At 67.5% G+C, this 57671-nt stretch carries 46 protein-coding genes, 1 tRNA gene and 1 pseudogene (2 of these 48 cut by a window edge); 25 read left to right on the forward strand and 23 right to left on the reverse strand.

From position 1 onward, the window contains the following. From ACCD11_RS07325 to ACCD11_RS07335, 3 genes are all read left to right on the forward strand, one after another. Positions 1 to 95: the end of a type IV pilus twitching motility protein PilT gene (locus ACCD11_RS07325; RefSeq protein ID WP_007833310.1), read on the forward strand. The gene continues 949 nt to the left of window position 1, outside the view; the window shows 95 of its 1044 coding nt (coding positions 950–1044); the start codon falls outside the window, past its left edge; its stop codon occupies positions 93 to 95. A 136-nt stretch (positions 96 to 231) separates the two neighbouring features. Continuing rightward, positions 232 to 1368 (forward strand): PilT/PilU family type 4a pilus ATPase, encoded by a 1137-nt coding sequence (locus ACCD11_RS07330; RefSeq protein ID WP_007833325.1) that lies wholly within the window; start codon positions 232 to 234, stop codon positions 1366 to 1368. Between the two features lie 161 nt (positions 1369 to 1529). Then, the gene (locus tag ACCD11_RS07335) at positions 1530 to 2438 is read left to right on the forward strand and encodes an NAD(P)-dependent oxidoreductase (RefSeq protein WP_042673388.1); all 909 of its coding nucleotides are present in this window, start codon (positions 1530 to 1532) and stop codon (positions 2436 to 2438) included. A gap of 147 nt (positions 2439 to 2585) precedes the next feature. On the opposite strand, the gene ACCD11_RS07340 is transcribed toward ACCD11_RS07335, so the two are convergent. From ACCD11_RS07340 to ACCD11_RS07350, 3 genes are all read right to left on the reverse strand, one after another. Beyond that, entirely contained in the window at positions 2586 to 3392 is an 807-nt protein-coding gene (locus ACCD11_RS07340) for a BON domain-containing protein (RefSeq protein WP_413313258.1), read from the reverse strand. After that, positions 3389 to 4033, reverse strand: coding sequence for an SIS domain-containing protein (locus tag ACCD11_RS07345; RefSeq protein WP_007837337.1), 645 nt, complete (start codon positions 4031 to 4033; stop codon positions 3389 to 3391). The genes ACCD11_RS07340 and ACCD11_RS07345 overlap by 4 nt, the downstream gene beginning before the upstream one ends. A gap of 129 nt (positions 4034 to 4162) precedes the next feature. After that, entirely contained in the window at positions 4163 to 4540 is a 378-nt protein-coding gene (locus ACCD11_RS07350; protein ID WP_413313260.1) for a YraN family protein, read from the reverse strand. 46 nt (positions 4541 to 4586) lie between these two features. On the opposite strand from ACCD11_RS07350, the gene rsmI reads away from it, so the two are divergent. Continuing rightward, positions 4587 to 5537, forward strand: a complete 951-nt coding sequence (gene rsmI, locus ACCD11_RS07355) for a 16S rRNA (cytidine(1402)-2'-O)-methyltransferase (protein WP_413313262.1) — start codon at positions 4587 to 4589, stop codon at positions 5535 to 5537. Here the strand turns inward: rsmI and ACCD11_RS07360 are convergent. The 6 genes from ACCD11_RS07360 to ACCD11_RS07385 all read right to left on the reverse strand — a co-directional run bounded on the left by ACCD11_RS07360 (position 5534) and on the right by ACCD11_RS07385 (position 25747). Beyond that, positions 5534 to 6262, reverse strand: a complete 729-nt coding sequence (locus tag ACCD11_RS07360) for a glutathione S-transferase (protein ID WP_413313264.1) — start codon at positions 6260 to 6262, stop codon at positions 5534 to 5536. The genes rsmI and ACCD11_RS07360 overlap by 4 nt on opposite strands. An 83-nt stretch (positions 6263 to 6345) precedes the next feature. After that, positions 6346 to 13254 (reverse strand): beta strand repeat-containing protein, encoded by a 6909-nt coding sequence (locus tag ACCD11_RS07365; protein WP_413313265.1) that lies wholly within the window; start codon positions 13252 to 13254, stop codon positions 6346 to 6348. Then, complete coding sequence (locus ACCD11_RS07370) at positions 13235 to 20467, reverse strand: hypothetical protein (protein ID WP_413313356.1); 7233 nt, start codon at positions 20465 to 20467, stop codon at positions 13235 to 13237. The genes ACCD11_RS07365 and ACCD11_RS07370 overlap by 20 nt, the downstream gene beginning before the upstream one ends. 208 nt (positions 20468 to 20675) lie before the next feature. Next, positions 20676 to 23588, reverse strand: a complete 2913-nt coding sequence (locus tag ACCD11_RS07375; RefSeq protein ID WP_413313266.1) for a beta strand repeat-containing protein — start codon at positions 23586 to 23588, stop codon at positions 20676 to 20678. 129 nt (positions 23589 to 23717) lie between these two features. Beyond that, complete coding sequence (locus ACCD11_RS07380; protein ID WP_413313268.1) at positions 23718 to 24311, reverse strand: hypothetical protein; 594 nt, start codon at positions 24309 to 24311, stop codon at positions 23718 to 23720. 455 nt (positions 24312 to 24766) lie between these two features. Further along, positions 24767 to 25747: a LysR family transcriptional regulator gene (locus ACCD11_RS07385; RefSeq protein ID WP_413313269.1), complete on the reverse strand. Its 981-nt coding sequence runs from the start codon at positions 25745 to 25747 to the stop codon at positions 24767 to 24769. Positions 25748 to 25955: 208 nt separating this feature from the next. Between ACCD11_RS07385 and ACCD11_RS07390 the strand changes: the two genes are divergently transcribed. Then, on the forward strand, positions 25956 to 26690 hold the full coding sequence (locus ACCD11_RS07390; RefSeq protein ID WP_007837353.1) for a response regulator transcription factor: 735 nt from the start codon (positions 25956 to 25958) through the stop codon (positions 26688 to 26690). A gap of 75 nt (positions 26691 to 26765) precedes the next feature. Further along, positions 26766 to 29114, forward strand: a complete 2349-nt coding sequence (locus ACCD11_RS07395) for a CHASE2 domain-containing protein (RefSeq protein WP_413313272.1) — start codon at positions 26766 to 26768, stop codon at positions 29112 to 29114. Positions 29115 to 29129: 15 nt separating this feature from the next. Here the strand turns inward: ACCD11_RS07395 and ACCD11_RS07400 are convergent. The 6 genes and pseudogenes from ACCD11_RS07400 to ACCD11_RS07425 all read right to left on the reverse strand — a co-directional run. Next, positions 29130 to 29357: pseudogene (locus ACCD11_RS07400) on the reverse strand (tripartite tricarboxylate transporter substrate-binding protein); the annotation flags it as partial. A gap of 68 nt (positions 29358 to 29425) precedes the next feature. Next, positions 29426 to 30355, reverse strand: coding sequence for an amidohydrolase family protein (locus ACCD11_RS07405; RefSeq protein ID WP_413313274.1), 930 nt, complete (start codon positions 30353 to 30355; stop codon positions 29426 to 29428). Beyond that, complete coding sequence (locus ACCD11_RS07410) at positions 30352 to 31305, reverse strand: Bug family tripartite tricarboxylate transporter substrate binding protein (RefSeq protein WP_413313275.1); 954 nt, start codon at positions 31303 to 31305, stop codon at positions 30352 to 30354. The genes ACCD11_RS07405 and ACCD11_RS07410 overlap by 4 nt, the downstream gene beginning before the upstream one ends. 24 nt (positions 31306 to 31329) lie before the next feature. Next, complete coding sequence (locus ACCD11_RS07415) at positions 31330 to 32304, reverse strand: Bug family tripartite tricarboxylate transporter substrate binding protein (protein ID WP_413313277.1); 975 nt, start codon at positions 32302 to 32304, stop codon at positions 31330 to 31332. A gap of 28 nt (positions 32305 to 32332) precedes the next feature. After that, positions 32333 to 32971, reverse strand: coding sequence for a 4-carboxy-4-hydroxy-2-oxoadipate aldolase/oxaloacetate decarboxylase (locus tag ACCD11_RS07420; protein ID WP_413313278.1), 639 nt, complete (start codon positions 32969 to 32971; stop codon positions 32333 to 32335). 99 nt (positions 32972 to 33070) lie between these two features. After that, on the reverse strand, positions 33071 to 33937 hold the full coding sequence (locus ACCD11_RS07425; RefSeq protein WP_413313280.1) for an NAD(P)-binding domain-containing protein: 867 nt from the start codon (positions 33935 to 33937) through the stop codon (positions 33071 to 33073). A gap of 218 nt (positions 33938 to 34155) precedes the next feature. Between ACCD11_RS07425 and ACCD11_RS07430 the strand changes: the two genes are divergently transcribed. Continuing rightward, on the forward strand, positions 34156 to 34830 hold the full coding sequence (locus ACCD11_RS07430) for a GntR family transcriptional regulator (protein ID WP_413313282.1): 675 nt from the start codon (positions 34156 to 34158) through the stop codon (positions 34828 to 34830). 246 nt (positions 34831 to 35076) lie between these two features. Here ACCD11_RS07430 and ACCD11_RS07435 read toward each other — a convergent pair whose 3' ends face one another. Beyond that, a complete protein-coding gene (locus tag ACCD11_RS07435) occupies positions 35077 to 35391 on the reverse strand; it encodes a hypothetical protein (RefSeq protein WP_413313284.1) in 315 nt (104 codons plus the stop codon). 268 nt (positions 35392 to 35659) lie between these two features. Between ACCD11_RS07435 and ACCD11_RS07440 the strand changes: the two genes are divergently transcribed. Further along, on the forward strand, positions 35660 to 35815 hold the full coding sequence (locus ACCD11_RS07440; protein ID WP_413313285.1) for a hypothetical protein: 156 nt from the start codon (positions 35660 to 35662) through the stop codon (positions 35813 to 35815). A gap of 245 nt (positions 35816 to 36060) precedes the next feature. Further along, positions 36061 to 36435 (forward strand): hypothetical protein, encoded by a 375-nt coding sequence (locus tag ACCD11_RS07445; RefSeq protein ID WP_413313286.1) that lies wholly within the window; start codon positions 36061 to 36063, stop codon positions 36433 to 36435. Between the two features lie 241 nt (positions 36436 to 36676). Here ACCD11_RS07445 and ACCD11_RS07450 read toward each other — a convergent pair whose 3' ends face one another. Next, on the reverse strand, positions 36677 to 37135 hold the full coding sequence (locus ACCD11_RS07450; protein ID WP_413313287.1) for a hypothetical protein: 459 nt from the start codon (positions 37133 to 37135) through the stop codon (positions 36677 to 36679). A gap of 219 nt (positions 37136 to 37354) precedes the next feature. On the opposite strand from ACCD11_RS07450, the gene ACCD11_RS07455 reads away from it, so the two are divergent. Continuing rightward, positions 37355 to 37612: a hypothetical protein gene (locus ACCD11_RS07455; RefSeq protein WP_413313289.1), complete on the forward strand. Its 258-nt coding sequence runs from the start codon at positions 37355 to 37357 to the stop codon at positions 37610 to 37612. 10 nt (positions 37613 to 37622) lie between these two features. Here the strand turns inward: ACCD11_RS07455 and ACCD11_RS07460 are convergent. Continuing rightward, positions 37623 to 37697: transfer RNA gene (locus ACCD11_RS07460), tRNA-Arg, on the reverse strand. 43 nt (positions 37698 to 37740) lie between these two features. Beyond that, positions 37741 to 38409 carry a TetR family transcriptional regulator gene (locus ACCD11_RS07465; RefSeq protein WP_413313291.1) on the reverse strand — a complete coding sequence of 223 codons (669 nt, stop codon included), beginning with the start codon at positions 38407 to 38409 and terminating at the stop codon, positions 37741 to 37743. 180 nt (positions 38410 to 38589) lie between these two features. On the opposite strand from ACCD11_RS07465, the gene ACCD11_RS07470 reads away from it, so the two are divergent. The 4 genes from ACCD11_RS07470 (at position 38590) to ACCD11_RS07485 (ending at position 45179) form a co-directional block, all read left to right on the forward strand. Beyond that, positions 38590 to 39864, forward strand: a complete 1275-nt coding sequence (locus ACCD11_RS07470) for an efflux RND transporter periplasmic adaptor subunit (protein WP_413313293.1) — start codon at positions 38590 to 38592, stop codon at positions 39862 to 39864. 18 nt (positions 39865 to 39882) lie between these two features. After that, positions 39883 to 43047, forward strand: coding sequence for an efflux RND transporter permease subunit (locus ACCD11_RS07475; protein WP_007837379.1), 3165 nt, complete (start codon positions 39883 to 39885; stop codon positions 43045 to 43047). Next, the gene (locus ACCD11_RS07480; protein WP_413313295.1) at positions 43040 to 44461 is read left to right on the forward strand and encodes an efflux transporter outer membrane subunit; all 1422 of its coding nucleotides are present in this window, start codon (positions 43040 to 43042) and stop codon (positions 44459 to 44461) included. Before ACCD11_RS07475 ends, ACCD11_RS07480 begins: the two co-directional genes overlap by 8 nt. Positions 44462 to 44576: 115 nt before the next feature. Further along, positions 44577 to 45179, forward strand: a complete 603-nt coding sequence (locus ACCD11_RS07485) for a c-type cytochrome (RefSeq protein WP_007837382.1) — start codon at positions 44577 to 44579, stop codon at positions 45177 to 45179. 75 nt (positions 45180 to 45254) lie between these two features. Here ACCD11_RS07485 and ACCD11_RS07490 read toward each other — a convergent pair whose 3' ends face one another. From ACCD11_RS07490 to ACCD11_RS07500, 3 genes are read right to left on the reverse strand one after another with little or no spacing between them, the layout of a single operon-like run. Then, on the reverse strand, positions 45255 to 45818 hold the full coding sequence (locus ACCD11_RS07490; protein WP_007837384.1) for a DUF2946 family protein: 564 nt from the start codon (positions 45816 to 45818) through the stop codon (positions 45255 to 45257). Between the two features lie 19 nt (positions 45819 to 45837). After that, positions 45838 to 46866, reverse strand: coding sequence for a YheT family hydrolase (locus ACCD11_RS07495; protein WP_413313297.1), 1029 nt, complete (start codon positions 46864 to 46866; stop codon positions 45838 to 45840). After that, on the reverse strand, positions 46866 to 47318 hold the full coding sequence (locus tag ACCD11_RS07500) for a YybH family protein (RefSeq protein ID WP_007837388.1): 453 nt from the start codon (positions 47316 to 47318) through the stop codon (positions 46866 to 46868). Before ACCD11_RS07500 ends, ACCD11_RS07495 begins: the two co-directional genes overlap by 1 nt. 217 nt (positions 47319 to 47535) lie before the next feature. On the opposite strand from ACCD11_RS07500, the gene rutA reads away from it, so the two are divergent. From rutA to rutF, 6 genes are read left to right on the forward strand one after another with little or no spacing between them, the layout of a single operon-like run. Continuing rightward, positions 47536 to 48648 carry a pyrimidine utilization protein A gene (gene rutA, locus ACCD11_RS07505; protein WP_007837390.1) on the forward strand — a complete coding sequence of 371 codons (1113 nt, stop codon included), beginning with the start codon at positions 47536 to 47538 and terminating at the stop codon, positions 48646 to 48648. A 13-nt stretch (positions 48649 to 48661) separates the two neighbouring features. Next, the gene (gene rutB / locus ACCD11_RS07510) at positions 48662 to 49453 is read left to right on the forward strand and encodes a pyrimidine utilization protein B (protein WP_413313298.1); all 792 of its coding nucleotides are present in this window, start codon (positions 48662 to 48664) and stop codon (positions 49451 to 49453) included. Positions 49454 to 49475: 22 nt separating this feature from the next. Beyond that, the gene (gene rutC / locus ACCD11_RS07515; protein ID WP_007837393.1) at positions 49476 to 49868 is read left to right on the forward strand and encodes a pyrimidine utilization protein C; all 393 of its coding nucleotides are present in this window, start codon (positions 49476 to 49478) and stop codon (positions 49866 to 49868) included. 5 nt (positions 49869 to 49873) lie between these two features. Continuing rightward, complete coding sequence (gene rutD / locus ACCD11_RS07520) at positions 49874 to 50680, forward strand: pyrimidine utilization protein D (RefSeq protein WP_413313300.1); 807 nt, start codon at positions 49874 to 49876, stop codon at positions 50678 to 50680. Continuing rightward, positions 50677 to 51279, forward strand: a complete 603-nt coding sequence (locus tag ACCD11_RS07525) for a malonic semialdehyde reductase (protein ID WP_007837396.1) — start codon at positions 50677 to 50679, stop codon at positions 51277 to 51279. Before rutD ends, ACCD11_RS07525 begins: the two co-directional genes overlap by 4 nt. Positions 51280 to 51291: 12 nt before the next feature. Continuing rightward, the gene (rutF, locus tag ACCD11_RS07530) at positions 51292 to 51840 is read left to right on the forward strand and encodes an NADH-dependent FMN reductase RutF (protein ID WP_413313302.1); all 549 of its coding nucleotides are present in this window, start codon (positions 51292 to 51294) and stop codon (positions 51838 to 51840) included. 41 nt (positions 51841 to 51881) lie between these two features. On the opposite strand, the gene rutR is transcribed toward rutF, so the two are convergent. Further along, positions 51882 to 52586 carry an HTH-type transcriptional regulator RutR gene (rutR, locus tag ACCD11_RS07535; RefSeq protein WP_413313304.1) on the reverse strand — a complete coding sequence of 235 codons (705 nt, stop codon included), beginning with the start codon at positions 52584 to 52586 and terminating at the stop codon, positions 51882 to 51884. A 193-nt stretch (positions 52587 to 52779) separates the two neighbouring features. On the opposite strand from rutR, the gene ACCD11_RS07540 reads away from it, so the two are divergent. The 5 genes from ACCD11_RS07540 to ACCD11_RS07560 all read left to right on the forward strand — a co-directional run. Further along, on the forward strand, positions 52780 to 53781 hold the full coding sequence (locus ACCD11_RS07540) for an isopenicillin N synthase family dioxygenase (protein WP_007838509.1): 1002 nt from the start codon (positions 52780 to 52782) through the stop codon (positions 53779 to 53781). Positions 53782 to 53785: 4 nt separating this feature from the next. Next, entirely contained in the window at positions 53786 to 54172 is a 387-nt protein-coding gene (locus ACCD11_RS07545; RefSeq protein ID WP_007838503.1) for a VOC family protein, read from the forward strand. A gap of 68 nt (positions 54173 to 54240) precedes the next feature. After that, complete coding sequence (locus ACCD11_RS07550) at positions 54241 to 55350, forward strand: BMP family ABC transporter substrate-binding protein (protein ID WP_413313306.1); 1110 nt, start codon at positions 54241 to 54243, stop codon at positions 55348 to 55350. A 23-nt stretch (positions 55351 to 55373) separates the two neighbouring features. Further along, positions 55374 to 56900 carry an ABC transporter ATP-binding protein gene (locus tag ACCD11_RS07555; RefSeq protein ID WP_413313308.1) on the forward strand — a complete coding sequence of 509 codons (1527 nt, stop codon included), beginning with the start codon at positions 55374 to 55376 and terminating at the stop codon, positions 56898 to 56900. Further along, positions 56893 to 57671, forward strand: the 5' portion of a protein-coding gene (locus ACCD11_RS07560; protein ID WP_413313310.1) for an ABC transporter permease. It continues 346 nt past the right edge of the window; the window shows 779 of its 1125 coding nt (coding positions 1–779); its start codon is at positions 56893 to 56895; the stop codon falls past the right edge of the window. Before ACCD11_RS07555 ends, ACCD11_RS07560 begins: the two co-directional genes overlap by 8 nt.

Consider the following 57671-nt stretch of genomic DNA (forward strand, 5'->3'; position numbering starts at 1 on the left):
TCGACCAGAACCTGACGGAACTGGTGCGCCGCAATACCATCTCGGCTGCAGAAGCCCGCGGCAAGGCGAAGATCCCAGAGAACTTCCCAGGCTAGCCATGAAGCCCCCCGGCTTTTCACTTCGCTGCGCTGCGTGTAACTCCACCCCCCAAGGGGGAGGCGCGGCCGCCTTGGGGCGGCCCGGCGGTCGGCCGCCGGCAGCATCAAACTAAACAGATCAAGGAGCGCTCTCATGGAACGCGATCAAGCCAGCCAGTTCATCAACGACCTGCTCAAGCTCATGGTGAGCCGCAGCGGCAGCGACCTGTTCATCACCGCCGACTTTCCGCCGGCCATCAAGGTCGACGGCAAGGTCACCAAGGTGTCGCAGCAGGCGCTGGGTGCGCAGCACACGCTGGCGCTCACGCGCTCGATCATGAACGACCGCCAGACGGCGGAGTTCGAGCGCACCAAGGAGTGCAACTTCGCGATCTCGCCGACCGGCATCGGCCGCTTCCGCGTGAACGCCTTCGTGCAGCAGGGCAAGGTCGGCATGGTGATGCGGACCATCCCCGCCAAGCTGCCGACCATCGACGGGCTGGGCATGCCGCAGATCCTGAAGGATGTGTCGATGACCAAGCGCGGCCTGTGCATCCTGGTGGGCGCCACCGGCTCGGGCAAGTCGACCACGCTGGCCGCGATGATCGACTGGCGCAACGAAAATTCGTACGGCCACATCGTCACGGTGGAGGACCCGGTCGAGTTCGTGCACCCGCACAAGAACTGCGTGGTGACGCAGCGCGAGGTGGGTATCGACACCGACAGCTGGGAAGCCGCGCTGAAGAACACGCTGCGCCAGGCGCCCGACGTGATCCTGATGGGCGAAATCCGCGACCGCGAGACCATGGAACACGCGGTGGCCTTCGCCGAAACCGGCCACCTGTGCATGGCCACACTGCACGCCAACAGCGCCAACCAGGCGCTGGACCGGATCATCAACTTCTTCCCCGAAGAGCGCCGCGCGCAGCTGCTGATGGACCTGTCGCTGAACCTGCGCTCGCTGGTGTCGCAGCGCCTGGTGCCCACCGAGGACGGCACGGGCCGCGTGGCGGCGGTGGAAGTGCTGCTGAACACGCCGCTGATTTCCGACCTGATCTTCAAGGGCGAGGTGGGCGAGATCAAGGAGATCATGCGCAAGAGCCGCAATCTGGGCATGCAGACCTTCGACCAGGCGCTGTTCGACCTGTTCGAGAGCCACTCGATCAACTTCGAGGACGCGATCCGCAACGCCGACTCGGCGAACGACCTGCGGCTGCAGATCAAGCTCAACAGCCAGCGCGCGCGCAGCACCGACCTGTCGGCGGGCACGGAGCACTTCGCAATTGTGTAAGGGCTCGCCCCCAGGCTTCGCGCACTTCGTGTCGCTTCGCCTTCCCCCTACCGGGGGCGACACCTGCAGCCCGGCGAAGCCGGTTCTGCGGTGTCTCGCGATTGGAGCGCGCGGGTTTCATGCCTGAGGGGATCGGCTTTCTTTGGCTTTAAGCTGTGGCCATGAGCAGCATCAACCCCCGCACCTACGAATCCGTTCCCGCCCAGACGGTGGCCTTCCTCGGCCTCGGCGTCATGGGCGGGCCCATGGCCGGACACCTGGCCAAGGCCGGCCATACAGTCACGGTCTACAACCGCACGCCCGCCAAGGCGCAGGCCTGGGCCGCCGAATTCGGCGCACCCGGGCGCCACGCCCCGACGCCGCGCGAAGCCGCGGCCGGCGCCGACATCGTGTTCTGCTGCGTCGGCAACGACGACGACCTGCGCTCCGTGGTGCTGGGCGACGACGGCGCTTTCGCCGGCATGAAGAAGGGCGCAGTGTTGGTCGACCACACCACCGCCTCGGCCGACGTGGCGCGCGAGCTCTCCAAGGCCGCTCAGGCGCTGGGCCTGCACTTCATCGACGCGCCCGTCTCGGGCGGACAAGCCGGCGCGCAGAACGGCGCGCTCACCGTGATGTGCGGTGGCGATGCGGCTGTGTTCGAGCGCATCAGGCCGGTGGCCATGGCGTTCTCGCGCGCGGTCACGCTGCTGGGCGACAGCGGCGCCGGCCAGCTCGCCAAGATGGTGAACCAGATCGCCATCGCGGGCCTGGTGCAGGGCCTGTCGGAAGCCATCGCCTTCGGCCAGCGCGCGGGGCTCGACATGGAGGCGGTGCTCGGCGTCATCAGCAAGGGCGCAGCCCAGAGCTGGCAGATGGAAAACCGCGGCAAGACCATGATCGAAGGCAAGTTCGACTACGGCTTCGCCGTCGACTGGATGCGCAAGGACCTGGGCCTGGTGCTCGACGAAGCCAAGCGCAACGGCGCGCGCGTGCCGGTGACGGCGCTCGTCGACCAGTTCTACGCCGACGTGCAGCAGGCCGGCGGGCGGCGCTGGGACACGTCGAGCCTCATCATCCGATTGAAATAGGCTCGCCCCCAGGCTGCGCGCACTTCGTGTCGCTTCGCCTTCCCCCTACCGGGGGCAACACCTGCGGCCCGGCGAAGCCGGTTCCGCAGCGTTCCACGAAAAATGCCTGCAACGAGCAGCGGGCATTCTTGGTTCGGCGCTCGTTCTTCAGCGGATCGGCGACGTCGTCGCGCCGCTTGCGGGCAGCGGCTCCATCGGCGGCAGCGGCACGCGCGAGCTGGAGGAAGAAGGCGCTGGCGACGGCGAAGGCGCGGACGGCGTTGCCGAGGTCACCGGCGCCGGCCCCGTGCCGCCGCGCTGCGCCGCAGCCTGGTTTGCCGCCTGGCTGGCCGCCAGATCCGCCTCGCTCACGACCTCGACCACGCGCACGACCTTCACCACGCCCGAGACGCCGCGCGTGATGTCGGTGGCGCGGTCGGTTTCGCGCCGCGTCGCGATGCCCATCAGGTAGACCACGCCGCGCTCGGTCACCACCTTGAAGGAATTGGCGAAGATGTCCTTGGCGTCGAGCAGCGAGGCCTTCACCTTGCCGGTGATGTAGAGGTCGTTCGAGCGGTCCTGGAAGGTGCTCGAGGAGCCGACGGTCAGCTCGTTCACCACCGAGCGCACGTTCACGATGCGGCTCACCTCCTCCTCGACGCGGCGGCGGTCGGCTTCGCTGCCCACGGCGCCGGTCAGCAGCACCTGGCGGTTGTAGCTGGTGACGCTCACGTACATCTGGTCGTTGGCGATGTCGCGCACGCGGGCCGCGGCGCGCAACTCGATGCCCTGGTCGTCCAGCTGCGCGCCGGAGCTGCGGCGGTCGGTGGCCACCATGCCCACGCCCATCACGGCCGCACCGCCCACGACGAGCGGCACGCAGGCGGAAAGGCCGGCGGCCAGCGCGGCACCCAGGGTGAGGGCCAGGGCGAAACGCCGGGTCGATGATGTCATCGTCATGGTCGTCATGGTCATGAGGAAGCTTCCTGTTCTCCGAGTAACTGGGCATCCACGCCGTCGCACAGGCAATGCAGCGCGATCTGGTGGATTTCGTGGATGCGCGCCGCACGCTCGTGCGGCACGCTGATCTGGACATCGGTCTCGCGCAGCGCACGGCCGATGGCGCCGCCCGAACCGCTGCTGCCCGCAGCCGGCGCCGAGGGCGCCCCCGAGACGGCGTTGCCGAGCAGCGCGACCACGGTCATGTCGCGTTCGTGCGCGGCTGCCACCGCGGCAAGCACCGACGCCGACTGTCCGCTGGCGCTCAACGCCAGCAGCACGTCGCCGGCCTGGCCGAGCGCGCGCACCTGGCGGGCGAAGCGGTCGACGTCGGTCGCGCTCGCGCTGTCGGCCTCGGGGTCGGTGGTGTCCCCGGGCAGCGCGATGGCGCCGAGCTCGGGCCGCTCGCGTTCGAAGCGGCCCACGAACTGCGCGGCGAACTGGGCCGCCAGCAGCCCCGACACGCCAGCACCGCAGGCGAGCACCTTGCCGCCGCTGGTCACGCACGCCAGGATGGCCTGCATCGCTTGAGAGATGGGTTTGCTGAGGACCGGTCCGGTCTGGTACTTGAGGTCGGCACTGTCGATGAAGTGCTGCTGAATCCGTTGCTCGAGCATGAGGCGGGATGATAACTGGGGGTTGTGAAACAAGACGTTTTGGAATGCCCCACCCCGAATCTCCGCGCACTTCGCGTCACTTGCGGGTGCCCGGCATGGGATGGGTTGCTCCACGGGTGTTCGATTGGATCAACTCGCGTCGAAGGCGCCCGGGAGCCAGGTGATTGTCTCTTCGACCAGCACCACGTCGAAACGGCATGGCGGTACCGTGCGCAGCCGGCTCAGGTAATGCTGCGCGGCGAACACGATGCGTCGCTGCTTCAGTCCGGTGATGCTGCCGCCCGCGCCGCCGTGCGTGCCGGTGCTGCGCTGGCGGACCTCGATGAACACCAGGGTGCCCTGCGGCGAATGGCGCGGATCGCGCATGATCAGGTCGATCTCACCGCCGCCGCGCCCGGGCGTCCGATAATTGCGCGCGACCAGCACGAGGCCGGCGTCCTGCAGATGGTCGAGCGCGGCGTCTTCCGCCGCATCGCCGCGATGCTTCGTTGTGGTGTCTGTCTTCATGGCTCCCTGCCTGCAATCTTCTTGTTCGTTCTGACGGAGAAACCCCTTGGCTTCACTCGCCCCTGCTTCATTCGGCGCCGCCCTCGCGGCCGCGCGCGACGCCGCGGGTGCGCAGCATTATCCGCAGGGCACGCTCTACGTGGTCGCCACGCCCATCGGCAACCTGGCCGACATCACGCTGCGCGCGCTGCATGTGCTGCAGCTGGTGGACGCCATCGCCTGCGAGGACACGCGCCACACGCAAAGCCTGCTGCGCGCCTACGGCATCGACCGCCCCGGCGCACAACTGCTGGCGGTGCACCAGCACAACGAGGCCGAGGCCGCACAGGCCGTGGTCGCGCGGCTCGCGCAGGGCGAGCGCATCGCCTACGTCAGCGACGCCGGCACGCCCGGCGTGAGCGACCCCGGCGCGCGGCTCGCTGCGGCCGTGCGCGCGGCCGGGCGGCGCGTGCTGCCGCTGCCCGGTGCGAGCAGCGTGACCACCCTGGTGGGCGCGGCGGGCCTGGTGGCCGAAGGCGGCGACGCCAACGCCAGCAGCAGTGCCTTCGTCTTCGCGGGCTTCCTGCCGAGCAAGGCCGGCGAGCGCGACACGGCCGTGCAGGCGCTGTCGCAAGAGCCGCGCGCCGTGGTACTGCTCGAAGCACCGCACCGCATCGAGAACCTCGCGCGCGCACTGGCCACGCTGGGCGAGCGCCGCATCACCGTGGGCCGCGAGCTCACCAAGCAGTTCGAGGAAATCGCAACGGTGGCGGCCAGCACCCTGCCCGACTGGTTCGGCGCCGACCGCGACCGCATTCGCGGCGAGTTCGCGCTGGTGCTGCACCCGGTGGCGGTGAGCGGCGACGGCGGCGCGGAAGGCGAACGCGTGCTGCGCCTGTTGATGGCGGAACTGCCGGTGAAAACGGCGGTGAAGCTGGCTGCAGAGATCAGCGGCGCGCCGCGCAACACGCTGTATGAATTGGCGCTGCGCATACGCAACGAGGCCGGGGAAGGCTAGCCGTCCAATTCAGGGTAGCGCCTGAAGATGCCGTCCTCGTTGAACGCGACGCGGCGCGGGCTCTGCAGGTAGTCGTGCACGCGCTGCCGCCGCCTGACGTTGGCATGCAGCTTCTCGACCGCGGGCGTTGCAGCCAGCGCCCGCGCCGTGGCCTTCGGGAACGCGTAGTGCAGACCGTCCACCAGCTGGAACAGCGACAGGTCCGCGTAGGTCAGCACGTCGCCCACCAGGTGCAGGCTGCCCGCCGGGTTGCGCTGCAGCACGCGCTCGAACCAGTTCAGGAACTTGGGGATGCGCTCGTTGCGAAAGGCCTGTGCGCGCAGCACGGCCGCGTCGCGCTGGTCTTCGTAGTAGGCGCCGGTCGAGATCGGATGGTGCGTGTCGTGCGCCTCGGCGACCACGTCGGCAATGGTGAGCTGCAGCTGGTGCGTCCACAGGCCGTCTGATTCGCCCACGCCCGACAGCCCGAGCCGGGGCCCGAGGTAGAGCAGGATCGCGGCCGTCTGTCCGACCACGATGTCGCCGTCGACGAGGAAGGGCGGCGCGAACGCGGGCCGCGCGCTGTCGGGGTCGCCCAGCCGCCGGCCCAGCGCGGACTCGCCGCCGCCCTCGGCTTCAGGCAGGCGCGCCACGTCGACGTAGTCGGCACCGGCCGCCTCGAGCGCGAGCCGCACGAATTCGCCGCGGCCCTGGATGGTGGGCCAGTAATGCAGTTGATAGGGCATGCGGGCATGGTGTCATGAGGCCGGGGCGGTTGCAATCGCGCCCGCCGGCAGCGCCGGATTATTCGGCCCGCATCTCTTCGGCCTCAGTTCACCTTGACCGTGAAAAGAACAGCCCCCGAAGCACCCGGGTCCAGCGGTCCCGTGAATTGCCAGCTCAGCGCCCCCGTGCCTCCCGCGGTCTGCGCCGTTGCGCAGGCCTCCGTGGCCGCCGGAATCGGATTGGCGGGCGTGCGCTTCTGGCAGTTCGCGAGTGTCGCCGGCGTCGTGCCCGCCTGCGCCGTGACGAAGGCGGTGAACTGCGGCGTCGTGTCGTTGACCGTCATGCCGCTGATCGGGCTGGAGCCGTTGTTGGTGTAGGTGATGCGGTATTCCAGCACCTCTCCAGGCTTCGCCTGGTTGTTGATGCCGAAGCTGCCGCCCTGCGTCACGTTGCGCACTTCCTTCTTGAGCTCCAGCGCGCTGGTCGAGACGGTCGTGGTGTCGGTCACCGTGTAGGTGGCGCTCAGGGCCGGGCCGGCATTGGTGAACACGAAGCTGGCCTGCACGACGCTGGCGTTGCCGTTGCCGGTCGCCGCGTTGGCGGGAATGAACTCCTGCATCAGGATGCAGACGCTCTGCCCGGCCACGACGTTCACCGGCGCGGCCGGCGGGTAGAGCAGCGCGGCGCCCGCCTGCAGCGAACCGGTGCAGCCCACGTCGGCAAAGATCTTCCCGCTCCAGCCGCTGACGGCAGGCGTGTCGATCGAGCTCGGGATGTCGAAACTCACGGCACCCGCGGTCCGGGCCATGAAGGTGTGCGGATAGCTCACCGTGCTGCCGGGCTGGCCGGTCTTCGCGCCGTCGGCCGCGAGCGTGTTGCGGTCCACGTCGCCGAAGTTGAGCCCCGCGTGGCCGGTGCCGTTCCAGGTGAAGGCGATGCGATCCGGCGTGCCGCTGCGGGTGTAGGTGTAGCTGATGCCGGCGATGGCGACGGCCTGGCCGGAGCGCAGCGGGACGCTGCCCAGCGAGGCGCCCGTGGAGATGCGCGAAGCGGCGTTGGTCTCTTCCACGCACACCGGATCGTTCAAGCCGAGGCCGAGGGGCGCTCCCAGCGCGTACTGCCCGCTGCCGTTCGTGATCGTCGTTGCGAGCGTGGTGGCGCCGCAATCGGTCAAGCGCACGGTGATGCCAGGGATGCCGGCCTCGCCGCCGTTGAACAGGCCGTCGTTGGCGATTCCGGCGCCCACGCCGTTGTCCAGGAACACCCGGCCGGTCACGCTCCTGGGATAGCCATTGACGAAGGTGCAGGTGATGGCCGCCCCGGCCACCATGTTGGCAGCAGGAATGCTCAGCTGGTTGCCCGTGAGCGTGCCGAACTTGGCGGTCGGCGTGCCGCTGTTCGCGTCCACGCAGCTGGCGCTCATCGGATTGGCGGGCCAGCCGTCCGGCGAGCTTTCCCGGATGGTGACGCCGGTTCCTGCGGTGCCCGTGATGTTGGCAGCGCCGTTCGCGCTGCCTTCGCCCGTCACGGTGATGCTGTCGGTCGCCGTTGAAAGGCCGCTGAGCGCAAAGCCGAAGAGATTGGCGCCGACGCCGCCGACGGTGGTCTTGACGATCTGGACCCGGGGAAACGGCGGCGAATAGGTGTTGGTGAAGGTACACGCGATGTTGCTGCCCGGTGCCGTGGCGGCGGCGTTCAGCGTCACCTTGCGGTTCGGCAGATCGGGCGTGGCGGCTCCGCCGGCACCCAGGCCGGTACAGCTGATGCCCGTCAGCACGTAGTCGGCCGGCAGCGGATCTTCCGTGATGGTCGTCGCCACGCCGGGCGTGGTCAGGGTCTGGGCCGCGCCCGCGGCGGGCGTGCCGGCGGCCGTGGTGGTGATGCTCTGCGCCGCCAGGCCGTTGTCGCCCGTGAAGCCGAAGGTGCCGGTGGTGCCCACGGAAACCTTGCGGATGGTCACGCTCGCAGATGCGGCATTCGTGAACACGCATTGCAGCGACTTGCCCAGCTGCACGCTGGCCGCCGGGATCGTGTAGGTCCGGCCGCTCGCCCCGGTGCCCAGGCTGCCCACCGGCGTGCCCGCGTCGGTACAGGTTGCACCGGCCAGGTTCCAGCCGGGCACCGCGGCTTCGGTGATGCTGATGACCGCGCCGTTCGCGCTGGCGGTGAAGGCCTGCGTGCCCGCGGCTGCCGTGTTGCCGTCCACCTGCGCCGGCGTGCCGGCGGCCACGGTGCTGACGCTGCCGGCTGCCTGGGTGGTGTTGGTCAACGTGAAGTTGAAGGGGCCGCCGGTGCCACCGGTCGTGGTCTTCTGCAAGGTGACCGTGGCCGGCGAACAGAGCGCGCTGGTGGTCGCCTGGGCGAGAAAGCCCTGGTAGGGGGCGCCGCTCTTGATGTGGACGACCACCGTGTTCGACCCGGACTGCCAGTTGCTCGCCAGCGTCGCGCTGGCCGCGGCACCCGGGTCGAAGCCGCGGAAGGTGTACGGGGTCGCCCCGCCCTGCGGCACGCCTCCAACGCTCTGCAGCACGCCGTTGACGTAGATCTCCGCGACCGAATTGTCGGAATAGAAGTCCAGCTTCAAAGAAAAGCTCGCCGGGTTGACCGACGCCGCCATGTTGAAGGTGAAGCGGTGGTAGATGTCGACATTGCCGGCGTGCGTGGTCTGGTACTGCGAGATCCAGTTGGCATTGCCGAAGGGCGAGGCGATCCAGGCCGTCGGCGCCTTGTTGCCGACGTAGGAGCGCGCCCAGGTGGCGACGGTGCCGGGCCCGCCCGTCGCCGCGCCGATACCCGACTCCCACACCGGATCGCGGCCCGTCGTCAGCGGCGGTCCTACCGGGCCGTCGAAGCCCGTGTTGAAGATCGCCGCATTGGTCGAGCACATCACCGTCGGCGCGATGGGCGGCGAAGGCGGATTGGTGTCGGCGGTGTTGGTGAAGGTACAGACGATGTTGCTGCCGGGCGCGGTCGCAGCTGCGTCCAGGGTGAGCACGCGTCCGTTGCGCGAGGCCGTCCCGCCGGCGCCCATGCCGGTGCAGGAGGCATCGACCAGCGCATAGGTCCCCGGCGGCACGCCCTCGGTGATGGTCGTGGCGGTGTTGGCTGCCGCGAGCGAACGCGTCGCCGCGCTGGCCGGCGTACCGTCCACCGTGGTCGTGATGTTCTGGGTCGCCGCCAGGCCGTTGGTGCCCGTGAAGCTGAAGGTGCCGGTGCCGCCGAGCGAGGTCTTGCGGATGGTCACCGTCGGCATGGTTCCGAACCTGTAGGGCTGCGGGCTGGGCAGGTAGCTGTTGGCGCCGACGCTGAAGCTGCCGCTCAGGACCGCGCCGCCCACCGTCACCTGTGTCGTGCTGTAGACCGCGGCCACGGTGGAGGTGGCCGTCACCTGACAGGTCGCGGCCGCCGTGGTCGTGCAGCTGCCGGCGGCGCCCACCGCGCCGCCGTTGAAGGCGACGTTCGGCGTCGCGCCGAAGCTCACCAGCGTACCGGCCTGGACCGGGTTGCCGGCCGCGTCGCGGATGAAGACCTCGAGCACGTCCTGCGCCGCGCCGTTGGCAAGCTGGTTGTCGGTGACGATGCGCAGGCCCGATTGGCTGGCGGTGCCGGAGCCGACGACGATGCTCGTCTGGGCGCTGTCACAGCTCACGCCGTTGCCGGACACGCAGCCCGCGCCGGCTGCCGTGGCTGGCGCACCCACGCCGCTCGTGCTGGTACTGGCGTAGTTGGTGAGCACCGTGCCGGTTGCCGCGATCGGTGCGGTCGCGTTCAGCGTGAAGCCGCGCACACCGGTGGAGGCCGGAATGCCGCCGGCAGGCAGCGTCATCGTGCAGCTGAGCAGTGCACCGGCGGCGCTGGGCAGCGTGCCGCAGTTCACCGAGGTGACGCCGGTGCCGGCCACGGCCGACGTGGCCACCACGCCCGGCGGCAACTGCTCGCTCACGACGAGCGAGGTGCCCGAGTCCACCGCGCCGGTGTTGGCCAGGTTCAGGCCGTAGGCGATGTTGCCGCCGGCTGCCACGGTCGCGGGCGCGGTCTTGTCCACGGCAATCACCGGGGCCGCGGTGTTGGTGAAGGTACAGGTGATGGCCGCGCCGGACCGCATCGCGCTCGCGGGCAGGGTCGCGGTGTTGCCGGCGAACGTCGCCAGCTCGGTCGCGGGATTGCCGCTGGTCGCGGCCGCCGAGTCCAGGCAGGACGCCGAGACCGGATTGGCCGGCCAGCCCGCGGGCACGCTCGACTCCTGCACCGTCGCCGCGATTCCGGCCGTGCCCAGATGGACCGTGGCCGAGGCCTGCGGCGTGAACAGCGCCGTCACGTCGATGCTGTCCGCCGGATTGGTGACACCCGTGAGCGTGTAGCCGAAGGTCTGGGTGCCCGTCACGTTGGTCTTGGTCTTGCGCACCGTGATGCGGGGCTGCGCGAGCACCGGAGTCGTCACGCTGCTCGTGCAGTTGCCCGCGGCGTTGCAGGCCGGATCGCCGCCGCCGCTGGCGGTCGCGGTGTTGTCCACGCTCGGCACCGCGCCGGCCAGCGGCGTGACCGGAATGACGAAAGAGACGCTGCCAGTGGTGGCCGCGAGCCCCGCGGGCACCGTGCAGCTCACGGCCTGTCCGGTGGCGGTGCAGCCGGCGGGCATGGTGCCGAGCGTCAGCGTCGCAGGCACCGTATCGCTGATGGTGGCCACGGCGGTCGTGGCGACCGGGCCGTTATTGGCGAGTGTCAGCGTGTAGCTGGCCGGCGTGCCGACCGCGAAGCTCGGCGCGCTGGCGGTCTTGGTCAGATTGAGCTGCGGCTCGATCGAGTTGGTGAAGGTACAGGCAATGTTGCTGCCCGCCGCAGTGGCAGCGGCATTCAGCGCGACGGACCTCGTTGCGAGGTCCGGCGTGGCCGTACCGCCGGCGCCCATGCCGGTGCAGACGATGCTCTTGAGCTTCCAGCCGGCGGGCGGCGCGTCTTCCGTGATGGTGGTGGCAGCCCCCACGGTGGTGAGGCCCGATTGCGCACCGGCCACGGGCGTGCCGGCCGCTGTGGTCGCAATGCCCTGCGCGGTGAAGCCATTGGTGCCGCTGAAGCCGAAGCTGCCAGTGCCGCCTTCGGTGACCTTGCTGACGGTCACGGCCACGCGGGTGTAGGTGAAGGTGCAGAAGATGGTGGCGCCGTAGTCGGTGGCGGCCGCATCGAAGGTCACTCTTCGGGTCGAGAGATCGTAGGTCGCGGTGCCGCCCGGCGCCATGCCGGTACAGCTGATGCCGGTCAGCACGAAGCCGGCTGGCGCGGAGCTCTGCAGGATGAACGTCGAGGTTGCGGGCGTGGTCAGAAACTTGGCCGGTCCGGAGGCCCCGACCCCTGGCGAAGTCGTGACGATGGGGCTGGCGGCCGCGCCGTTGTTGCCGAGGTAGCTGAACGACCCCACGCCGCCGTTCGAGACCACGGTGGTCGTGATGCTGGGCGCCACCTTGGGCGGCGTGTTGTAGGCGAGCACGAGGGTCGCCGTTTCATTGACGTTCACGCCATCGTCGTTGTTCGGATTCGCGTCGTTGGGCACCGTGCAGAAGTGCGTGGCGCCAGGCGTCGCGGCCTGCACGCACACCTTGGCGCCGTTGGGAACCGAGTAGCTGCCGGTCGCCACGCTGGGCTGCGGGAACACGGGAATGTCGAAGCCGACCTCGCCGCCGTCCGTCAGGTTCGGGCCGCTGGAAGCAGCCAGCGGCGTGGGGTTGACCTGGCAGGTCACCACCACGGGCGAACCGGCCTTCGCGCAGTTGGCGGGCAAGGTGCCCGTGTCCCATCCGGCCGGAAGGGTCAGCACCGCGGTCGAGTTGTCTGAGCCCGTGGTCGGCGCGGGGCCGAAGTTCTTGGCGATGAGCCTGACGTTGCGCTGCTGGCCGTAGCTGGTCCAGCCATCGCTCGGCACGACCACCTGTACCTGCAGGTCCGGACGGCCGGTGATGATGTTCGAGCAGGTGTAGTCCTCGTTGGTGCCGAGCGCGTGCGCGGTCGCGCAGGTGCCGGTCTTCGAGTAGCTGTTGGTGTTGGTCCCGGTCGGCGGCAGGGCGTTGCCGCTGTAGTTGGTGCCCGCGGAGGTGTAGGTCTCGTAGGTCTGCTGGTAGCGCGCCGTGTTGTTGGAAACGCCCGGCGGATAGAAGACCACGCCGGCAACGCTCGGGCGCCAGGCGGCCGTGTTCGTGCTGCTGCCGAGCGTCTGGTCCCACGCGTAATTGACGAAACTGATGCGCTGCGAAACGCGCGCATCGGGAAACTTGCCGCTCACGCCGGAGAAGCCGTCGATCAGTTCACCGCCGCCGGTGTCGACCAGGCCGCTGCAGGTGCCCGTCGCGGAAAACGGGCAGACCGTCTTTTCGGCGTTCACGGGCCCGGGCACCGCGGAGCCCGGCCCCGTGCCGCCGTCGTCCGCGGTGAGGCCCAGCGTAAAGTTCGCGCCGCCGCTGGACGCCGCCTGGAACCAGTCGCCCGCGGTGACCATGACCGGACGGCAGACGAAGGTGATCTGCGTCGGATAGATGTTGCCCGAGGCGCCGTTGAACATGCGGTCGAAGCCGCCGAGCACGGCAATCACGGTGCCGGCCGGACAGACCTGGGGACCGCGCTGCGTCATGCCGTTGATCGGTCGGCCCCACCATCCCGCCGAGGCCGACGAGCCGAACGCGATGGTCGCCGCGCCAGCGCCTTCGCTCACGGTGAATGGCGTGCAGCCGAATTCGACCGCGCGCAACCCGCCGGTCAGGTTGGCGAAGGTGCCGCTGACCTCGGGGCCGTTGATGCGCTCCCACATGGTCAGTCCTGTGGGGAAGCCGTTGGCGCAAACCGTCTGCACGACCTGGCCGTCGTTGGTGCCCACCACGGTACCGTTGAGCCTTACCGCCCCCTGCGGCACGAGCACCTGCTGCGCATGCCCGAGAAGCGGAAAGACCAGCAGCCAGGCTGCGAGCAGCAGCCATCGCCGCGCGGCGGCCGCATGCGAGCGCAGCCTATTCTTGAGTCTTTGCATGTTCGCTTGCCTGATCCGTGTTTTTTCGAGAGGCCGATGCGGCGGGGGCGCTGGCCGACGCGAAGCCCAGCCCCGTCTCGTCGAACTTGAAGCGCAGCCGGATGTAGGCACCCTTGCTGGTGTATTCGTTGGCCGTCAGCTCGCGGTCGCGCAAGCCGACGAAGTTGTAGCCGGCCGAGACCCACAGGTCCTTGGCCACCTGGTAGCCGAGCTCGACGCCCGCGGTCTTCTGCAGCGCGCCGCCCTTGCCGTAGAGCACGCCGGCCTGCACGCCGAAGTCCCAGTCCTTGTTGATGTCGCGCGTGTAGCGCGCATACAGCAGATGGGCCCAGTAGCGGCTCGCCAGGAAACCGTCGTCGGCGCGCGAGATCTTGCCCGCGTAGCGCGCACTGAGAACGCTGCCGCGCTGCGGGTTGTAGTTCAGGTGGGCCGAGACGATGTCGGCGCTGGTGCTGCCCGGCAGGCTCCTGTTGCCGGAATCGCTGCCGAAGGCGCTGCCGCCGTTCAACGCGCCAGCCGCATTGCCGCCCCCCACGATGCGCTCGGAGCGGCGCTCGTAGCGCAGCAGCGCGTTCCAGCTGTCGGTGTCCACCGGGCGGTAGGCGAGGCCGATCTGGTGGCGCTGAAGGTGGCGCTCGTTGCCTGCGTTGGTGCCCTGCCCTTCGCTGTCGCTCACCACGCTGCGCGCCAGCAGGCTCCAGGAGGGGCTGATCTTGTAGCCGAAGCCGGCGCTGAAGAGCCGGGTGTCGGCATCGTCGCCCTTGCGTCCTTCGAGGATGCCGCTGAGCTTGTAGGTGTCGGTGAGGTACTCGACCCCGGCGGTGATGGCGGTGGACTGGCCGAGACCGCCCGCATAGCCGGTGCCGCTGTTCGCGCTGTTGGCGTAGCCGCCCAGCTGGCGGGTGTGCTCGAGGCCGCCCGTCACGCTGAAGCGGTCGGTGAGCTTCACGGTGTTGCGCACGCCGGTCGCCGCCTGCGCGGCCCGGCCGTCGATGCTGTCGGCGAGCCGGAACTCGTTGTAGACGCGGCCGCCCTCCATGTAGTTGCTCTCGATGCCCAGGATGCCGACGTTGTTGGATTGCGTCGCGCTCAGCCCGTCGGTGCCGTAGAGGCTGGAGACGAGTTCGTAGCGGCCGTAGACGCGGGTTTTGTCGGTGATGGCGTAGTTGCCGCCAACGGCCAGCGTGCGGCGAGCGGAATCGTGCAGGTCCTGCTCGCCTTCGACGAAGACCTGGGCCAGCGGCACGCCGGGCACCTGCGCCGACAGGCGTGCGCGCACGGTGGTCAGGCTCTCGCTGTCGGCATTGGCGGTGGCCGCCGCACCGAGTGCGGTCACGTTGTTGGCACCCACGCGGCTGCCGAGGCTTGCGTTGGAGGTGGAGACCTCGCCGTAGTCGAATCCGGAGCCGGAGGCGAGGCCGCTGCTGCGCTGGCCTTGGCGCAGGCCCACTTCGGCGACCAGGGTGTCGCCGAACTTTTTCTGCACGCTCGCGGTGGCGCCCTTGCGGTCGCCTTCGAGCAGGGCGTCCTTGCTGTAGATCATCTCGGCGCGCACCGCAGTGCTTGCGTCGATCTTGTATTCGGCGCGTACGGAGGCTTCGGTGCGGCCTGCGGAAAAGCTGGCGCCGGGGTTGTCGAAGCCCGCGCTGGTCTTGCCGGCCAGCGCCACGACCGCGAGCTTCTCGTCCTGGTGACGCACTTCGAGGCGGGTGCCCTCGCCCTTGCCCTTCGCATCGGAGTCGGTGCGAACCAGCTCGGCTGCGGCCGTGGTGTTGTCGCCGATGCGGGCCACCGCCGTCAGGGCGCGCAGCTTGCGATGGTTCTCGGGATTCTGGTCGGTGCTGGCGACCACGCCCAGCTGCAGGCGCTCCGCCACCTTGACCTGCACGTCGGTGCCGGCCACCGTGAACTTGGGGCCTCCGCTGTCGACTTCGTACGTGACGCGGATCGACTGCGGGTTCAGGTTGGCATCGGCCGACGCGATCGCATGGGTGAACAGGATGCGGCGCGTGAGCGGCTCGACCGTGTAGTCGACGAAGCGCGTGACCGGCGTGCGCTGCAGCACGACGTCGGGCTGGTTGCGGTCGCGCACCACGACCTCGACCTGCTCGCTGTTGTCGACGAACTCGCCGCTGGTGGCGCTCAGGTAGTAGGGGCCGGAAGTGCCGACGGCGCGGAATTCCTCCACCTGCTGGGTCTGCGCGGTGCGCGAGACATAGCTGGTCGCGCGCACGTTGCGGTCTTCGTACACGTGCTTGAGGCCGGTCAGCGAGCGGTTGTTCTGGCTCAGGTTGCGCACCTCGGTGCTGCTCGCGGTGGTGAAGTCGCCGTACAGCAGGAAGGAGCGGTTCTTGTCGATGCGCACGTAGAGCTTTTGCGTGCTCTGCGCGTCGAAGCCCTTGACCGACGAGTCGCCGTACACCGGGTAGAACTCGTCGGGCCGGATGTCGCGGAACAGCCGGTCGTCGCGCGTCTTGTCGGAATCGAAGGCGGCAGTGAGCAGGTAGTCGCCCTTGACGGCACCCTTGAAGAAGAAGGCGGCGCGGGCGCCGGCGCGGCGGTCCTTGCGCTCGTCGGCAAGGCCCGTCAACTCTGCCTCGAACGCGGCGCCGGCAGGCATGGCGCCGAGCGGCACGCTGCCGCGCCTGGTGAAGTCCAGCACGCCTTCGACAATGCCCACGCCGAGCATCGGCCGCATCTCGGGCAGCAACGCCAACCGCACTTCCTTCACAAAGCTGCCGGCGCTCACGCGCAGGCGCACGTCGCCCGGCTCGCCGGGCGGCAGCAGGCGGAACTCCGCCGCGCCGCCGTCCATGAAGACCTGCGTGCCGGGTTCGGCAGGGTTCAGGTCCTCGTCGAGCCAGCGGCCGCGGTCCGTCTCCAGGGTGAGTTGGGTGCGCGCGGTCACCGGCACGCCGGCCGCGTCGACCAGCCGCACCTTGACAGCCACGGGGGTGCGCAGGTCGGCATATGCAAGCTCGGGCAAGTCGACCTGGATGGCGCCGAGCTTGTCCGGCGCGACGATGCCGATCCGCTGCGTGGCGCGCACGTTGCCGAAATCGTCCACCGCCTCGAGCTGCAAGCGGTTGGCCCCGGGCTGCAGAACCACGCCGATGTATTCCCAGGCGCCGAGGTTCTTCGACGGCAGCTGCGTCTTCTTGCCCACGCGCCGTTCGTCGATGGCCTGGCCGTTGACCGAGAGGCGCAGCGCCACGCCGGACTCGCCCTTGACGCGCACGTTGATCGACTGGCCGGGAACGGTGTCGCCTTCCTTCAGGTCGAGGAAGCCGAGGGTGTTGCCGTCGAGCTCGGGCAGCAGCACTTCCAGCTCGATCGGGCTGGGCGCGGCCTGCGGCAGCAGCGGCGCGCTGCGCGGCGCCAGCATGGCGGCGGAGGTGTTGACGGGCCGGCTGGCGAAGGCGCCGATGCCGGCCGCCGTGCCACCCGCGGCCGAAGCGCCCTGCGCAGCGGCCGGCAGGCCGTTGAGTGCGGCGAACAGGCTTCCGGCCGGGGTCGCGGCCGCCGGCGCGGTGGCGCCCAGCGTGCCGCTCATGCTGCCCGAAGCGGCACCGACGAAGCTGCTGGCGTTGGCCTGCGCATCGGGCATCGCGATCAGCGGCGCCGACGACGCCATGGTCGAGCCGCTGCTGCCGCTCGCAAGCGCCTGGCCGCTGGCCGGCAGCGAGCGGAGATCGCCCACTGCAACGATCTGTCCTTCCGGATTCAGGCGCAGCCGCACCTGGGCCTCGGCCTCGGTGTCCGGGATCGCGGCAATGGCGGCGCGGCGCGCCACCACGTCGGCCACCACGGCCTGGTCGCCGCAATTGCCGATGATGAAGTTGGCCTTGTGGAACTCCCCCTTCTTCAGGTCGACGAATCGGCTCTCGGGGCGGCCGGCATTGCGGTTGTCCAGCAGCTCCAGGCGGGCGCCGGGCGGCAGCGTGGTCTGGTCCAGGCGCAGCACGTGGGTGAGCGGCTTGAGGCCGTAGAGGCTCCACTTGCCTTCCACGTCGGTGACGACGTTGGTGCCGTCCTCCATGAACAGGCGCACGCCGGGCACGCCGATCTCGTCGGCGCCTTCCTGCCTGCCGTCCGCCTTGCAGTCCATGTAGACCTTGCCGAACAGGAAGGCGTCGTCGGAAAACACGCCGCCCGTGACGCGTACCGTCCAGTTCGCGAGGTTGGACTGCAGCGGCCCCGAATAGGCGCGCGCACGATTGACGGCGTCGCCATTGGTGGGCGCACCCACGCCGATGCGCACGCGGTAGCGCACCACGGCCGCCTGGTCGATACCCAGGGTGAGCGTCGGGTAGTCGAAGACCAGTTGCGGGCCCGCGCCGCCCGCCGGGTTGCCGGCCGCGGCGGTGTTGAGGCGCGCACTGTTGGCCACGTAGGCGAAGCCCGGCGGCAGGCTGTCGCTGAAGCGCACGCCGGTGACCGGGAATCCGGTCTTGTTGGTCACGGTCAGTGCGTAGTCGATGAAGTCGCCGAACTCCACCTGGCGCTTGCTGCCGTCCTTGCGCAGCACCAGCCCGAGCACGTTGCCCGGGTCGAGCGGGATGTGGTTGTGCACGATGTCGCAGGCCGCGCCCGAGGCATTGAAGCCGGCGTTGACGGAGAAGTAGTGGGTCGTCGGATCGGCACCCTTGGGCGGCGTGGCGTTGGGCGCGATCTGGCCGCAGCCCGAGAAAGTGCCGGCCGTGACCGGGATCAGCTGCGACGGATAGACATAGCCGGTGCCCGCCGGCGGCACCACGCCGAGCGAGTAGGTGCACATGCCGGTGACCGGCGGCGACTGCAGGAAGAACTGGTAGCTGCCGTCGGCGCCCGTGGTCATCGAGACGCTGCCGTTCGTATTGAATGTATAGGCGCCCGACGAGCCGCCAAAGATCTCCCCCGCCGTGATCGGCGTCGCGGCCCCGCTGCTGCAGGACTGCCGCGTGAAGGTGACCACCGCGCCGGCAACGGGCTCGCGCGTCACCGCGTTGTAGACCGTGCCTGCCGGATCGGCCAGCAGCGACTGCACCGAGCTCGCGCTGGCCGCCACCAGCATGGCGGGCGTGACGTTGATGGTGTTCTGGTCGAAGGCCGCGGCCCAGGCCTTGTTGGTGACCGCCACGCGGCTGCCCACCGCACCGGCCTTCTCGGTGATGCGCACCGTGAAGCCGATCTCTTCGCTCTGGCCGGGCGCCAGGCCGCGGTTGCCGTCGCTCAGGCTGAGCACCGCCTCGGTCGGCAGCCGGAAGGGATCGCTGCTGGCGAGCGCGCCGCGGTTGCAGGTAGCGCGGCCGGTGAAGCTTCCCGCGACGTCGAGCAGTCCGCTGCGCGCCTTGGGCGCACCGACCAGCTCCCAGGACGCGACCGAGCCGTCCGGCTTGTCCATGTCGAAGGTGCAGTTCAGGTTGTCGATCACGCGCACGTGCGGTGCCGGGGCGATACCGGTGTTGGTGACCAGCAGCCGGTAGTCGAGTTCGTACACGCCCTGCCCGATGCGCCGCGGCAGCGAGACACTCTTCACGAGCGTGAGCGAGGGAAGCTCCATGGACACCGGCGTTGGCGAGCTGTTGTTGTTCGGGTTGCCGTCGCCGTCCGGGTCCGGGTCGGCGCCATCGACCGAATCGTCGAAAGCCACGGGCGCGCCGCCGGGCGTGAGCGCGCCCTGTGCGCGCACGCTGTTCAGCAGCGTGCCGGTGCGGCCGCTGAGGTTGATGCGCAGATCGAACTGCACCGTGAACCGCGCCCCGACCGGCAGCACGGCCCCGGGTGCCAGCAGGTTCTGCGCGGCCGGCGTGCCGGTGAAGGCAGCGTTGGCCGCAGCCACGGTGCCGCTCACGCCATTGCCCTGGTTGCCCGCGATGCCGATCGAGCCGGCCACCACCGTGTACTGGTTCGGCCCCGGCACCGCCGCGGTCGTGTAGCTGCCGAACTGAGTGGCACCGCTGCCTTCGAGCAGGTCGGCCGCCTGCACGCCGTAGAGCCACACGGCGCCGTAGTTGCGGATGTCCACGCTGAAGCGAACCGTGGCGGTTCCGTCGAGCAGGCCATCGGCGCCGCGGTTCGGGCGCGGCGCCGACGCGGCCTTGGCAACGCCGATGCGGCTCTGGCTCGTGGTGATGAGCACCGTGTTGGACGGCGACACCGCCAGCGCGACGCCGTCGTTGTAGTAGCTCTGCGCGGTGTTGCGGATGTCGCCGGTCTGGTCCGGCCTGACCCGCACGGCGAACTGCATCGCGATCGATGCATTGCGCGACACGGGAGTGGGCACGCCGATCGCCACCTCGATCGCGGCGGCATCGTCCGCGGTGCGGTAGCTGAAGGCCGGATCGCCCGGCAGGCGGAACAGGCGCACCGCGCCCGCGGCAGTGCTCTGCAGCGTGCCGGCGATGTACTGCGTGCCGGCTGGCACCAGGTCGCGCACCAGCACGAGGCTGGCCGGCGCGCCGTTCACCAGCACCGGCGTGCCGGCCGGCGCGGCGCTGTTGGCGGGCTGCGCATCGCGGGCGCCGATGTTGGTGCCGGAAACGGTGAAGTCGATGCGCGTCTGCCCCGGCACGACGATGCCGGGATAGCTCGCGGCCTTGGTGATGGAGATCACCGCGACGTCGCCGACGGTCACGACGTCGCGGTTGGTGGCGCTCAGGTTCTGCAGCGCGGTGGTGGCCGTCAATGCGGCGCAGGCGACACCGTTCGCGCTCGCCGGGATCGTTCCCTGCACCAGCAGCGCGGCCGTCTCGCCGGGCTGCAGCGCCAGCGCACCGCCGGCGCCGAGCGGAAGCACCGGATCGGCGGGGTCCACCACGCCGTTGTTGTTGGTGTCGCGCACCACCCGCAGGGCCGAGAGGTCCAGCGTGTCGGCCGCGCAGCCGCCGGCGTTGTTGGCAAAGCCCAGCATGTAGCTCGACGGCACGTTGCCGGTGTTGGTGAGCAGGTGGCTCAGCGTGACGACGGTGGCGGGCGGACGCGTGACGGTCTGGTCCTGCGTTAGCACCAGCGCCTCGACCGGCAGCACGTTCGCCACCACGCTGTTGGAGCTGGAAGTTTCGGTCTGGGCAAATCCGGCCGGCACGTAGGTGGCCGTTGCCACGTTGCGGATCACGGTGCCGCCGGGGGCGGGGGCGGCCAGCACCGCAGCCGGAGCAAGGAGGAATGCCAGCCCGATCGCGAGCGTGGCGCGGGCGCGGCGCCATCGATGCGAGCTGCCGCTCACGCTCATTGAATCAGACAAGAATTGCACTCCGCGAAACCTTCCGTCGGCCCCTCCGGGCCGTGAATGACTGGATCTTTTTCCGCTGCCGCTTCCGCGCCGATGCGCATGCACGGCGCACGAAAGCGGCAGGGGAAAAAGGCGAAGCGCGCCCGACAGGGCGGCGCTTCGCTCAAAGCCGGCGGACCCCGAGGCCCGCCGGCGACTCAATCGCGCATCACTGGTTGATCCGTACGGCGAAGGTCAGGGTGGCCGTGCCGCTCGGGGCCACGGTGTTGGCCGCGCTGCCGCAGCTCACCGCGGTGGCGGTCTGCGCGTAGGCCAGGGCCGTTCCGCTCACACCCGTGGAGACGCACCGCGTGGCCACCGGGGGCTGCGTGGGGCTCATCGTGGTGTACGCGGGCGCCGCATCGTTGATCGCGATGTTGGTGACCGGCGCGCTGCCTTCGTTGGTGGCAACGATCTGGTAGACGATGCACTGGCCGGGCTTCAGCGACAGGGGCGTCGCGGCGAAGGCGGCGTCCGCCGTGCCGTCGCAGGCGACGTCGGGGGCCTGCGTCTTGACGACGCGCAGCTGGCCCGTGATCACGGTGCTGACGTCGGTGGCCGACGGCGCGCCGCAGTTCGGGGCCGGGTCCGTGAACGTCGCCGTCACGGTCGCGGTGTCGGTCGCGCCCGCGCTGGCACCGCCCGGAGCGAACACGCGCACCAGCAGCTTCTGCGTTGCACCGGCCGCGAGCGGCCCTGCGATCGGGCCGGTGACCAGGGTGTCGCCCGCATTGATCTGGCCGTCGCCATTGACGTCGAGGTAGATCGCGGTGGTCCAGCCCAGCGTGGCATCGCCCGCCGGCACGGTGGCCGTGAGCTGGTACGCGCCGCAGCTCTGGTTGCCGGTGTTGGTCAGCGTGTGCGCATAGACGACCGTGCCGCCGGGAGCGACCTGGCCGACGTTGTTCGGCGTGAGCGTTGCGCCCAGCGTCTGTGCGGTGGTCACGGTCACGGCGTCGAGCTTGACGTCGGACACGAGCACGCCGGTCGATGCCACGGCAGTGGATTGCACGCGGAAGTAGATCGCCTGGGCGGTCACCGGCGTCTGCGTTGCAGGCGGCGTCACGCAGGCGTCGACCTGCTGCTGCGCGCCGGCAGCCACGGACACGCTGGTGATCGCTGCAGCGGTACAGGTACCGCCCGCGGCCACGAACTTCACGCTCCAGCCCGCCGGCAGCGTGCCCGGGAAGCTGGTCGACTGGCTGGCTGCCAGGCTGTAGGTCTGCGTTGCAGGGCCGGTTCCATCGTTGTTCTTGACGAACAGCGTGAAGATCGTGCCGGTGCCCGCTGGCGTGGTGTTGGTCGTGGTCGGCTGCGGGCTCGGGCCCGGGCCAAGGTCACCGCCGCCGACCGAACCGGAACCAGTACCGGCAGCGCTGTTGGTCAGGTCGACGAGTGAACCGACAACCACCGTGACGCGGTCGAGCGTCGCATCGAGCTTGGTCGCATCGCCCGCGGAGCGGCCGATGACGACCGCGTCGAACGGACCGGAACCTACCGTGGCGCTGGCCGGCACATTGGCCTGCACGACGACGTTGACGCTGCCGCCGACCGGAATCGGGCCGGTGTCGGGAACGCCGTCGCCCGTGGTATCGAGCAGCGGCGTCACGCCGTCGGCCGCGAACAGCAGGAAGGTCGTGCCTGCCGGGAAAGTCCCGTTCGCAATGCTCAGGTTGACGCTGTCCACGCCGCTGCCGGCGTTGAACACGGTCTGCGCGAACTTGACGCTGCCGCCGGCAACGACCGAAGGCCGCGTGGTGGTGTCCGCCGCGGTGCCGTTGGGCGTGCCAGCCACCGTGTCGACCGCCGTCGCGGCCGTCGAGGGGTTGGTACCCAGCACGATGCCGTAGCTGGCCGTGACCGTGTAGGCCGCCGGATTGGTGCTCGAACCCAGGGTGCCGATGGCCGCGGCCGTGGCGGCCGGGGAATCGGTCGGGTTGTACTGGCCCACGTTGGTGGTGGTCGAGGTGCCGACCACCGCCGTGTTGTTCACCAGCACCACGAAGCTGATCGTCTGCGTGACGTTCTGGCCCAGCGAAGCGACCACGGCGTTCAGCGTGTTGCCGGTCACCTGGAAGTCGATGCCGGCCGGATCGCCGGCGGCACCGTCACCCAGCGCGACGCCTGGTGCACTGCTCCAGACGGCGGAGCCCGCAACATACGTGAGGCCCGATGGCAGCGTGTCCGACAGGGCGAACTTGCCGGCCGCTCCGCCGGTGTTGTTGAAGCTGAGCGTGTAGACCGTGTACTTGCAGGTGGCGCTCGAAGCCAGGCCGGCCGCCCACGTCGTCGAGCAGGTAGCCGACGAGGAACGCGGACCGCCGGTGCTCGCGAGCGGCCAGGCCGCGCCGCCGGGACCGGCGACAGCCGGAGCACCGATCGACTTGGTGGCATTGAACGCAGCCACGGTGGTCAGGTTCACCTGGTCCTTGTCCGCCGCCGAGGTGTTCGGCGCCGTGTACAAGGCCGGCGTGCCGGGAACGGCAGTGATGGTGGCCGTGTCGAAAGGCGTCGTCGGCGTGGTGGCCGTGCCAGGAATGGTGTACGCCACCACGAACTGGAAAGTGCCGTTGTTGCCCGGCACGTTCTGCGCGGGCACGTTGCAGACCGCGGCGGAGGTGGCGGTACACAGCGGCGTGGTGCCGTCGGGTACGCCGTCGCCGTTGGTGTCGGGGTAGACCTCGACCTTCGAGAAAGCGTTGGTATCGGCGTCCACCGTGATGGTGAAGCTGTCCGTGCCGTTGCCGGTGTTGGTCAGGGTGTGTGGCGCGTAGACCACCGAGCCCGCGGCACCCAGCTTGGTGTTGACGACCGTGGTCGTGACCTGGTTGACCGTGTCCAGCGTGAAGGAGCCCACCTGCTGCACCGTGGTCTGCACCAGGTTGGAGGTTGCCAGCTGCGTTGTCCCGGCGGAATCCGAATAGGTGGCCGAAGCCTGGTTACCGATGACGGTGTTGGCGGGCGGCGGCGCGGCAAGGACGCTCGAGCTTCCGAACAGGAAGCCCAGCGACAAAACTGCGGCGCCCGCCCAGGTGGCGTTCGGCCTGAAGCCGACGCCCTTGGCTGGCGAGATGGGACTCACGTGGTTTCTCCTCGGTTGTTGTCAAAAAAAAGGGACAAAAAAATCCCGGCCCCGTCCGCGAACGGAACATCAGCCGGGTTGCGTGCGATCAGCGGAATGAACTCAAGAAAGAGACCGCTGTCCGGGTGATCAGCGCGCGGGAGCGGGCTGCACCGTGACGGCGGGTGCCTGCACTGCCGCGGCGGCGGCCTTGGGAGCAGGCGGCACGACGACCTCGACCTTGGCGCGCGCGCTCACGGCAGTCACGCCGTTGGCGGGCAGCTGGCCGAGCGTCCAGCGCAGCGCGCGGTAGTCGCTGTAGGGCACCGGTTCGATCTTGTTGCCGTCGGCCTTGCGCATCAACGGCTCGGCCCCGTAGACGCCATCCTTGGCGGCCGCCTTGACCAGCGCCGCGCCGGGCTTGGCACTGCGGGGCAGGTACTCGAGCCCCTCGGGAATCGGCAGGTCGGCAACCAGGCCGGAAACCGCCTTGCCGGTGTTGTTGGTGTACGTGGCGCGGTATTCGAGGATGTCGCCCGGCTTCACCGAGGAGGCTTCCAGCAGTTGCTCCTTGCCGTCGGCGGTCTTCACGACCTTGTGCTGCGTGAGCGCCACGGCAACGGTCTTGCTGCCGGCACCAGCCTCCGGCGAGGCGACGCGCTGCGCCGCCGCAGGCGCCATCAGGCAGGCCGCCATGAGCACGCCGGCCGCCATGCGGACCGCAAGTCCCGGGAAACCGCCCATGCGGGGGCGGAAAAAGGATTGAGTAGATTTTTCAGTGGGCACGAATGCTTGCTCCGGGTTCGAAAGTCACAGGCATGCCGGTCCATCGCCGGCGAGGGAAACAGCAGCTCGGGCTGCAAGGGACAGGAATTTCTTTGCGATTCAGGGGCAGGAAAGGCTCGCCTTCGGCCCAGTTGATACATTTATTTCCAACTGTTAATTATGTAAGCGATCTACCATTTTTCTACTAGAAAAGTTCCACTTTTGGATCGGGACCCATGGTTCCAGCCAGAACAACCAAGCACGGGCATCTAGAAAATCGGGCTAAATTCCCTCAATTCCCTCACTTTTGCCTCCAAACTTCGTCATCGAGAGAGGTCGGTCACGGCATCGCTGGTTGACGCAAACGCACAACAGCGCGTGCGGAATAGCAGTCAACGATTTTGCGGAAAAAATGTGAAAAAAGCGCATTTCCTTCAAGCACCCGACGACGGGCGACCGGCCGGCTGCTTCAGGGCGCCAAGCAGGTAATCTGCAAAGGCCCTGACCTTCCGGGAATTTCGCTTGCCCGGGAGATACATGAGATCGAATTCCATCGGCCTCAATTCGAGCGTCGGAAATGCAACCTGAAGCGATCCGTCTTCTATATTGGGTTTTGCCAGAATCAGGGGAATCAAGGCAATGCCCTTGCCCGCGCAGGCAAGCCTCAAAAGCAATTCCGGATCGTTGGAGCGGAACAGGCCGATGGGCTGCACGCTGTGCTCTCGGGAAACAATCGGAATGATCATTTCCTGGCCGGCGCGCTCGGTGTCGCAAGTCAGGAAAGTGTGCTGCGCCAGGTCTTCCAGATCCTTGATTTCGGGACGCCGTTCGAGGTAGGACGGCGCTGCGCACAGCACGAGCGGCTCGCTCGCGACGCGGCGCGCCACGAGGTCTTCGCACCCTTCGCGGCTCGCCCGGATGAGCACGTCGGCCTCCTCGCGGGAAAGATCCACCTTGTGGGATCCCAGGCGCACCGTGATTTCGAGCCGGGGATGCGCGGCCATGAAAGCGGGAAGATGCGGCGCCAGCAGAGCCCGGCCGAAATAGCTGGAGGCCGAGACGCGAAGCCGCCCCCTGAGGTCGTCGCTCGTGCTCGCGCGCTGCGCCATTGCATCGTCGACCGCGATAAGAATGTCACGCGCAGCCGATAAAAAAGAGCGCCCTTCGTCGGTCAATCCAAATCGATGCGCACTGCGGTGCATCAATAAATGCCCGAGCGTCGATTCAAGTCTTTTAAGTTGCCTGGATGCGGTGGCTTTGGGAATTCCCAGCGCCCCGGCTGCGTGCGTCAAGCCCCCGGCCTCAACCGCTTTCACGAAAAGGCGGACATCCGGCAATATCAAATCCTGCGCGCTTGACTTCGAATTCGAATTTTCGGCTCGAACGTCAACATCATTTAAAGACATCTTCATCATCTCTCAGTGATCCAATGGCTTCCCATGCCTGGATGGTCTCAAGAGCGATTTGGTTCGTCTTACAAATGTGAGATTTGGTGATAAACTATTAACAGTTGTTACCACTCACTTCTTTTGCCTGGTCACCGCCAGTCTTCGTGGGCGCCAAGGCTGCAGCCGCTCGCAGTCGAGGCTCCGCATTCGGTACCGGACACCGACAACCGAACCCATGCGTATCGCCGTACTCGAAGACGAGCCCGACCAGTTGGCTCAATTGGTCCGCGTGCTGCAAGAGCAGTTCACGCAGGGAGACGTCACCAGCACCTGCGTTGCGTTCGCCGACGGGCTTTCGCTGCAGAGAACGCTGCGCCGCGAAACCTTCGACCTGATCGTGCTGGACTGGAACGTGCCGGGGCTTGACGGCGCCGAGCTGCTGCAGTGGCTGCGCACCTGGCAGAAGAGCCCGGTGCCCGTCCTGATGCTGAGCTCGCGGTCTTCGGAGCGCGACGTGGCAAAAGCCCTGGGCCTCGGCGCCGACGACTACATGGTCAAGCCTGTGCGCCTGCTGGAACTGCGGGCGCGCCTGCAGCGCCTGCTGAAGAGAAGCCACTCGCTCGAGCCGTCCGACCGAAGACATTTCGGGCGCTGGGAGTTCGACCAGGTTTCGCACAGCGTTCTGATCCATCCGGAGCACGACGACGGCGCACCTCCGCGGCGCCAGGAACTTTCGAGCCGCGAGTTCAAGCTCGCGCTGATGCTGTTCCAGAACATCGGCCACGTGGTTTCGCGCGCGCACCTGCTCGAAAGCGCAGGCTACGACGGAGACCTGCCCTCGCGCACGCTGGACATGCACATCTACCGGCTGCGCAACAAGCTCGAGCTCGAAGCCGCGCAGGGGCTCACCTTGCGCACGGTCTACGGGCGAGGCTATTGCCTCGACGCCACGCTGGAAGCGGCCGCCTGAACCGTGGACCCGCGAAACTCGATGCAGCGATCGAGTGATCGCGAGCGCCTCCCCACCCGAACGCGCGCACGTGCAATGGTCGCGCGGCTGCTGATTGCGCTGCTGCTGCCCGCCGCCATGCTGTGGCTCGTCGATCGACCCGGCTGGCTGCAAATGCTCGACACGATGGTCTACGACTCCGTGCTGCCGCTCGCCGCGCCCCCGGCGTCGCCGGACATCCTGATCATTGCGATCGACGAGCGAAGCCTGCGCGAGTTGGGACGCTGGCCCTGGCGGCGCGAAACCTATGCACGGCTTCTGGAGCAACTCGCACCGGCGGCACCTCAAGCAGTGCTGCTGAACCTGTTCCTGACAGAACCCAGCCCCGATGCCGGAGACGACGAGCAATTGGCCCGGGCCATGGATCGCTTGCCCGTCTACCTGCCGATGCTGCGCGACAGCGGCACTGCGCCTTCGCCGGGCCGCTGGCCGGGCTTCCTGCCGCCCTTGCCGGTGTTCGCCGCCCATGCGCGCGGCGTCGGCCATGCGGAGCTGGCGCTCGATGGGGACGGTGTGTCGCGCACGCTGTATCTGCGCGAAGGTCCGGCTGGCCGTGGTCAATATTACGTGGGCGCGCTGATGGCCGGGTACGGGTCGGCGGCCGAGCTCGAAGCCGAGCCTGCAGCGATCGCGCCTGGCGCCTGGAAGCACGAGCAACCCGTGCGCATGTTCTTCGCCGGGGCCCGGGGCAGCTACCGCACGGTGTCCTATGCGAGCGTTCTGCGCGGCGAGGTGCCGGCCGCGCTGCTGCAGGGCAAGCTGCTGCTGGTCGGCGCCACGGCGCACGGCCTGGGCGGCCAGGTGCCGACGCCGAACGCGGGCGTCGCCGCACTGCCGGGCATCGAGGTGCATGCCAACCTGATCGACGGACTGCTGCACGGCCGCAACGTGCGCATGCCGGCACCGCTGGCATATGCCGCCTGGACCACCTTGCCGATCTGGCTGGTGCTGTTGCTCCTGGTGCATGCCAGGCGCCATGCGCTGGTGTTCATTTCCGGCCTCGCGCTCTCGTGGCTGCTGCTCTGCGTGCTGGCCATGCCGTTGCTGCACTGGTGGCTGCCGCCGGCGGCCCCCATCCTCGGCATGCTGGCGCTCTACCTGCTGTGGAGTTGGCGCCGGCTCGAATCGCAGTTCGTCTACTTCCGCCAGCGCGCGAGAACACTCGACAGCCTGCCAGCGAGCGCTTTCCAGGCGTTGGCGGCCCTGGCCCTCCCGATGCAGGCTCCGCCGGCAAATCCGCAGCAGGCGCTCGACCGCGCGATTGCGCGAATCGGCCGCATGCAGACGCTGATGGACGAGGCGCTCCAGATCATGCCGGCAGCCGTGCTGATCTGCGATGACACCGGCTGCATCGGTTCGAGCAATGCCGCGGCGCAGCGACTGCTCGACGAAACCTTGCGCGCCACCATGCACGCCCCGGCACGGCCGCCCCATGGCATGCACCTGCCGACCCTGCTCGGCAGCCTTGGCGGCGTTGCGAGCGAGGGCATCGAAGCCGTCGGCGCCCACTGGAGCGAGGATCTGCGGCGCGAGTACCGGACATCCGACGGCCGCATCTTTCAGCTCGAAGCCGAAGCCTTCGGCACCACCGAAGCCGGCGATCGCAACTGGATCGTCGTGCTGCCCGAAATGACCGCCGAGCGCGAGGCACAGAACCAGCGGGAAGAATGGCGCCGCCTGCTGTCGCACGATCTGCGCAGCCCCCAGATGACGATCCTCAGCCTGCTGTCGATGCACAGGCCCACGGAAAGCATCGACGTGCTGCTGCACGCGGTGCGCCGCGAAGCCGAGCGCACCGTGAGCCTGGCGGAAGGATTCATGGACTTCGTGGAAGCAGGCTCCGACGACTACAGCATGGAAGACACCCACCTCGGCACCGTGCTGCTCGACGCGCGCGACCAGGTCTGGCCGTATGCGCGCGCCAGCCAGGTGCAGATCGAGACCCGCATCAGCGACGCCGATGAACTCGCCATGCATGCCGACGGTGTGCTGCTCACTCGCGCGATCGTGAACCTGCTGAACAACGCCATTCGCCACAGCGCCGCGGGCGGGCGCATCACGCTCTGCCTCGCGGCCGAGCCCGGCGCCGGGGCAGAGGAAGATGCGCGGGCCTTCATCGCGGTCAGCGACGACGGCGAGGGCATGTCCCATGCGCAACTGAACGGCCTCCTGAACGGAACGCGGCCGCCGCGCAGCAACGACGAGGTGACGCATGGTTCGGCCGACGAACCCCATGCACCCATCAGGCGCCGGGGCATGGGACTGGGCTTTGCAGTGGTGCGCACGGTACTGCGGCGCCATGGCGGGCACATCGAGGCCGCGAGCGCGGCCGGCGCGGGCACGACCTTCTGGATCAGCCTTCCGCTTCGCGGCAGCTTGCCCTGAAATCGTGCGGCGGCCTCACTCCGGCTGGATCCCCGCCTCCTTGACGACCTTGCCCCACTTGGCGAGGTCTGACTTGATCAAGGCGGCGTATGCCTGTGGCGTTCCGCCCTGGATCTCGACGCCGACAGCCTCCAGCTTGGCCCAGACATCGGGCAGCTTCAGCGCCGCATTGATTTCGGCATTGAGCCTCGCGACGATCGCCTGAGGCGTGCCGGCAGGAGCCAGGAACCCGCCGTTCGTGTTCTATCGTGTCCACATCGCGGCCACGATTCCTGCCGACTCTCAGGCAATCAAGATGACTTCACCGCGGCTTACCTATCAGCGCCTGCAGGCGCCGGTCGATCAGGCCCACCGGAAGTGAAGTGATAAAGGCGTGCTGCGTTCTCGACAAGAACGACACGAATTTCGTCTTCGGACAGCCACCGTGCGAGCAGATTGATCAAGACGGCGTCATCGGGCTTGCTCGACTCCGTGACGTGCGGCCAATCGGTACCCCAAACCAGCCGGTCGAGGCGGTCACCCGCAAGGTGGCGGACGAAGTCGTCGAGATCCTCATAGGCTTTCGAGTCGGGCGAGGCGATGTAGGGCGCCGACATTTTCATCCACACATTGCCGCTGCCCATCATGCGCAGAAGGACGGCCTTCACGCGGTCCGATATCGCGGGCTCGGCGTTGATGCGTGCGAAATGGTCGATGACCACGGGCACCGGCAGCGCGGTCAGGCGATCGGCGAGGTTCAGCAGATCGACGGGGTGCGCGTGCAGTTGGATGTGCCAGCCGAAGGGGCGAATCAAGCGCGCAACGTCTTCCAGCATTTGCTCGCTTGTCGCGCCTGCCTGGACGAGGTTGAAACGCACGCCGACGACGCCGGCAGCGCGCAGGACCTCCAGTTCGGACTGGGTTGCCGACGGATCGATCACCGCCACCCCGCGTGCGCTGTGGCCAAGCGACTGCAACCCACTCAAGAGAACCCGGTTGTCCCGCCCATAGCTGGAAGGCTGGACCAGCACGCAGCGTTCGATGCGAAGCCGGCGCTGCAGCTGCCGGTAGTGCTCGACGGTGGCGTCTCCATGCGTGAGCACGGGGCCGGGAGCGAACGGCGCCTTCGCGTCGAAGAAGTGCATGTGGCAATCGCATGCGTCCGCCGGCACGCTGAATGCCGGCCCCTTTCGTCCGGTGGAATGCGGGGCTTCGCATTCCACCCCGGAGGAATGCAATGGCAGGCTGCCGCGCAGCATCATTTTCTTTGCGTGCCTGCTTCGCGCCAGAAGGCGTAGGACTTCGCGAGCTCGCTGGCCGACTGGTCGAGATCCGTGGGCGCGAGTTCCAACGACATGTCCTTGATCCTGGCCTGGACCTCCGGATCGTTCAGCACCGTTCGCAATGCAGCGTTGAACTTTTCCGCCAGCGGCCGAGGCAACCCCTTGGGTGCGAAGAACGCATTGAAGCTGTTGACGTTCACGCCGGTGAAGCCCAGTTCCTCGAATGTCGGCACCGAGGGGAGCAGCGCCGAGCGCTTGCCGCCCGAGATCGCGAGGATGCGAACCTTGCCGCCGCGCGACATGGTCACCCCCTCGGGCTCTCCCGTCACGCCGGAAGCCAGCTGGCCGCCTATGAGCTGCGGCATCATCTGCGCCGATCCCCCGAAGGCGATCGCTTCCATCTTCACATTGGCCTTGCGAGTGATGGCGGCACCGATGATGTCCGGCACGCCGCCGATCAGCGGAACGCCATAGTTGCCGTTCTGAGGTTCCCTGCGCACGAATTCAACGAACTCGGGCAGCGTCTTTGCCGGACTGCTCATGGGCACCGCGAAGGTCCACTGAAAATGCGCCACCTGGCCGACCGGGACGAAATCCTTCATGGCGTCGTAACCCGCCGTCGGCGTGATCAGCGGAACCACCACCACCGAATGGTCCAGGGCCAGCAAGAAGGTGGCGCCGTCGGGCGGCGCGGCCTTGACCGCTGCGGTGCCGATCTGGCCGCTGGCGCCCGGCTTGTTGTCGATGATGACTGTCTGCGACAGCTCCTTGCCGAGCCTGGGCCCCAGCAGCCGACCCAGCGCGTCGGTGGCTCCGCCGGGCGCAAAGGGAATGACGATTCGGATGGGGTTCTTGAAGTCCTGTGCGGCAGCACCGGCCATCAGGAAGGCCGCGACGGCGCCGGCAACGAAGGTGCGTTTTTTCAGCATGATGATGTCTCCCGTGTGCCGTGCTCAATCGAGCTTCGCGCCGGTGTCCTTGATGACCTTCGCCCAGCGGTCGCCTTCGAGCTTCATGTAGTCCGAATAGTCCTTGGCCGTGCCGCCCAGCACGATGGAACCCTGCGCGACGAGGCGATCCTGCAGTGCCTTGTCGGCAAGCGCCTTCTTGAGCGCTGCAGAAATTTTTCTGACGACATCGTCCGGCACGCCCTTTGGCAGCATCAGCCCCTGCCAGGCCCCCATGTCCATGGTCGATTTTCCGGTGGCCTCCCGGATCGTCGGGACCTCCGGCATGAGCGGAGACCGCTTGTCGCTCGTGATCGCTAGCGCGCGCAACGCGCCGCCTTTCACATGAGGCATGGCCTCGTTGATCGGCAGGAACATGAACTGCGTGGTTCCGGCAAGGAGGTCGGCAACCGCGGGGGCACTGCCCTTGTAGGCCACGTGCGTTGCCTGGATGCCCGCCTCCTTGGCGAACAATGCGCCTCCCAGATGCAGCAATGCGCCAGCACCCGAGGAGCCATAGTTCAACTCATTGGGCTTGCTCTTGGCCAACGCAACGAGCTCATTCACCGTCTTGGCTGGCACTGCCGGGTTCACGACCAGCAGGAGCGGAATGGTTGCCGTCAACGAGACCGGCGTGTAGTCCGCGTAAGGGTCGAAGCCCGGCTTCGCATACAGCGAGGGCGCAAGCACGACGGCAGAGGTTGCATAGAACATCGTGTAGCCGTCCGGTGCGGAGCGCTTGGCCTCGACCGCGCCCAGGTTGCCGCCGGCACCGCCCTTGTTGTCCACGACGATCGTGCCGCCGAGCTCCTTACCCAGCTGCTGCCCCACGATGCGGGCATTGATGTCCGCGGAGCCGCCGGCGGCGAACGCGACCACCATCCGGATCGGCTTGGACGGATAGGCATCGGCGGAATGCGCCGCGGCCGGTGCGAGGACGGCGGCGCCGAGCAACGCCAGGGAATGGATGAGCTTGCGCATGCTGATGTCTCCGTGATTTTTGTGGATGTCAGACCAGGCCGAAGCGCTTCAGCGTGTCCGTCAGGTTCAGCAGCTCGGCCGTGGTGGCGCCTTCGTCAATGGCCTTGCGCTGCTTTGCTTCCTTTTCCTCGCGGGCCAGGCTGCTGGAGATGGCCGTTTCGACTTCGCCCTGGGCGACGACCACCAGGCCGTCGCGGTCGCCGACAACGATGTCGCCGGGCTGGATCAGCGTGTCGCCGATCGCGATCGGCACACCGACCTTTCCGGGCTGGTTCTTGCCCGTGCCCTTGATCGAAAGGCCGCGGCAGAACACCGGAAAGCCAAGCTCGATGATGAGGTTCGCATCGCGCACGCAGCCATTGATGACAAGCCCTGCAATGCCAAGCTTCATCGCCTGGATCGTCAGCACGTCGCCCCAGGGGCCCGCCTCCATGAAGCCCTTCGCGTCCACCACCAGCACGTCTCCAGGCTTGGCCTTTTGCACTGCGTAGTGAAGGATCAGGTTGTCCGCAGGGCGTGCATCGACCGTGAATGCAGGGCCGGCCAGGCGCACCGTCGGGTCGATCGGCTTCATGCCGCTGTCCAGCGCGCCCTTGGCGCCTTGCGCCTCGTAGACGGTGGCTGCGCCGAGGTCGCGCAATTGCTTGATCTGCTCAGGAGTGGTCATGGGTGAATCCAGTAGAAAAAAAGACGAAGAAAGGCCAGGCGACTGCCAGGCCGCCAACGAAACGAAGAGAGAAGAGAAGAAACGGAAAGAAGGAAGCGACTAATGCCCGCCTGCGCTGGCCAGAAGCCAGTTCAAGGCTTGATCGACGGTCGGTTCCGCAATGCCGAGCGGTCGCCTGGACAGCGCGTCCACCGTATCGTTGAAGCGCTGCTCGACACCCCGCATGACCACCGAAGGAAGGCCCTGCGCCGCCAGCTCGGCCTGGACGTCATGCACTTCGTGCGCCCGGCGCCTGGCGTGAATGACATGCGTGCGCACCAGCATGTCGATGAACGAGCGCAGCGGCGTCTGGTCGATGTCGCTGAGCTGCTCATAGAGCTCGCTGCGCACGCCCTGCTTCTCGGCGCTCATCAGCAGCTCCACGCAAAGCGCTTCCATGCCTTTTGTGAAGACGCTGCGCAGGATCTTCAACGAGATGGCATCCCCGGCCTTGCCGCCCGCAATGACCTGGACACGCGCACCGGCGCTCTCGAGAACTTCTTTCAGCTGCTCGGCCCCGCTGCCGGAAGCCAGCAAGGGCGTGCGCACCAGGTTGAGCGAGATCGCACCCATGATGGCGGTGTCGACATAGCGGATACCGGCCTCTGCCGCACGGGCCGCCCCCTCGCGCTTGACCTCGGGGCTGGCCGTCGTGAAGTCGGCCAGCAATGCGTTCTTCGAGAGATGCGGCAGCACCTGCGCGAGCACCGGCAGGGAGGTGGTCCCCGTCACACAGGAAAGCACCAGGTCCGCCTTGGACAACCAACTACCGGCCCGCTCGTGGATCGGCAATTCCATCGACGCTGCCAGCGCCGTGGCGGCCGCCGACGGGTGCGCTTCGCACAGGCCAAGGGTATGGCCCGCTTCATACAAGGGAGCCGCGTAGCAGCGGCCGACTTCGCCCAACCCGATGATTGCAATGTTCATGCGCAGACCCTTTTCGATGCCCAGAGAATACAAAGTGAGTACAAATAATTCAATGGGATGCAGGGAAATTACCTAGGCTTCCTCTGTAGATGTCGACCCACTCAACCGCCAGAGTACAAATCAAGAACGATGGCTGTACTCGATTTGTTCGCGGAGCGCCAAGGCAAAGTAGCGGCAACCTACAATCCCGGGTCCATATGCAGCGAGTTCATGCCCCCATGCAGCACGGCAGAGACAAGGCCTACGAGATCCTGAGACAACGACTGGTGGGGGGGCACTACGCCCCGGGAGTGCAGCTCAAGGAGGAGCCGCTGGCCCGCGACCTGGGGCTGAGCCGAACCCCCGTTCGCACCGCGCTGCGCCGGCTCGTGGAAGACGGCCTGGCGACCGACGCTGCGGGCCAGGGTATCCGCGTGGCGGAATGGAGCGAGTGGGACGTGGAAGAGACCTTCCAGCTTCGAATGCTGCTGGAGCCCTACGCGTCATTCCTGGCGGCCACGCGCGGCGGAGAGGCGCTCGTCCAGCAACTGAAGGCGAGCAACCAGGCAATGGCCGAAGGCATCGCGGAAGGCGAGGAGGGAATCGCCAAGGTGCAGTCAGCCAATCGCGACTTTCACCACGCCTTGCTCGATGCGTCGGGCTCCCCCCGGCTGCGCGCGATGCTCGAAACGATGATCGACATGCCCATCATCAAGCGCTCGTTCTACATCTACACCCCGCAGGAACTGGAGCAGAGCCTTCATCACCATCGCGACCTGACACTGGCCGTGCAGGCAGCGGATGGCGAGCTGGCAAGGCAGGTGATGCAACTGCACCTGCGGATGTCCTATCACCGGTTCATGAGGCACCGCAGCGAGTACAAGCACGACACCGCCAGGAACGGGGCGGCCTGAACGACGCGGACAAGCTACCGCTCAGATGCCATGTAGAGCTTGAAGCGGCAGCGCGTCTTGCCGTAGTTCACACAGCCCCAGAACGGTGTACCGCCCTCCTTGGGCTTTCTCTCCGCCATCTTCACACCGCAATTCACGCAGGTCGGTTTCCAGTACTCGCCTTCGTAGGCGTCTGCATGCCGCTCGCAGATGAGGCTGGCGACGCCCCGTTTTGAGTCGGCACAGGAAATACGTCTTCAGCCACCATCACGCCGGGCGTGCTTCGAAGATCTCGCTGAGTACGCCCATATTCTTGAGCTCGCCGATGGTCTCAGCGTTGGCGTGACCTCTCCGCCTGGGATTCGTCGTATTCGGCGCGCCGACGCGACCCAAGCCGTCCGCCGGACCCCTGCTGGCGAACCATCGAAAGATGTGGGAACGGTAGTCGCTGGTTGTCCTCATGTGCAGAAAACCTGACGCCGCAACGCCCTGATCGTCGACCGGAATGCCGGCAGTTCGGAGAGCTGCTAGTTCTGCATCGTGGGTGATCTCGAATGGCAGCTTCAAGGTCACCGTCGCCATGTGATAAGTGGCTTTGCCCATCCATCTTCCCCTCGGCGTTTTTGATGCGCCAGTGAATCCCAAGGTTTCGCCGCGCGCAATACTGCTTTCGTAGGAGGCGCTTTGTCATGGGCGGTAGCAGGGAGGGGGCAGGGCAATTGTCTCCCCCGAGAAGGTGCGCACCGCTCATGTGCGCATGCGGCGCAATTTCTACAGTGACTTCACGGCGATACGCCTTGTCCCAAAGGTAACAAGCGGCGCCAGTTGACCACCTCACTGGAGAAAGCACATGGAGCTGCGCAACCTGGCGCCGGGAAAGTTCTTCATGAACCTGCTGCGTGAAAACGCGGGCATGGGGTTCACGGAGTTCGCTGTCATCAGTGCGATCGTGGTGTCTTTGTATTTTCCCCTGCTGCTTGCAGCCCTGCTCATCAACCGAACGTGAAGCTACCCACGCGCAAGGACGGACGCGATGATCAACGGCAAAAAGTTGGAAGGGACGCCGTACTCGTTCACCCCGAGCGCGGCCGTTGGCGCAGGATCTGGCCTTCTCGGAACTGAACGCCTGAGGCCGAGCGTGTTTCGCTATGCGCAGGACAATGCCATCCGGCATGCAAATCGGGAAATCGCCGACGGTGTCGAGTGCCGGACGGAACTACAAGGGCCGTAACGAATTCGCAGGAGACTGACATGCTCACCACCGATCAAAAAGAAGCCATCCTTCGCGTGGCGGGTGTCGCCACACCAGCCTTTCCCTCTCCCGGCGTTCTCTGGCGGCAGCAATGGCAACACGATGCCGCATCAGGCAGCAAGACGAGCCCTCAAGCCGGCATGGATCCGGGCACGGCCGCCAAACAATGGGCCCAGGCCATCAACACGCTCTTCGTCGCGTATTCGGCCGCCCGCACCGCCCGCAGCCTGCGCAAGGCCGAAGAAGCCCGGCGACTCAGCGCTCTGCGCCAGCTGCAGTGCCGCGCAAGAGCAGATACTGAAACCGGCAGCGCCGCGGCATCTAGCGCAAGAAAGGCCCGAAGACCGCGGCGCAGAAGCCACGCAATGGGGTGATCGACAGGCGTTCGCAGCGGCGAAAGCCTGGATCGCTAGGCCGGCGATGTCATGCCGGCCCTGGCGGGGCTCCTGGGCACCAGCTGCACGCCCCCGTGGCGGCCCGCGCGCCCAGCACCATCTCCGTAATCCATGACACCAGCAGGAGCCCGTAGGACTGCCGCCGCTCCTCCTGCGAATCGACAGCCGGATTCGGCCTCAACACCAGTCGTTCGTTTGGTGGGCCCCTATTGCCGCCTGTTCATTCCAAGTAGTCAATGAACTGAGGGATCACCTCGCGCAGGAAGCGGATTTCCTCTGTGGGAATGCTGCGCGGCTCCAAGTCGAAATGGATGAAGGTGCCATAGGGCGTGCCGCATCGTCGCGTCAGCAGCCGGCCGTAGTACGACTCGACCATGCCGGCATAAGGGCGGTTCGTCAGGCGCTGATCCTTGGAGGCATGGCTGGTCATGAACTCGCCGTGCTCGAGCGCGTACTGGCAGAAGCTCTTGCTCAGAGGTACCACCTTCAGCCAGGTGCGGTATTCAGAGTCGCGGTCGAAGGCATGCGCCGCGCGCATCACGTCGCCGTTCAATTTGTAGATCGCCGTGAACCGAAAGGACGTCCTATCGTTGAGCAAGGCCAGCGCAGGAACGATCCCGCGGCTGGCAAGAAGGCTGCGAACGGCCGCAGCGGGCGCTGGCAAGTCGACGTCGAGCATGGGGACCTTGGTTGAGGCGTGGGCGCGAATCTTACGTAATTCTTGCTGTGCTCCGGAACAGGGTTTGACCTTCATCTTGTCAACGCAAACCCTTAGAAGTGTGGCGGCGGTCGTGGCGCTCGATGTGAACCCGCAAGGCACCGATCCGAAGCTGATCGATGCGCTCAATCGCGCAAGCAGAGCCTGGAGCTGTTCCGACCGGGCGCCATCATCGAACGCATGCTGGGCGACCCGCGACGGATCATCGCCGTGCGCACAAATACGAACCTCGGCCAGACGGCGCGCTTCCTCGACTGGCGCGATGGACAGATGTGCAATGGCAAGGTGATTGCCATGAAGGACCCGCAGGTCACCTTGCACGAGGAAGGCGCGCGACGCGAGTCGTTGTCATGCCACGCCGTGATCCGACATGAGGCAAAGAAAAACCCGCTACGCTGGGGAAGACGTGCGGGTTTGAGGCTTTGTGAGACGCTGTGATCTCAGTGTTTGGTCCCGCCGCCAGGAATCGAACCTGGATCTCAGCCTTCGGAGGGCCGAATTCTATCCGTTGAAATACAGCGAGGAATTGGGGTCCGGCATGCACCGGAGCCACACATTATCGCCTATCAGGCGCCGACTGTTTCGGCTTCGTTCACGGCGGGGGTTCCCGGCAGCGGCCGGGCGAACCCGAGCCCCGCCAGGTAGACCCGGAACGTGCGCCTGCCGGTCAGCACGAGGTCGAAGGCCTCGGGGTCGAGCAGCCAGTTCTGGATGAGCCCGCTGATCAGCGCATGCAGCCCTTGCGCCGCCGCGTGGCCCGGCACCGGCAGCTTGACGTGGTTGCGGCGCGCGGCCAGGCGCAGGGCCTTTTCGAAATCGCTCACGCAGGCATTGCGGGCGTCGAGGTGGCGCTGCTGCACCGACGCCATGTCGTGGGTGTATTCGACCTTGTGGGTCGCCACGTCGAACACGCGGCGCACCTGGGGGTCGGTGGTCATGAGGGTCAGCGCGTGAACCATGCCGTCCTCGATCTCGGCCAGGGGGTCGTCGATGAAGGGAGAGATAGCCGCCTTCTGCAAGGCCTCCAGCGGCAGGATGACGCGTTCCATCATCGCGTTGAAGAGGTCGGCCTTGTCCTTGAAATGCCAATAGATGGCGCCGCGCGTCGCGCCGGCCTGCTGCGCGATCTGCTGCAGCGTGGTCTGCGAAACGCCTTGCGCCTGAAACAGCAGCTCCGCAGCATCGAGCAATCGATGCCGCGTGGCCAGTGCTTCTTCCTTCGTACGACGTGCCACTAAATCTCCAGATTTGTAAAGGCAACGCCCTCTCTGTATCGTGGGGCCATTGCTCGGCTGTCACTATACATCCATGAATGTATGTAAACTAGCCGGCTTTCCCGATGGCCCGCCTGGCTGTACAGGTTTGCGGTTCGCCCGCGAATGCGCCATCTCCTGTTTTCGCTTCAAAGGAATCGCATGCCTCTCCTGCATGTTTCGCGTCATTCGTCCTTTTCGCCGCGTCTCGCGACCGTGGCAGCCGTCGTCCTGCTGGTCCTCGCCGGCTGCGGCAAGAGCGATGCCCCCGCTGGCCCGGGCGCTGGCGGCGGCGGGCATCCCCCCGCACCCGAGGTGGGTGTGGTCGTGGCCGCGCCGACCGACGTCGGACTGGTTACCGAACTGCCCGGCCGCCTTGAGGCCTCCCGCATCGCCCAGGTCCGCGCCCGGGCCTCGGGCATCCTGCTGAAGCGCGAATTCCGCGAAGGCAGCGACGTGAAGGCCGGCCAGCTGCTGTTCCGCATCGACCCGGCGCCGCTGGTGGCCGCTTCGCAGAACGCCCAGGCCACGCTGGCGCGCGCCGAAGCCAACGCGGTGCAAGCCAAGGCCCTGGCGGACCGCTACAAGCCGCTGGTCGAGGCCAATGCGGTGAGCAAGCAGGAATACGCGACGGCCGTGGCCTCGCAGAAAACGGCCGAAGCCGACGTGGCCGCCGGGCGCGCCGCGGTGCAGACGGCCAAGATCAACCTCGGCTATGCCGACGTGACCTCGCCCATCGCCGGCCGCATCGGCCGCGCCCTCGTCACCGAAGGTGCGCTGGTGGGCCAGGGCGACGCCACCGAGCTCGCGGTGGTGCAGCAGATCAACCCGCTGTACGTGAACTTCACGCAGTCGGCCTCCGACGCGATGAAGCTGCGCCGCGCGGTGGCCGCCGGCCAGTACAAGCGCGCGAGCGGCGAGGAAGCCGCGAGCATCCGCGTGGTGCTGGAAGACGGCAGCGACTACCCGCTGGAAGGCAAGCTGCTGTTCTCCGACCTCACGGTCGACTCCACCACCGGCCAGGTCACGCTGCGCGCCGAAGTGCCCAATCCCAAGGGCGAACTGCTGCCCGGCCTGTATGTGCGGGTGAAGCTCGAACAGGCGCAGGCCACCAACGCGATCACGCTGCCGCAGCAGGCCGTCACGCGCACCCAGCAGGGTGACACGGTGTCGGTGGTCGACAAGGACGGCAAGATCAGCAAGCGCACCGTGAAGATCAGCGCCGCCAAGGACAACCAGTGGGTGGTGCTCGATGGCCTGAAGGCCGGCGAGCAGGTGATGGTCGACGGCTTCCAGAAGCTGCAGATGATGCCGCCCGGCACGCCGGTGAAGGCAGTGCCGTGGACCAAACCCAACCCGAATGCCGCAGCCGCGCCCGCCGCTGCGGGGGCCGCACCGGCGGCGGCTGCCGCGGCCGAGAAGACCGACAAGAAGTAATCAGGAAAGCGCCCGCAAATGGCCAAATTTTTCATCGACCGCCCGATCTTCGCGTGGGTGATCGCGCTGTTCATCCTGGTGATGGGCAGCGTGGCAATCACCCAGCTGCCGATCTCGCAGTACCCGCCGGTGGCGCCGCCCGCCATCGTCATCAACACCGCCTATCCCGGCGCCTCGGCGCAGACGCTGGAGGACAGCGTGCTGTCCGTCATCGAGCGCGAGATGAACGGCTCGCCGGGCCTGATCTACATGGAATCGGTGGCCCAGGCCGACGGCACCGGCTCCATCACGATCAGCTTCGAAGCCGGCACCAACCCCGACCTCGCGCAGGTGGATGTGCAGAACCGGCTCTCGCGCGCCACGCCGCGCCTGCCGGCCGCCGTGACGCAGCAGGGTGTGCGCGTGGACAAGTCGCGCAACAACTTCCTGCTGTTCGCGATGCTGTCTTCAGACAACCCGAACTTCGACCCCGTCGCGCTCGGCGACTACGCCTCGCGCAACATCGTGCCCGAGCTGCAGCGCGTGGTGGGCGTGGGCCAGGCCCAGCTGTTCGGCACCGAGAACGCGATGCGCGTGTGGATCGATCCGGCCAAGCTGCAAGGCTTCAACCTGTCGGCCACCGACGTGAACAACGCGATCAAGGCGCAGAACGCCCAGGTGTCCTCCGGCACGATCGGCGACCTGCCCAACATTCCCGGCCAGGCCATCGCGGCCACCGTGGTGGTGAACGGCCAGCTCGCCAACGTGGAGCAGTTCAAGAACATCGTGCTGCGCGCCAACACCGACGGCTCGACCGTGCGGCTGAAGGACGTGGCACGCGTCGAACTCGGCGGCCAGTCGTATGCGACCTCGGCGCGCCTGAACGGCGTGCCCGCGGTCGGCATCGGCGTGCAGCCCACGCCGAACGGCAACGCGCTGCAGTCGGCCAAGGCGATCCGCGCCAAGATGACCGAGCTCGAGCGCTTCTTTCCGCCGGGCGTGAAGTGGAACATTCCATACGACAGCTCGCGCTTCGTGCAGATCTCGATCACCGAAGTGGTCAAGACGCTGCTGGAAGCCGTGGCGCTGGTGTTCATCGTGATGTTCCTGTTCCTGCAGAACTGGCGCTACACGCTCATCCCGACCATCGTGGTGCCCATCTCGCTGCTGGGCACGTTCGCCTCGCTGCTCGCACTCGGCTTCTCGATCAACGTGCTGACCATGTTCGGCATGGTGCTGGTGATCGGCATCGTGGTGGACGATGCGATCGTGGTGGTGGAGAACGTCGAGCGCATCATGAGCGAGGAGGGGCTCTCGCCGCTCGAAGCCGCGCGCAAGGCCATGAGGCAGATCTCCGGCGCCATCATCGGCGTGACGGTGGTGCTGATCTCGGTGTTCGTGCCGCTCGCATTCTTCGCGGGTTCGACGGGCAACATCTACCGCCAGTTCTCGGCGGTGATGGTGACGTCGATTGGCTTCTCGGCCTTCATGGCGCTGTCGCTCACGCCGGCGCTGTGCGCCACGCTGCTCAAGCCAGTGGAAGCCGGCCACCACCATGAGAAGACCGGCTTCTTCGGCTGGTTCAACCGCGGTTTCACGCGCACGGCCAAGGGCTACGAAGGCATCGTCGCGCGCATCCTGCGCCGCGCCGCGCGCTACCTGATCATCTACGTCGCGATCATCGGCGCGGTGGTGTTCACCTACACACGCCTGCCGAGCTCCTTCCTGCCGGAAGAAGACCAGGGCAACATCATCGTCAACGTGCAGCTGCCGCCGGGTGCGACGCAGGAGCGCGCGCTGTCGGTCATGCAGCAGGTCGAAGGCTTCATCCTGAAGCAGCCCGAAGTGCAGAGCATGGTGGGCGTGATGGGCTTCAGCTTCTCGGGCCAGGGCCAGAACGCGGGCCTCGCCTTCGTGACGCTCAAGGACTGGGAAGAACGCAAAGATCCGGCCCACTCGGCCAGCGCGCTGGCCGGACGTGCCTTCGGGGCACTCTCGGGCATCCGCGACGCCTTCATCTACCCGTTGAGCCCGCCGCCCATTCCCGAACTGGGCAACGCGAGCGGTTTCAGCTTCCGGCTGCAGGACCGCTCGGGCGCAGGCCACGAGGCGCTGATCAACGCACGCAACCAGCTGCTGGGCATGGCTTCGCAGAGCAAGATCCTGACGCAGGTTCGCCCCGACGGCCTGGAAGACGCGCCGCAACTGCAGATCGACATCGACCGCGACAAAGCCAGCGCCCTGGGCGTGACCTTCGATGCGATCAACGCAACGCTGTCGACGGGCCTGGGTTCGAGCTACATCAACGACTTCCCGAACCGCGGCCGCCTGCAGCGCGTGGTGGTGCAGGCCGATGCGCCCGCACGCATGCAGCCCGACGACCTGCTCAAGCTGAACGCCAGCAACACGCAGGGCCAGCCGGTGCCGCTGTCGGCCTTCGCGACCACCAAGTGGGTCACGGGCGCCACGCAGACGGTGCGCTACAACGGCTATCCCGCGATCCGCATCAGCGGCTCCGCCGCCGCGGGCTTCAGCACGGGCGCCGCCATGGCCGAGATGGAAAAGCTGGCCAAGCAGCTGCCGCAAGGCTTCGGCTTCGAATGGACCGGCCAGTCGCGTGAAGAAAAGCTCGCGGGTTCGCAGGCCATCATCCTGTACGGCTTCGCGATCCTGGCGGTGTTCCTGTGCCTGGCCGCGCTGTACGAAAGCTGGACGATCCCGCTGTCGGTGATTCTGGTGGTGCCGCTCGGCGTGCTGGGCGTGCTGCTGGCCACGATGCTGCGCGCCTATTCGAACGACGTGTACTTCCAGGTGGGGCTGATCACCATCATCGGCCTCTCGGCGAAGAACGCGATTCTGATCATCGAGTTCGCCAAGGATCTGCAAGCGCAGGGCAAGGGCGTCATCGAAGCGGCGCTGGCCGCAGCCCATCTGCGTTTCCGCCCGATCATCATGACCTCGCTGGCCTTCGGCCTGGGCGTGGTACCGCTGGTGATCGCCTCGGGCGCCGGTTCGGCCAGCCAGCGCGCCATCGGCACGGGTGTGCTCGGCGGCATGGTGACGGGTACGGCACTCGCCGTGATCTTCGTTCCGGTGTTCTTCGTCGTGGTGCGCACGCTGTTCAAGGGCAGTGCGCGCCAGCACGAGGTCGACAAGCGGCATGCGGAAGCCGCCGGCATCACGGAAGAGAAAGCACATGACTAAAAAATTGATTCCCACAGCCCTGGCCGCGGCAATGCTGCTGGCCGGCTGCTCGCTGATTCCGACCTACGAGCGTCCCGCGGCGCCGGTGCCGACCACCTTCCCGGGCGATCCGGCGCAACCGCCCGGCCAGGCCGCGGCCAACCTGCCCTGGCAGGACTTCTTCACCGACCCGCGGCTCGCGGGCCTGATCCAGACGGCGCTCACGAACAACCGCGACCTGCGGGTGTCGGTGCTCAACATCGAGCAGGCGCGCGCGCAGTTCCAGATCGAGCGCTCGAATCTGTTCCCGGCACTCGGCCTGACGGGCAGCGGCTCGCGCTCGAGCCCCAACCCGGCTCAGGTCTACAACAGCAGCGCCGGCAGCGTGGCCTCGCAGTACAGCGTCAGCGTCGGCTTCACGTCCTGGGAAATCGACTTCTTCGGCCGCATCCGCGCGCTGAAGGACCAGGCGCTGGCGCAGTACCTCGCCACGGACGAGACGCGCAAGGCGGTGCAGATCAGCCTGATCGCGTCGGTCGCCAACGGCTGGCTCACGCTGTTGGCCGACGACGAGTTGCTGGAGATCACGCGCCAGACGATGGTCACGCGCGAGGAGTCGGTGCGCCTCACGAAGATGCGCTTCGACAACGGCGTGTCGTCGGAGCTCGACTTCCAGGCCGCGAACTCGCTGCTGGAAACGGCGCGCGCTTCCTATGCGCAGCAGCAGCGTGCGCGCCTGCAGGACGAGAACGCCCTCGCCCTGCTGCTGGGCGCGCCGGTGCCGGCCGAAGCCACGGCGGGCGGGGTCAAGGGCCTCGACGGCATCCAGCCGATGCCCGACGTGCCGGCCGGCCTGCCTTCGGACCTGCTGGCCGAGCGGCCCGACATCCGTTCGGCCGAGCAGCAGCTGATCGCGGCCAACGCCAACATCGGCGCCGCGCGCGCGAACTTCTTCCCGCGCGTGTCGCTGACGAGTTCCATCGGCACCGCGAGCAGCGAGTTCTCGGGCCTGTTCGACCGCGGCTCCAAGGCCTGGTCGTTCGCGCCGTCGGTGACACTGCCGATCTTCAATGCCGGCCGCAACATCGCCACGCTCGACTCGGCCAAGGCCGGGCGCGAGATCGCGGTGGCGCAGTACGAGAAGTCGATCCAGACGGCGTTCCGCGAAGTGGCCGACGCGCTCGCGGGCCGCGCCACGCTGGGCGAGCAGGTGCGCGCGCAGCGTGCGCAGGCCGACGCGGAAGCCGTGCGCTTCAAGCTCTCCGACTTGCGCTACCGCAACGGCATTGCCAGCGCGCTCGATCTGCTCGACGCGCAGCGCTCGCTGTTCACTGCGCAGCAATCGGCCGTGACGACACGCCTGCTGCAGTTGCAGAACCAGGTCACGCTGTACAAGACGCTGGGCGGCGGCTGGGCCGCACGCGACAAGGGTTGATGCGCCGAGGCGCTCGATAAGGGTGGTCCCTTGTCCCTTCGGGCAAGGGGCCTCTCTATAATCGCCGGTTGGTTAGGAAAAGCCCCCCGACGAGCCCCCGTTATTGAGGACGCCAATGAGCGCAGACCCGCATTACCAGGCCACAGAAGAAGCCCACACCGGGCCGATCAAGAACCCGAAGCAACTGCTGCTCGCGGTATTTTTCTCCTTCATTGCCCCGATCCTGATCATCGTGGGTCTTGTCTCCTACGTGGTCTCGGGCACCAAGCCCGCCGGCACCGCGGAAGGCGACAACATGGCGCTCTACGGCGTGACCAAGGAAGCGCGAGACCGCGAAGTGGCCGAACGCCTCAGGAAGGTCGGCACCATCGAGATCCGCGACGCCAACCGCCCGCTCGCTGCAGGCGAGGCCGTGTTCAAGGCCCAGTGCGTCGCCTGCCACGGCGCGCCCGGCATTCCCGGCGCACCGCACTTCCAGGACGCGGCCGCCTGGGGCCCGCGCATCGGCCAGGGCTATGCCACCCTCCTCGAACATGCCCTGAAGGGCAAGGGCGCCATGCCCGCGCAAGGCGGCGGCGACTTCGAAGACCTCGAAGTGGGCCGCGCCGTGGTCTACATGGCCAATGCCGGCGGCGCCAAGTTCCCGGTGCCCGACCGCCCGGCAGCCGCAGCCCCCGCTGAAGGCGCAGCCTCTGCGGCCAGTGCTCCTGCCAAGTAAGCGTTTCCCCTAGTCACACGAAGAAGCCGGCCCAGCGCCGGCTTTCTTCATTGGCGGATCGGCAGGCTGCGGAGTTCAGGGCTTCGCCGGCGCGGAAGCCGTGCCGGCATGGCGCTGCGCCGGGCTCAGCACATGGCCGAAGCGGTCGGGCAGTTCGCTGGCCTGCACCGCCTCCGGCGTCCACAGGCCTCGCTCGACCGCCTCGGCGGCGATGCCCACGTCCTGCGTGTGCACCAGTCCAAGCCCGAGGGGCGAGACCAGATAGAGCCGGCCTTCACCATCGAGCAGGCAGCCCGACACCTCCACCGCCTTGCCGGTGTGGGACGTGACGGTGAACCCACCGCCCTCCTTTTCGGCCACGCGCCACACCAGCGGCGCAGCCTCCAGCTCCACATACACGCGCTGCGGCCCGTTCTGGAAGAACCACTGGCCCTCGTCGTCGTGCTCGTAGTTGCGGTGGATGAAGTCGATCAGCTTGTCGTGCCTGAGCATCGAGCCCTTGGCCGCGCGGAACGGGCCCATGGCCTGGGTGCGGTCGTCGCGCATGTACCAGTTGCCGCGCGCGTCGAGGCCGAGCCAGCCGTAACAGTGCGGCACGTTGGGCCATTTGGCGAGGGCTTGTTTGACGATGTCGTCCATCGCGCTATTTTGCTCGCCCTCAGACGTGCGTTGCCAGCCAGCCGCCGACCCGCTCCGGCATGCCGCGCACATGCCCCGGCGGCTGGCCCATCGGAAAACCGACGTGCCCGCCGTGCGCGGGCTGCCACAGCGTGACGTGCGCGCCGACCTCGCCGGGCTTCGGCAGGCTCGCCGCGGGAATGAACGGGTCGTTGCGGGCGTTCACCACCAGCGCGGGCACGCGCACCGAGGCCAGGTGGGGCTTGGCCGAGCCGCGCGTCCAGTAGTCCTCGGTATCGCGAAAGCCGTGCAGCGGGGCGGTGAAGACGTTGTCGAAGTCGTAGAGGTTGCGCGACGACATCAGCCGCTCGCGGTCGAACAGCCCCGGGAACTGCTCCAGCTTGGCCAGCGCCTTGGGCTTCATGGTCGCGAGGAACATGCGCGTGTAGACCAGCCGGTTGAAGCCCTGCCCGATGGCTTCGCCGCCCGCCGCGAGGTCGAGCGGCGCGCTGACCGATGCCACGGCGCTCACCACGCCGGAGGCGCTCTCGCCCGCCTCCGAGGCCCAGCGCATCAGCGCATTGCCGCCGAGCGACACGCCCGCCGCCAGCACCGGCCCGCCGCCCTTGCGTGCATGCTGGTCGCGCATGCGCGCGAGGATCCAGCCGATCTCCTCGAAGTCGCCCGAGTGATAGGCGCGCGGCGCCAGGTTCAGCTCGCCGCTGCAGCCGCGGAAATGCGGCACGGCGAAGGCCATGCCGCGAGATGCGGCGAATGCGGCAAAGGCTTCGGCGTAGTGGCTGCGCGACGAGCCTTCGAGCCCGTGGAACAGCACCAGCAACGGCCTCGGGCCCGGCATTGGCGCATCGACGAAGTCGACGTCGATGAAGTCGCTGTCGGGCGTGGGCCAGCGCTCGCGCCGGTAGACCGGGGCCGGCCCGTCGAAGCGCTTCGCATAGAGCGCGGCCCAGATGGTCTGCAGGTTGCCGCCGGGCAGCCAGCGCGGCGCCGCGTAGTCCAGCGGCTGGGGCGCGGAAACGGGACCGGAGGTGGCGACGAAGGAAGACATCAGTGCAGGACCTGGGGCGGATCGTTCGCTTCGTCCGGTTCGCGCGCACTGCCCGGGCTTGCATGGTGCGCCACCATGCGCCAGCCCTGGACGGTCTTGTGATAGACGTTGGTGGCCAGCACGAAGGCATGGCGCGGGCCCTCGGCCGTGAGCACCTCGATGCGTTCGAGCACGTTGTGCACGGCGCTGGCGAGCGACTCGATCTTGCGCACCCGCGCCGGCGTGGCGTGGATCGCGCCGTTGCCGAACATCTGCTCGAAGGCCGCGCGGATCGCCACGGCCCCCACCAGCCGCGGGCCCCCGGGATGCACGCAGAACACCTCGTCCTCGTCGGCCCAGCAGGCCATCAGCGCGTCGATGTCGCCGCGCTGCAGCGCTTCGTAGAAGGCCGCTTCGACGTCGTCGGCAGTGCCGCCGATGGCTGCGGCGGCGCGGAGTGGGGTCTTGGGCATGGCGTGATTTTGCCGCGCCGTGCGTGACGGCGGCACTGCACCGCTTTGGTCCATGCTGCACCGTGCTGCCGCAATCCCGGCAGAACACCTGCTCCACTTTGGACCAAATGGTCAAAACGTGGATGCAATTTTTCCCTAACCCATTGATTCAAAACAACTTATTCAACTGGCACGGCGCATGCAAGGAGCTTCGCAACCTCGCAACAGGAGCGCTTCCATGAACGTCGGCATCTTCATTCCCATCGGCAACAACGGCTGGCTGCTTTCCGAAAACGCGCCGCAGTACAAGCCCAGCTTCGAACTCAACAAGCAGATCACCCTGAAGGCCGAGCGCTACGGTGTCGACTTCGTGCTGTCCATGATCAAGCTGCGCGGGTTCGGCGGCAAGACGGAGTTCTGGGACCACAACCTCGAATCCTTCACGCTGATGGCCGGCCTCGCCGCCGTCACCAGCAAGATCAAGCTGTTTGCCACGGCCGCCTCGCTGGTGATGCCACCGGCCATCGTGGCGCGCATGGCGTCGACCATCGACTCCATTTCCAATGGCCGCTTCGGCCTCAACCTCGTCACCGGCTGGCAGCGGCCCGAGTACTCGCAGATGGGCATGTGGCCCGGCGACCAGTTCTTCGGCACGCGCTACCAGTACCTCAGCGAATACATCCAGGTGCTGCGCGACCTCTGGGGCACCGGCCAGTCCGACTTCAAGGGCGACCATTTCAAGATGGACGACTGCCGCCTGAGCCCGCAGCCGCAGGCCGACATGAAGGTGATCTGCGCCGGCCAGAGCGACGCGGGCATGGAGTTCTCGGCCAAGTACGCCGACTACAACTTCTGCTTCGGCAAGGGCGTGAACACGCCCAAGGCCTTCGCGCCCGCGGCCGAGAAGCTCATCGAGGCCACCGCGAAGACCGGCCGCAGCGTCACCACCTACGTGCTGATGATGGTGATCGCCGACGAGACCGACGACGCCGCGCGCGCCAAGTGGGAGCACTACAAGGCCGGCGCCGACCATGAAGCGATTGCATGGCTGGGCCAGCAGGGCGCAGCCGACACCAAGTCGGGCGCCGACACCAACGTGCGCCAGATGGCCGACCCGACCTCCGCCGTCAACATCAACATGGGCACGCTGGTCGGCTCCTACGCCACCGTCGCGCGCCTGCTCGACGAAATGGCAGAGGTGCCCGGCACCGAAGGCGTGCTGCTGACCTTCGACGATTTCGTGCAGGGCGTCGAAGCCTTCGGCGAGCGCATCCAGCCGCTCATGAAGAGCCGCGCGCATGTGCAGAGCCCCGTGCCTTCGCAGGCCGAGCCCGAGCGCCTCGCGGCCTGAGCAGGAGCATCACGTGAGCACTCCCGCACGCAACACGACTCTCACATCGAACATCCCCGTTGGCGCACCGCGGCTGCCCGGCGCCCCCGCACCGCAGGTGCTGCCCGCGCGCCCCGAGCCACTGGCGCTGCACGCGACCGATTCCGCGCTGATCGTCGTCGACATGCAGAACGCCTACGCCTCCATCGGCGGGTATGTCGACTCGGCAGGCTTCGACATCTCGGGCGCGCAAGGCACCATCGCGAACATCGCGCGCACCATCGCAGCGGCACGCGCGGCCGGCATGCTCGTTGTGTTCCTGCAGAACGGCTGGGACGCGGCGTACATCGAAGCCGGCGGCCCCGGCTCGCCGAACTGGCACAAGTCGAACGCGCTCAAGACCATGCGCGCCAGGCCCGAGCTGCAGGGCAAGTTCCTCGCCAAGGGCGGCTGGGACTATGACCTCATCGAAGAGATGAAGCCACAGCCCGGCGACATCGTCGTGCCCAAGACGCGCTACAGCGGCTTCTTCAACAGCACGCTCGACAGCACGCTGCGTGCACGCGGCATCCGCCACCTGGTGTTCACCGGCATCGCGACCAACGTGTGCGTCGAATCGACGCTGCGCGATGCCTTCCACCTCGAATACTTCGCCGTGATGCTCGAGGACGCCACGCACGAACTCGGCGGGCCCGCGATCCAGAAGGCATCGGTCTACAACGTCGAGACCTTCTTCGGATGGGTCTCCACGGTAGAGCACTTCTGCAGCACATTCGCACCCGCATCCATCACCCAACCCGCACCGGCCGAAGCGGCCACCGTCTGATTCTTTTCAAGGAGCTCTCTTCATGCCCAAGCAAGCCATCATCCCGCCCGGCACCGGCGTGCCACTCGCCCCCTATGTTCCCGGCACGCTCGCCGACGGCGTGCTCTACGTGTCGGGCACGCTGCCCTTCGACAAGGACAACAACGTGGTCCACGTCGGCGACGCGAGCGCACAGGCAAGGCATGTACTCACCATCATCCAGGGCGTGGTCGAAGCCGCGGGCGGCACCATGGACGACGTGACCTTCAACCAGATCATGCTCAAGGACTGGGCCGACTACGCGAAGATCAACGCGGTGTATGCCGAGTTCTTTCCCGGCACCAAGCCCGCGCGCTACTGCATCCAGTGCGGCCTCGTGAAGCCCGATGCGCTGATCGAGATCGCCTCGATCGCACACGTCGGCAAGAAGGCCTGACACTCATGCCGTCGCTGCACTACGAAGTGCATGGGCCGGCCGATGCGGCGGCCACCGTGCTGCTGTCGTCCGGCCTCGGTGGCTCGGCGGGCTTCTGGCAGCCGCAGCTCGGCGCACTGGTCGCCGCCGGGCACCGCGTCATCGCATACGACCAGCGCGGTACGGGCCGCAGCCCCGCTGCGCTGCCCGATGCGTATGCCATCGAACACATGGCGCAGGACGTGCTCGACATCCTCGATGCCACGAAGACTTCGCAATGCCACTTCGCGGGCCACGCGCTCGGCGGCCTGGTGGGCCTGCAGCTCGCGCTGGATGCGCCCTCGCGCATCGCGAGTCTCGTGCTCATCAATGCATGGTCCCGGCCCAATCCGCATTCGGCGCGCTGCTTCGACGCGCGGCTCGCTCTGCTCGGCGCCTGCGGCCCGCGCGCATACGTGGAAGCACAACCGATCTTCCTGTACCCGGCTGCCTGGTGCGCCGAACACGCGCAGCGCGTCGCCGACGAAGTCGACCACGCCTTCGCGCATTTCCCCGGCGAAGCCAACATGCGCGCGCGCGTCGCCGCGCTGCGGGCCTTCGACATCGACGCGCGCCTCGCCGACATCGCCGCCCCTGCATTGGTCGCCGCAGCCAAGGACGACGCGCTCGTGCCCTGGACCTGCTCGCAGCGCCTGGCCGATGGCCTGCGCGACGTCACGCTCGACTTCATGCCGCACGGCGGCCATGCTCACAGCGTGACCGAGGCCGAAGCCTTCAACCGCAGCCTGCTCGACTTTCTTTCCCGGGTCAGCGCACCCGCCATTCCCGCATGACCCAAACGCTTTCCACCACTCTCGACGACGCCGCGCTGTCGCTGCTTTTCACCGGCGCGCGCAGCCACAACGGCTGGACCGGCGAACCGGTCACCGATGCACAACTGCAGCAGATCTACGCGCTCGCAAGCCTCGGCCCGACCTCTGCCAACTGCTCGCCTGCCCGCTTCGTGTTCGTGCGCACGCCTGAAGGCAAACAGCGCCTCGCACCGGCGCTCTCCAAGGGCAACCTCGACAAGACAATGGCCGCACCCGTCACGGTCATCGCCGCATGGGACCGCAGGTTCTACGACAAGCTGCCCACGCTGTTCCCGCATGCCGACGCGCGCAGCTGGTTCACCGGCAGCCCCGAGGCCGCGCACGAGACCGCCTTCCGCAATGCCAGCCTGCAGGCGGGCTACCTGCTGCTCGCTGCGCGCGCGGTCGGCCTCGACGCCGGGCCGATGTCGGGCTTCGACAAGGCGAAGGTCGATGCCGCCTTCTTCGAGGGCACCGACTGGACCACCAACTTCCTCATCAACCTGGGCCACGGCGATGCGTCGAAGGTGTTCGGCCGCCTGCCGCGGCTGCCCTTCGACGAGGCCTGTGTGCTGGCCTGAAAGAGTCACGACATGCTGAACGCCATGGCCTCCCACCCTGCAGCATCGAACCCACCCGGCCTGCCTACGGGCCTGCCGAAGGCCGACTACCGCAATGCAATGGCGCGCCTGGGCGCCGCGGTGAACATCATCACCACCGACGGCCCCGCAGGCCGCGCCGGCTTCACGGCCTCGGCCGTGTGCAGCGTGACCGACGAACCGCCGACGCTGCTGGTGTGCCTGAACCGCTCGGCCTCGGTGTATCCGGCGTTCAAGGCCAACGGCGTGCTGTGCGTGAACGTGCTGGCCGCGGGGCACCAGTCGCTCTCCGCGCTGTTCGGCGGCAAGACGCCGATGGACGAACGCTTCGCCGCCGGCAACTGGAGCCACAAGACCACGGGTTCGCCGATGCTCGACGACGCGGCCGTGTCCTTCGACTGCCGCGTGGTGCATTCAACGAGCGCGGGCACGCATGACGTGCTGTTCTGCGAAGCGGTGGCGATTGCCATCGGTGGCGCGGCGCAGGGGCTGATCTACTTCGACAGGAGCTATCACGAGATCGCTGCGCCGCCGCAGCACTGATCCCTCTTGCCCCCTTTCCCCTCGGGGAGAGGGAGCAAGATTCAGCGGGGCGCAACGCCTTGCAGCACGATGCGCTGAACGCTCTCCACGGTCTGCTCGAAGAACGCCGCATCGTCCAGCGTGTGGCCCGTCAGCGCCTGCACCTGCACGCCGAAGTCCGCGTAGTGCTGCGTCACCGCCCACAGCGCGAAAATCAGGTGATGCGGGTCGACCGGCGCCAGCTTGCCGGCCTCGATCCATGCGCGAATCACTTCCGATTTTTTCTCCACCAGCGTGCGCAGCTCACGGTCGAGTTCATCGCGCAGCAGCGGCGCGCCCTGGATCATTTCAAGGCAGAACAACCGCGACGCATCGGGCCGGTCGCGCGACACCACCAGCTTGCGGCGGATGTAGCCGCCGATGGCCTCGCCCGGGTCCTGCTCGGCGCTGAAGCCGCGCAGCGGTTCGAGCCACAGCGCCAGCAGGTCGCGCAGCACATTGACGTAAAGCTCTTCCTTGTTCGCGAAGTAATAGAGCAGGTTGCTCTTCGACACATCGGCGCGCGCCGCCACCTGGTCGATCGACGTGCCGTGCAGGCCGAAGCGCGAGAACAACCCCAGCGCCGCGCCAAGGATCGCACTGCGCTTGTCCTCGATCTGGCGCAGCCGGCGGTTCACCGCGGACGCGCTGCGCACCGCGGGCTTGGCGCGCTTGCGCACCGGGCTCTCTTTGCTGGCGCTTGCGGCCAGCGCTTTGGTCTTCGGCATCTTCCCTCGCTCTTGTTCATGAATCGGCAGACGGCGCACCACTGTAAGGCCACGGTGCATCGCCTTGCGCCGAAGTTGCCTTCGCGGCGCAAGGTTGCGCACCATGCTGACGCGACGGATGCGTTTTGTCCATTTGGTCCAACTGGCACAGACGTTGCATGGCGAAAGGCATGCCAAGCATGAGGAACCTGCCATGACCCTGCTGTCCGTCCCCATCATCGATCTCGCGCCCTACTTCGCCGGCACTGCCGAAGGCAAGGCCGAGGTCGCGAAGAAGGTCGATGCGGCCTGCCGCAGCATCGGCTTCCTGGTCATCACCAACCACGGCATTTCGCCCGAGCTGATCTCGCGCGTGTCGTCGCTCTCGCGCAGGTTCTTCGACATGCCGCTGGGCGAGAAGCGCAAGGTCGATCGCCCGCGCGAAGACGCGGTGCGCGGCTACAGCGCAGTGGGCGAGGAAGGCCTTTCGTACAGCCTCGAAGAAGCGGCGCCGGGCGACCTGAAGGAATCGTTCTCCATCGGCCCGTCGAACGTGCCGAACGACGACTACCACCGCGGTCCCGCCGCCGGACCGCACTTCGAGCCCAACAGCTGGCCGCCCATCGAAGGTTTCCGCGAAGCCTATGAAGGCTACTTCGAGGCGATGAGCGATCTTTCGCGCTCGCTGATGCGCGTCTTCGCGCTCGGCCTGTCGCTGCCCGAGACCTTCTTCGACGACAAGATCGACAGGCACATCAGCATGTTCCGCGTGCTGAGCTATCCGCCCCAGCGCGAACAGCCGCTGCCCGGCCAGCTGCGTGCGGGCGCGCACAGCGACTACGGCAGCCTCACCATCGTGCTGCCCGACGACAAGGGCCTGCAGGTTTTCAACAAAGCCGGCCAGTGGGTCGACGTGCCGCAGGTCGAAGGCGGCCTGGTGGTCAACATCGCCGACCTCATGATGCAGTGGACCAACGACCAATGGGTGTCCACGCTGCACCGCGTGATCAATCCACCGTTCGAGGTGGCGAGCACCAATCGCCGGCAGTCGCTGGTGTTCTTCCATCAGCCCAACTACGACGCGATGGTCGAGTGCCTGCCGAGCTGCCTCGCGCCGGGCGAAGAGGCGAAGTACGCGCCCATCTCCTCGGGCGACCACCTCACATCGAAGTTCGTCAAGCAGACGACCTTCGGCGGCACCAAAGTGACGGCCTGAACGCATGGCCCACCTGTCTTACGTCAACGTCTTCGCGAAGGACGTGGTCGCACTCAGCGGCTTCTACCAGCGCGTGTTCGGCTTCGCCGAGATCGAGGCGATCCGCTCGCCGATCTTCCGCGGGCTGGACACCGGCAAGTCGAGCCTGGGCTTCAACGCGCTCGATGCCTACGAACTGCTGCACCTCGCCGAGTTCTCCGACACGCGCGGCATCAAGTTCCTGCTGAACATCGACGTCGACAGCCAAGCCGACGTCGACCGCATGGTGCCCGTTGCGCTCGAAGCGGGTGCCACGCTCGTCAAGCCGCCGTACGTCACCTACTACAACTGGTACCAGTCGGTGCTGCTGGACCCCGAGGGCAATGTGTTCCGCATCAACTTCATGATGTGACGCGCACTGCCCGTTTTCGATTTTCTCGTCCCTCCCTTTCTTCAAAGCCCCTCACCAAAGGTAGTTCCATGCAGCAGCTGCGCACCCTCACTCCCGGCCTGGGCCTCGCGATGACCATCGCGGCCGGCGGCGCGTTCTTCACCACGCTGCCCGCCGCGGCCGCCGATGGCTTCACGCTGAAGGACAAGCCGAAGATCGCGATGCTCTACTTCGGCCCGAAGAACGACGGCGGCTGGACGCAGGCCTTCGACGAAGCCCGAGCGAAGGTCGAGAAGGAAATCGGCCAGAAGATCCAGTTCGTCGAGAACGTGCCGGAAGACGCCTCGGCCATCAAGCCCGCGGCCGAGAAGTTCATCCAGCGCGGCGCCAACATCGTGATCGGCACGGCCTTCGGCTACTCCGACAGCTTCAAGGACCTGGCAGCCAAGTACCCCGACGTGGCCTTCCTCAACGGCTCGGGCACCACCAACGGCAGCAACCTCGAATCCTTCTACGGCCGCACCTACGAGAGCCAGTATCTCTGCGGCATGGCGGCCGGCGCGGCGTCGAAGACCGGCAAGCTCGGCTTCGTCGCGGCCAATCCCTTCGGCGTGGTGAACTGGACCATCAACGCCTTCGCTCTCGGCGCGCAGAAGATGAACCCGAACGCCACGGTCAACGTGATCTACACCGGCGCCTGGAACGACCCGGTGAAGGAGCGCGCCGCCGCCGCCGCGCTGATCGACCAGGGCGCCGACGTGATCGGCCAGCACGTCGACAGCCCCACGCCGCAGATCGTCGCGCAGGAACGCGGCGTGTACGGCACCGGCCACCACCGCGACCTGCGCCAGTTCGCGCCCAAGGCCACGCTGTGCTCGTCGGTGTGGGTGTGGGACCGCTTCCTGACACCCGAACTGAAGAAGGTGATGGCGGGTGGATGGAAGCCTTCGCCATACGGAGCCTTCATCGAGATGAAGGACGGCGGCACCGACATTGCGGGGTTTGGCCCCGCGGTGCCCAAGGACAAGGCCACGCTCATCACCGCCGAGCGCGACGCGATCATGAAGGGCAAGCAGGTCTACGCCGGCCCGCTCGCCGACCGCGACGGCAAGGAGCGCGTGGCCAAGGGCGCGGTGCTGTCCGATGCGGACCTGTGGAAGATGGACTGGTTCGTCAAGGGCGTGGTCACGCAGAAGTAAGCAAGCAAGGCCTCCGGAACCTCATGCCCAATGCGCTCGAACTCACCGGCATCCGCAAGTCCTTCGACGGCTTCGCGGCACTGACCGACGCTCACTTTGCCGCGCGCTGGGGCGAGGTGCATGCACTGCTGGGCGAGAACGGCGCGGGCAAGTCTTCGCTGATGAACATCGCGGCCGGGCTCTATGCGCCCGAGGCCGGGCAACTGCTGGTGGACGACAACGCGGTGCGCTTCGCCGGTCCGCGCGACGCTGCGAAGCACCGTATCGGCATGGTTCACCAGCATTTCAAGCTGGTGCGGCCTTTCACGGTGGCGCAGAACATCCTGCTCACGGCACCGCCGCCGGCCGAGTTTCAAAGCCATGGCGAGCGGCTTCGCGAGATCGAGCGCGACATCCGCAACAAGGCCTCGGAGCTGGGCTTCGACATCGATCCGTCGAAGCGCATCGATGCGCTTTCGATTGCCGAACAGCAGCGCGTCGAGATCCTCAAGGTGCTGCTCGCGGGCGCACGCATCCTGATCCTCGACGAGCCCACGGCCGTGCTGACCGACCAGGAGGCCTCGCGCCTGCTGCAAACGGTACGAGGGCTGGCGCGCGCCGGGGCGGCCGTGGTGCTGGTCACGCACAAGATGGCCGACGTGAAGACGTATGCCGACCGCGTGACGGTGATGCGCGGCGGGCGCACGGTGGCCACGCTGCGGCCCAACGAAGCCTCTGTTGCCGAGCTGGTGAAGCTCACGGTGGGTGAGTCGATTGCAATGCAAGGCTTCCAGGCCTCGACCATATCGCGTGGCCCGGTGCGCTTGTCCGTGCGCGGACTGCGCACGCCGGCCTCGCCCGAAGGCCGGCGCGTGCTCGACGGCGTGGATCTCGAACTGCACGCCGGTGAAATCTACGGCCTCGCCGGTGTCGGCGGCAACGGACAGGGCGAGCTGGCGGGCGCGATCATGGGCCTGCCGGGCGAAGCCACCGAAGGCGAGATCCGGCTCGAAGGCCATGGCGACCTGAAGACCATGGCCGCATCCGCGCGCCGCGGCATCGGCATTGCCGCCATTCCGGCCGACCGCTACGGGCTCGCGCTCGCGGGCGGCCTCTCGGTGGCCGAGAACTACGCCATCGGCCGCGTGCACACCGGCCGCTACGGCCCCGTGTGGCGCCTGCGCCGCAACCGCATCCAGAGCGACACGCAGGAAGCCGTGCGCGCCTTCGACGTGCAGGGTGTGCGCTCGGTCGCGCAGAAGGCCGCGCTGCTGTCGGGCGGCAATGCGCAGAAGCTCGTGCTGGCGCGCGAGTTCGGCAAGTCGCCCACGCTGGTGCTCGCGCACAGCCCGAGCCGCGGGCTCGACGTGCGCGCCAGCGCCGAGGTGCATGCGCGGCTTCGCGCCGCGCGCGACAGCGGCGCGGCGGTGCTGCTCATCAGCGAGGACCTCGACGAGGTGCTGCAGCTGGCCGACCGCGTGGGCGTGATGGCGCGCGGTCGCATCGCCGGCGAATTCGCGCAGCCCGCCGACCGGCAAGCCATCGGACAGGCGATGGTGGACCATGGCTGAAGCAGCGTTGGCAGCCGACATGGCACATCCTCCCAAGACCCCGCCGCTCGCCGGCCGCCGCTACGCGCTCGAAATCCGCCAGCACATGGCCTGGCGCTGGCAGGCGCTGATCCTCGCGGCCGCCCTGCTCGTGGGCTTCGCCATCTCCGCCGCGATCCTCGTGGCGGCGGGCGTACCAGCCGACGAACTCGCGAACGAGTTCGTCATGCAGACCTTCTTCGACGGCCAGAACTTCCGCGCCGTGCTGTTCCAGGCCGCGCCGATGATCCTCGTCGGCCTCGCGGGCTGCGTCGCCTTCCGCGCGCGCTTCTGGAACCTGGGGCTCGAAGGCCAGATGATCTGGGGCGCCATCGGCGCGACCACCATCTCGATGTGGCAGATCGGCCCCGAAAACCTGCGCCTGCCGCTGATGTTCGCGGCTGCCATCGGCTGCGGCCTGCTGTGGGTGCTGGGGCCTTCGTGGCTCAAGCTGAAGCTCGGCGTGAACGAGATCATCTCGACGCTGATGCTCAACTACATGGCGGCCAACTTCCTGCTGCATCTGGTCTATGGCAGCTGGAAGGACCCGAAGGACAACTTCCCCTACTCGCCGCAGTTCCGCGCCTTCGAGCGGCTGCCCGAGCTGGGCGCCGGCGTGGGCAGCTCGATCCTGCTCGCGGGCGTGGTCGCGCTGCTGGCGTGGTGGCTGGCGAGCGTGAGCCGCGTGGGGCTGTATCTGCGCTTCGTCGATGCCAACCCGCGCGTGGCGCATGCCAACGGCGTACCGGTGCG

This window comes from Variovorax sp. Varisp36 (genome assembly GCF_047304235.1).
Taxonomy (GTDB): domain Bacteria; phylum Pseudomonadota; class Gammaproteobacteria; order Burkholderiales; family Burkholderiaceae_C; genus Variovorax.

Bases quoted from the DNA above. Each gene is read 5' to 3' on its own strand.
- ACCD11_RS07330 (WP_007833325.1), top strand. From the start codon at position 232: ATGGAACGCGATCAAGCCAGCCAGTTCATCAACGACCTGCTCAAGCTC.
- ACCD11_RS07335 (WP_042673388.1), top strand. From the start codon at position 1,530: ATGAGCAGCATCAACCCCCGCACCTACGAATCCGTTCCCGCCCAGACG.
- ACCD11_RS07340 (WP_413313258.1), bottom strand. From the start codon at position 3,392: ATGACCATGACGACCATGACGATGACATCATCGACCCGGCGTTTCGCC.
- ACCD11_RS07345 (WP_007837337.1), bottom strand. From the start codon at position 4,033: ATGCTCGAGCAACGGATTCAGCAGCACTTCATCGACAGTGCCGACCTC.
- ACCD11_RS07350 (WP_413313260.1), bottom strand. From the start codon at position 4,540: ATGAAGACAGACACCACAACGAAGCATCGCGGCGATGCGGCGGAAGAC.
- ACCD11_RS07360 (WP_413313264.1), bottom strand. From the start codon at position 6,262: ATGCCCTATCAACTGCATTACTGGCCCACCATCCAGGGCCGCGGCGAA.
- ACCD11_RS07365 (WP_413313265.1), bottom strand. From the start codon at position 13,254: ATGCAAAGACTCAAGAATAGGCTGCGCTCGCATGCGGCCGCCGCGCGG.
- ACCD11_RS07370 (WP_413313356.1), bottom strand. From the start codon at position 20,467: ATGAGCGTGAGCGGCAGCTCGCATCGATGGCGCCGCGCCCGCGCCACG.
- ACCD11_RS07380 (WP_413313268.1), bottom strand. From the start codon at position 24,311: ATGGGCGGTTTCCCGGGACTTGCGGTCCGCATGGCGGCCGGCGTGCTC.
- ACCD11_RS07385 (WP_413313269.1), bottom strand. From the start codon at position 25,747: ATGATGAAGATGTCTTTAAATGATGTTGACGTTCGAGCCGAAAATTCG.
- ACCD11_RS07390 (WP_007837353.1), top strand. From the start codon at position 25,956: ATGCGTATCGCCGTACTCGAAGACGAGCCCGACCAGTTGGCTCAATTG.
- ACCD11_RS07395 (WP_413313272.1), top strand. From the start codon at position 26,766: ATGGTCGCGCGGCTGCTGATTGCGCTGCTGCTGCCCGCCGCCATGCTG.
- ACCD11_RS07405 (WP_413313274.1), bottom strand. From the start codon at position 30,355: ATGATGCTGCGCGGCAGCCTGCCATTGCATTCCTCCGGGGTGGAATGC.
- ACCD11_RS07410 (WP_413313275.1), bottom strand. From the start codon at position 31,305: ATGCTGAAAAAACGCACCTTCGTTGCCGGCGCCGTCGCGGCCTTCCTG.
- ACCD11_RS07415 (WP_413313277.1), bottom strand. From the start codon at position 32,304: ATGCGCAAGCTCATCCATTCCCTGGCGTTGCTCGGCGCCGCCGTCCTC.
- ACCD11_RS07420 (WP_413313278.1), bottom strand. From the start codon at position 32,971: ATGACCACTCCTGAGCAGATCAAGCAATTGCGCGACCTCGGCGCAGCC.
- ACCD11_RS07425 (WP_413313280.1), bottom strand. From the start codon at position 33,937: ATGAACATTGCAATCATCGGGTTGGGCGAAGTCGGCCGCTGCTACGCG.
- ACCD11_RS07430 (WP_413313282.1), top strand. From the start codon at position 34,156: ATGCAGCACGGCAGAGACAAGGCCTACGAGATCCTGAGACAACGACTG.
- ACCD11_RS07435 (WP_413313284.1), bottom strand. From the start codon at position 35,391: ATGGCGACGGTGACCTTGAAGCTGCCATTCGAGATCACCCACGATGCA.
- ACCD11_RS07440 (WP_413313285.1), top strand. From the start codon at position 35,660: ATGGAGCTGCGCAACCTGGCGCCGGGAAAGTTCTTCATGAACCTGCTG.
- ACCD11_RS07445 (WP_413313286.1), top strand. From the start codon at position 36,061: ATGCTCACCACCGATCAAAAAGAAGCCATCCTTCGCGTGGCGGGTGTC.
- ACCD11_RS07450 (WP_413313287.1), bottom strand. From the start codon at position 37,135: ATGCTCGACGTCGACTTGCCAGCGCCCGCTGCGGCCGTTCGCAGCCTT.
- ACCD11_RS07455 (WP_413313289.1), top strand. From the start codon at position 37,355: ATGCTGGGCGACCCGCGACGGATCATCGCCGTGCGCACAAATACGAAC.
- ACCD11_RS07470 (WP_413313293.1), top strand. From the start codon at position 38,590: ATGCCTCTCCTGCATGTTTCGCGTCATTCGTCCTTTTCGCCGCGTCTC.
- ACCD11_RS07475 (WP_007837379.1), top strand. From the start codon at position 39,883: ATGGCCAAATTTTTCATCGACCGCCCGATCTTCGCGTGGGTGATCGCG.
- ACCD11_RS07480 (WP_413313295.1), top strand. From the start codon at position 43,040: ATGACTAAAAAATTGATTCCCACAGCCCTGGCCGCGGCAATGCTGCTG.
- ACCD11_RS07485 (WP_007837382.1), top strand. From the start codon at position 44,577: ATGAGCGCAGACCCGCATTACCAGGCCACAGAAGAAGCCCACACCGGG.
- ACCD11_RS07490 (WP_007837384.1), bottom strand. From the start codon at position 45,818: ATGGACGACATCGTCAAACAAGCCCTCGCCAAATGGCCCAACGTGCCG.
- ACCD11_RS07495 (WP_413313297.1), bottom strand. From the start codon at position 46,866: ATGTCTTCCTTCGTCGCCACCTCCGGTCCCGTTTCCGCGCCCCAGCCG.
- ACCD11_RS07500 (WP_007837388.1), bottom strand. From the start codon at position 47,318: ATGCCCAAGACCCCACTCCGCGCCGCCGCAGCCATCGGCGGCACTGCC.
- rutA (WP_007837390.1), top strand. From the start codon at position 47,536: ATGAACGTCGGCATCTTCATTCCCATCGGCAACAACGGCTGGCTGCTT.
- rutC (WP_007837393.1), top strand. From the start codon at position 49,476: ATGCCCAAGCAAGCCATCATCCCGCCCGGCACCGGCGTGCCACTCGCC.
- rutD (WP_413313300.1), top strand. From the start codon at position 49,874: ATGCCGTCGCTGCACTACGAAGTGCATGGGCCGGCCGATGCGGCGGCC.
- ACCD11_RS07525 (WP_007837396.1), top strand. From the start codon at position 50,677: ATGACCCAAACGCTTTCCACCACTCTCGACGACGCCGCGCTGTCGCTG.
- rutF (WP_413313302.1), top strand. From the start codon at position 51,292: ATGCTGAACGCCATGGCCTCCCACCCTGCAGCATCGAACCCACCCGGC.
- rutR (WP_413313304.1), bottom strand. From the start codon at position 52,586: ATGCCGAAGACCAAAGCGCTGGCCGCAAGCGCCAGCAAAGAGAGCCCG.
- ACCD11_RS07540 (WP_007838509.1), top strand. From the start codon at position 52,780: ATGACCCTGCTGTCCGTCCCCATCATCGATCTCGCGCCCTACTTCGCC.
- ACCD11_RS07545 (WP_007838503.1), top strand. From the start codon at position 53,786: ATGGCCCACCTGTCTTACGTCAACGTCTTCGCGAAGGACGTGGTCGCA.
- ACCD11_RS07550 (WP_413313306.1), top strand. From the start codon at position 54,241: ATGCAGCAGCTGCGCACCCTCACTCCCGGCCTGGGCCTCGCGATGACC.
- ACCD11_RS07555 (WP_413313308.1), top strand. From the start codon at position 55,374: ATGCCCAATGCGCTCGAACTCACCGGCATCCGCAAGTCCTTCGACGGC.